This window comes from Nonomuraea sp. NPDC049486 (assembly GCF_040676925.1).
GTDB lineage: Bacteria > Actinomycetota > Actinomycetes > Streptosporangiales > Streptosporangiaceae > Nonomuraea > Nonomuraea ferruginea.
On sequence record NZ_JBFAPV010000003.1, the window covers coordinates 110,446 to 166,117 of the forward strand.

54 protein-coding genes and 1 pseudogene (1 of these 55 cut by a window edge) are annotated in these 55,672 nt (G+C 70.5%); 30 read left to right on the forward strand and 25 right to left on the reverse strand.

Annotated elements, in window-relative coordinates; translation table 11 throughout:
• Nucleotides 1-9: 9 nt before the first annotated feature.
• On the reverse strand, nt 10-1,311 hold the full coding sequence (locus tag AB0K05_RS09400) for an FAD-dependent oxidoreductase (RefSeq protein WP_261808769.1): 1,302 nt from the start codon (nt 1,309-1,311) through the stop codon (nt 10-12).
• 246 nt (nt 1,312-1,557) lie between these two features.
• On the opposite strand from AB0K05_RS09400, the gene AB0K05_RS09405 reads away from it, so the two are divergent.
• The 4 genes from AB0K05_RS09405 to AB0K05_RS09420 all read left to right on the forward strand — a co-directional run bounded on the left by AB0K05_RS09405 (nt 1,558) and on the right by AB0K05_RS09420 (nt 5,437).
• Nucleotides 1,558-2,010, forward strand: a complete 453-nt coding sequence (locus AB0K05_RS09405) for a hypothetical protein (RefSeq protein WP_261808768.1) — start codon at nt 1,558-1,560, stop codon at nt 2,008-2,010.
• Between the two features lie 103 nt (nt 2,011-2,113).
• Nucleotides 2,114-2,767, forward strand: coding sequence for a hypothetical protein (locus AB0K05_RS09410; RefSeq protein ID WP_148033623.1), 654 nt, complete (start codon nt 2,114-2,116; stop codon nt 2,765-2,767).
• Between the two features lie 70 nt (nt 2,768-2,837).
• The gene (locus tag AB0K05_RS09415) at nt 2,838-4,583 is read left to right on the forward strand and encodes a proline--tRNA ligase (protein WP_148033622.1); all 1,746 of its coding nucleotides are present in this window, start codon (nt 2,838-2,840) and stop codon (nt 4,581-4,583) included.
• A gap of 62 nt (nt 4,584-4,645) precedes the next feature.
• Nucleotides 4,646-5,437 carry a class I SAM-dependent methyltransferase gene (locus AB0K05_RS09420; RefSeq protein WP_148033621.1) on the forward strand — a complete coding sequence of 264 codons (792 nt, stop codon included), beginning with the start codon at nt 4,646-4,648 and terminating at the stop codon, nt 5,435-5,437.
• Between the two features lie 68 nt (nt 5,438-5,505).
• On the opposite strand, the gene AB0K05_RS09425 is transcribed toward AB0K05_RS09420, so the two are convergent.
• The 3 genes from AB0K05_RS09425 to AB0K05_RS09435 form a co-directional block, all read right to left on the reverse strand.
• The gene (locus AB0K05_RS09425) at nt 5,506-6,150 is read right to left on the reverse strand and encodes a DUF998 domain-containing protein (protein WP_148033620.1); all 645 of its coding nucleotides are present in this window, start codon (nt 6,148-6,150) and stop codon (nt 5,506-5,508) included.
• 191 nt (nt 6,151-6,341) lie between these two features.
• Nucleotides 6,342-6,968 (reverse strand): PadR family transcriptional regulator, encoded by a 627-nt coding sequence (locus AB0K05_RS09430; RefSeq protein ID WP_148033619.1) that lies wholly within the window; start codon nt 6,966-6,968, stop codon nt 6,342-6,344.
• Nucleotides 6,969-7,065: 97 nt separating this feature from the next.
• On the reverse strand, nt 7,066-8,064 hold the full coding sequence (locus AB0K05_RS09435; RefSeq protein ID WP_271280457.1) for a DUF4439 domain-containing protein: 999 nt from the start codon (nt 8,062-8,064) through the stop codon (nt 7,066-7,068).
• 230 nt (nt 8,065-8,294) lie between these two features.
• On the opposite strand from AB0K05_RS09435, the gene rimP reads away from it, so the two are divergent.
• The 8 genes from rimP (at nt 8,295) to truB (ending at nt 16,118) form a co-directional block, all read left to right on the forward strand.
• Nucleotides 8,295-8,780 (forward strand): ribosome maturation factor RimP, encoded by a 486-nt coding sequence (rimP, locus tag AB0K05_RS09440; RefSeq protein ID WP_148033618.1) that lies wholly within the window; start codon nt 8,295-8,297, stop codon nt 8,778-8,780.
• A 22-nt stretch (nt 8,781-8,802) separates the two neighbouring features.
• Nucleotides 8,803-9,795 carry a transcription termination factor NusA gene (nusA, locus tag AB0K05_RS09445; protein ID WP_148034851.1) on the forward strand — a complete coding sequence of 331 codons (993 nt, stop codon included), beginning with the start codon at nt 8,803-8,805 and terminating at the stop codon, nt 9,793-9,795.
• Entirely contained in the window at nt 9,779-10,090 is a 312-nt protein-coding gene (locus AB0K05_RS09450) for a YlxR family protein (RefSeq protein ID WP_219544224.1), read from the forward strand. Before nusA ends, AB0K05_RS09450 begins: the two co-directional genes overlap by 17 nt.
• Before the next feature lie 113 nt (nt 10,091-10,203).
• Nucleotides 10,204-13,320, forward strand: coding sequence for a translation initiation factor IF-2 (gene infB / locus AB0K05_RS09455; protein WP_364228166.1), 3,117 nt, complete (start codon nt 10,204-10,206; stop codon nt 13,318-13,320).
• Between the two features lie 116 nt (nt 13,321-13,436).
• Nucleotides 13,437-13,733: a DUF503 domain-containing protein gene (locus AB0K05_RS09460; protein ID WP_148033615.1), complete on the forward strand. Its 297-nt coding sequence runs from the start codon at nt 13,437-13,439 to the stop codon at nt 13,731-13,733.
• A 41-nt stretch (nt 13,734-13,774) separates the two neighbouring features.
• Nucleotides 13,775-14,224 carry a 30S ribosome-binding factor RbfA gene (gene rbfA / locus AB0K05_RS09465; RefSeq protein ID WP_148033614.1) on the forward strand — a complete coding sequence of 150 codons (450 nt, stop codon included), beginning with the start codon at nt 13,775-13,777 and terminating at the stop codon, nt 14,222-14,224.
• Nucleotides 14,225-14,232: 8 nt separating this feature from the next.
• Complete coding sequence (locus tag AB0K05_RS09470; protein WP_261808766.1) at nt 14,233-15,243, forward strand: DHH family phosphoesterase; 1,011 nt, start codon at nt 14,233-14,235, stop codon at nt 15,241-15,243.
• Nucleotides 15,243-16,118 carry a tRNA pseudouridine(55) synthase TruB gene (gene truB / locus AB0K05_RS09475; RefSeq protein ID WP_271279628.1) on the forward strand — a complete coding sequence of 292 codons (876 nt, stop codon included), beginning with the start codon at nt 15,243-15,245 and terminating at the stop codon, nt 16,116-16,118. The genes AB0K05_RS09470 and truB overlap by 1 nt, the downstream gene beginning before the upstream one ends.
• Here truB and AB0K05_RS09480 read toward each other — a convergent pair.
• The gene (locus AB0K05_RS09480; protein ID WP_364228169.1) at nt 16,115-17,134 is read right to left on the reverse strand and encodes an SAM-dependent methyltransferase; all 1,020 of its coding nucleotides are present in this window, start codon (nt 17,132-17,134) and stop codon (nt 16,115-16,117) included. The genes truB and AB0K05_RS09480 overlap by 4 nt on opposite strands.
• An 80-nt stretch (nt 17,135-17,214) precedes the next feature.
• On the opposite strand from AB0K05_RS09480, the gene AB0K05_RS09485 reads away from it, so the two are divergent.
• Nucleotides 17,215-18,141 (forward strand): bifunctional riboflavin kinase/FAD synthetase, encoded by a 927-nt coding sequence (locus tag AB0K05_RS09485; RefSeq protein WP_219544218.1) that lies wholly within the window; start codon nt 17,215-17,217, stop codon nt 18,139-18,141.
• On the opposite strand, the gene AB0K05_RS09490 is transcribed toward AB0K05_RS09485, so the two are convergent.
• Nucleotides 18,131-18,724 carry a TetR/AcrR family transcriptional regulator gene (locus AB0K05_RS09490; protein ID WP_364228172.1) on the reverse strand — a complete coding sequence of 198 codons (594 nt, stop codon included), beginning with the start codon at nt 18,722-18,724 and terminating at the stop codon, nt 18,131-18,133. The two genes, AB0K05_RS09485 and AB0K05_RS09490, sit on opposite strands and share 11 nt — an antisense overlap.
• An 81-nt stretch (nt 18,725-18,805) precedes the next feature.
• Between AB0K05_RS09490 and AB0K05_RS09495 the strand changes: the two genes are divergently transcribed.
• The 6 genes from AB0K05_RS09495 to AB0K05_RS09520 all read left to right on the forward strand — a co-directional run bounded on the left by AB0K05_RS09495 (nt 18,806) and on the right by AB0K05_RS09520 (nt 25,045).
• Nucleotides 18,806-19,207, forward strand: coding sequence for a VOC family protein (locus tag AB0K05_RS09495; protein WP_271279632.1), 402 nt, complete (start codon nt 18,806-18,808; stop codon nt 19,205-19,207).
• Between the two features lie 160 nt (nt 19,208-19,367).
• Nucleotides 19,368-19,637, forward strand: a complete 270-nt coding sequence (gene rpsO, locus AB0K05_RS09500) for a 30S ribosomal protein S15 (RefSeq protein WP_148033607.1) — start codon at nt 19,368-19,370, stop codon at nt 19,635-19,637.
• A 340-nt stretch (nt 19,638-19,977) separates the two neighbouring features.
• Nucleotides 19,978-22,296, forward strand: a complete 2,319-nt coding sequence (locus AB0K05_RS09505) for a polyribonucleotide nucleotidyltransferase (RefSeq protein ID WP_364228174.1) — start codon at nt 19,978-19,980, stop codon at nt 22,294-22,296.
• A gap of 52 nt (nt 22,297-22,348) precedes the next feature.
• On the forward strand, nt 22,349-23,659 hold the full coding sequence (locus AB0K05_RS09510) for a pitrilysin family protein (protein ID WP_148033605.1): 1,311 nt from the start codon (nt 22,349-22,351) through the stop codon (nt 23,657-23,659).
• 24 nt (nt 23,660-23,683) lie between these two features.
• Nucleotides 23,684-24,421: a 4-hydroxy-tetrahydrodipicolinate reductase gene (dapB, locus tag AB0K05_RS09515; RefSeq protein WP_148033604.1), complete on the forward strand. Its 738-nt coding sequence runs from the start codon at nt 23,684-23,686 to the stop codon at nt 24,419-24,421.
• 141 nt (nt 24,422-24,562) lie between these two features.
• Nucleotides 24,563-25,045 carry a GNAT family N-acetyltransferase gene (locus tag AB0K05_RS09520; protein ID WP_271279635.1) on the forward strand — a complete coding sequence of 161 codons (483 nt, stop codon included), beginning with the start codon at nt 24,563-24,565 and terminating at the stop codon, nt 25,043-25,045.
• Between the two features lie 29 nt (nt 25,046-25,074).
• Here the strand turns inward: AB0K05_RS09520 and AB0K05_RS09525 are convergent, their stop codons facing one another.
• The 5 genes from AB0K05_RS09525 to AB0K05_RS09545 all read right to left on the reverse strand — a co-directional run bounded on the left by AB0K05_RS09525 (nt 25,075) and on the right by AB0K05_RS09545 (nt 29,490).
• Nucleotides 25,075-25,518 carry an ANTAR domain-containing protein gene (locus AB0K05_RS09525; protein WP_364228177.1) on the reverse strand — a complete coding sequence of 148 codons (444 nt, stop codon included), beginning with the start codon at nt 25,516-25,518 and terminating at the stop codon, nt 25,075-25,077.
• A gap of 452 nt (nt 25,519-25,970) precedes the next feature.
• Nucleotides 25,971-26,846, reverse strand: a complete 876-nt coding sequence (locus tag AB0K05_RS09530; RefSeq protein WP_271279638.1) for a 1,4-dihydroxy-2-naphthoate polyprenyltransferase — start codon at nt 26,844-26,846, stop codon at nt 25,971-25,973.
• A 13-nt stretch (nt 26,847-26,859) separates the two neighbouring features.
• Nucleotides 26,860-27,468, reverse strand: a complete 609-nt coding sequence (locus AB0K05_RS09535; protein ID WP_148033600.1) for a GNAT family N-acetyltransferase — start codon at nt 27,466-27,468, stop codon at nt 26,860-26,862.
• A gap of 44 nt (nt 27,469-27,512) precedes the next feature.
• Nucleotides 27,513-28,028, reverse strand: a complete 516-nt coding sequence (locus AB0K05_RS09540) for a CGNR zinc finger domain-containing protein (RefSeq protein ID WP_148033599.1) — start codon at nt 28,026-28,028, stop codon at nt 27,513-27,515.
• Between the two features lie 67 nt (nt 28,029-28,095).
• Complete coding sequence (locus AB0K05_RS09545; RefSeq protein WP_219544211.1) at nt 28,096-29,490, reverse strand: PLP-dependent aminotransferase family protein; 1,395 nt, start codon at nt 29,488-29,490, stop codon at nt 28,096-28,098.
• Between AB0K05_RS09545 and AB0K05_RS09550 the strand changes: the two genes are divergently transcribed.
• The 3 genes from AB0K05_RS09550 (at nt 29,489) to AB0K05_RS09560 (ending at nt 31,957) form a co-directional block, all read left to right on the forward strand.
• The gene (locus AB0K05_RS09550; protein WP_271278347.1) at nt 29,489-30,409 is read left to right on the forward strand and encodes a DMT family transporter; all 921 of its coding nucleotides are present in this window, start codon (nt 29,489-29,491) and stop codon (nt 30,407-30,409) included. The genes AB0K05_RS09545 and AB0K05_RS09550 overlap by 2 nt on opposite strands.
• 44 nt (nt 30,410-30,453) lie before the next feature.
• On the forward strand, nt 30,454-31,476 hold the full coding sequence (locus AB0K05_RS09555) for a hypothetical protein (protein ID WP_271278346.1): 1,023 nt from the start codon (nt 30,454-30,456) through the stop codon (nt 31,474-31,476).
• A 64-nt stretch (nt 31,477-31,540) separates the two neighbouring features.
• Entirely contained in the window at nt 31,541-31,957 is a 417-nt protein-coding gene (locus tag AB0K05_RS09560) for an ASCH domain-containing protein (protein WP_271278345.1), read from the forward strand.
• Here the strand turns inward: AB0K05_RS09560 and AB0K05_RS09565 are convergent.
• Both AB0K05_RS09565 and AB0K05_RS09570 read right to left on the reverse strand, forming a co-directional pair.
• The gene (locus tag AB0K05_RS09565; RefSeq protein ID WP_148033594.1) at nt 31,879-32,400 is read right to left on the reverse strand and encodes a GntR family transcriptional regulator; all 522 of its coding nucleotides are present in this window, start codon (nt 32,398-32,400) and stop codon (nt 31,879-31,881) included. The two genes, AB0K05_RS09560 and AB0K05_RS09565, sit on opposite strands and share 79 nt — an antisense overlap.
• Nucleotides 32,401-32,436: 36 nt before the next feature.
• Entirely contained in the window at nt 32,437-32,913 is a 477-nt protein-coding gene (locus AB0K05_RS09570; RefSeq protein ID WP_148033593.1) for a GntR family transcriptional regulator, read from the reverse strand.
• Nucleotides 32,914-33,023: 110 nt separating this feature from the next.
• On the opposite strand from AB0K05_RS09570, the gene AB0K05_RS09575 reads away from it, so the two are divergent.
• On the forward strand, nt 33,024-33,329 hold the full coding sequence (locus tag AB0K05_RS09575) for a hypothetical protein (protein WP_271278344.1): 306 nt from the start codon (nt 33,024-33,026) through the stop codon (nt 33,327-33,329).
• 642 nt (nt 33,330-33,971) lie between these two features.
• On the opposite strand, the gene radC is transcribed toward AB0K05_RS09575, so the two are convergent.
• Together radC and AB0K05_RS09585 are read right to left on the reverse strand one after the other, a co-directional pair.
• Nucleotides 33,972-34,628, reverse strand: coding sequence for a DNA repair protein RadC (gene radC, locus AB0K05_RS09580; protein ID WP_148033591.1), 657 nt, complete (start codon nt 34,626-34,628; stop codon nt 33,972-33,974).
• A gap of 402 nt (nt 34,629-35,030) precedes the next feature.
• Nucleotides 35,031-35,747 (reverse strand): GntR family transcriptional regulator, encoded by a 717-nt coding sequence (locus AB0K05_RS09585; RefSeq protein WP_364228183.1) that lies wholly within the window; start codon nt 35,745-35,747, stop codon nt 35,031-35,033.
• A 576-nt stretch (nt 35,748-36,323) separates the two neighbouring features.
• On the opposite strand from AB0K05_RS09585, the gene dapA reads away from it, so the two are divergent.
• Both dapA and AB0K05_RS09595 read left to right on the forward strand, forming a co-directional pair.
• Nucleotides 36,324-37,241, forward strand: a complete 918-nt coding sequence (gene dapA, locus AB0K05_RS09590) for a 4-hydroxy-tetrahydrodipicolinate synthase (protein WP_148033589.1) — start codon at nt 36,324-36,326, stop codon at nt 37,239-37,241.
• A gap of 54 nt (nt 37,242-37,295) precedes the next feature.
• Nucleotides 37,296-38,981 (forward strand): ribonuclease J, encoded by a 1,686-nt coding sequence (locus AB0K05_RS09595; protein ID WP_148033588.1) that lies wholly within the window; start codon nt 37,296-37,298, stop codon nt 38,979-38,981.
• Nucleotides 38,982-39,827: 846 nt separating this feature from the next.
• On the opposite strand, the gene AB0K05_RS09600 is transcribed toward AB0K05_RS09595, so the two are convergent.
• On the reverse strand, nt 39,828-40,607 hold the full coding sequence (locus tag AB0K05_RS09600; protein WP_364228186.1) for an ABC transporter permease: 780 nt from the start codon (nt 40,605-40,607) through the stop codon (nt 39,828-39,830).
• A gap of 80 nt (nt 40,608-40,687) precedes the next feature.
• Nucleotides 40,688-41,326: pseudogene (locus AB0K05_RS09605) on the reverse strand (ATP-binding cassette domain-containing protein); the annotation flags it as partial.
• A 164-nt stretch (nt 41,327-41,490) separates the two neighbouring features.
• On the opposite strand from AB0K05_RS09605, the gene AB0K05_RS09610 reads away from it, so the two are divergent.
• The gene (locus AB0K05_RS09610) at nt 41,491-43,164 is read left to right on the forward strand and encodes a histidine kinase (protein WP_364228188.1); all 1,674 of its coding nucleotides are present in this window, start codon (nt 41,491-41,493) and stop codon (nt 43,162-43,164) included.
• Entirely contained in the window at nt 43,161-43,802 is a 642-nt protein-coding gene (locus AB0K05_RS09615) for a response regulator transcription factor (RefSeq protein WP_364228190.1), read from the forward strand. The genes AB0K05_RS09610 and AB0K05_RS09615 overlap by 4 nt, the downstream gene beginning before the upstream one ends.
• Nucleotides 43,803-43,888: 86 nt before the next feature.
• Here AB0K05_RS09615 and AB0K05_RS09620 read toward each other — a convergent pair whose 3' ends face one another.
• The 3 genes from AB0K05_RS09620 to AB0K05_RS09630 form a co-directional block, all read right to left on the reverse strand.
• Entirely contained in the window at nt 43,889-44,434 is a 546-nt protein-coding gene (locus AB0K05_RS09620; protein WP_364228192.1) for a DUF402 domain-containing protein, read from the reverse strand.
• Nucleotides 44,435-45,038: 604 nt separating this feature from the next.
• The gene (locus tag AB0K05_RS09625) at nt 45,039-46,364 is read right to left on the reverse strand and encodes a hypothetical protein (protein ID WP_364228194.1); all 1,326 of its coding nucleotides are present in this window, start codon (nt 46,362-46,364) and stop codon (nt 45,039-45,041) included.
• Complete coding sequence (locus AB0K05_RS09630) at nt 46,358-47,614, reverse strand: glucarate dehydratase family protein (RefSeq protein WP_364228196.1); 1,257 nt, start codon at nt 47,612-47,614, stop codon at nt 46,358-46,360. The genes AB0K05_RS09625 and AB0K05_RS09630 overlap by 7 nt, the downstream gene beginning before the upstream one ends.
• A gap of 104 nt (nt 47,615-47,718) precedes the next feature.
• On the opposite strand from AB0K05_RS09630, the gene AB0K05_RS09635 reads away from it, so the two are divergent.
• On the forward strand, nt 47,719-49,176 hold the full coding sequence (locus AB0K05_RS09635; RefSeq protein ID WP_364228198.1) for an aldehyde dehydrogenase (NADP(+)): 1,458 nt from the start codon (nt 47,719-47,721) through the stop codon (nt 49,174-49,176).
• 121 nt (nt 49,177-49,297) lie between these two features.
• On the opposite strand, the gene AB0K05_RS09640 is transcribed toward AB0K05_RS09635, so the two are convergent.
• From AB0K05_RS09640 to AB0K05_RS09660, 5 genes are all read right to left on the reverse strand, one after another.
• Nucleotides 49,298-50,203: a 5-dehydro-4-deoxyglucarate dehydratase gene (locus tag AB0K05_RS09640; protein WP_219544186.1), complete on the reverse strand. Its 906-nt coding sequence runs from the start codon at nt 50,201-50,203 to the stop codon at nt 49,298-49,300.
• Nucleotides 50,204-50,215: 12 nt separating this feature from the next.
• Nucleotides 50,216-50,977 carry an IclR family transcriptional regulator gene (locus tag AB0K05_RS09645; RefSeq protein ID WP_148033578.1) on the reverse strand — a complete coding sequence of 254 codons (762 nt, stop codon included), beginning with the start codon at nt 50,975-50,977 and terminating at the stop codon, nt 50,216-50,218.
• Nucleotides 50,978-51,047: 70 nt separating this feature from the next.
• Complete coding sequence (locus AB0K05_RS09650; protein WP_364228201.1) at nt 51,048-51,911, reverse strand: carbohydrate ABC transporter permease; 864 nt, start codon at nt 51,909-51,911, stop codon at nt 51,048-51,050.
• On the reverse strand, nt 51,908-52,837 hold the full coding sequence (locus AB0K05_RS09655; protein ID WP_219544184.1) for a sugar ABC transporter permease: 930 nt from the start codon (nt 52,835-52,837) through the stop codon (nt 51,908-51,910). The genes AB0K05_RS09650 and AB0K05_RS09655 overlap by 4 nt, the downstream gene beginning before the upstream one ends.
• Nucleotides 52,834-54,147 carry a sugar ABC transporter substrate-binding protein gene (locus tag AB0K05_RS09660; RefSeq protein WP_364228203.1) on the reverse strand — a complete coding sequence of 438 codons (1,314 nt, stop codon included), beginning with the start codon at nt 54,145-54,147 and terminating at the stop codon, nt 52,834-52,836. The genes AB0K05_RS09655 and AB0K05_RS09660 overlap by 4 nt, the downstream gene beginning before the upstream one ends.
• Before the next feature lie 133 nt (nt 54,148-54,280).
• Here AB0K05_RS09660 and AB0K05_RS09665 point away from each other — a divergent pair, with 133 nt between their 5' ends.
• Nucleotides 54,281-55,075: an NAD(P)-dependent oxidoreductase gene (locus AB0K05_RS09665; protein WP_364228205.1), complete on the forward strand. Its 795-nt coding sequence runs from the start codon at nt 54,281-54,283 to the stop codon at nt 55,073-55,075.
• 286 nt (nt 55,076-55,361) lie between these two features.
• A protein-coding gene (locus AB0K05_RS09670; protein ID WP_271278337.1) for a sugar ABC transporter permease crosses the window boundary here: on the forward strand, nt 55,362-55,672 show its start. 676 nt of this gene lie beyond the right edge of the window; the window shows 311 of its 987 coding nt (coding positions 1-311); the start codon lies at nt 55,362-55,364; its stop codon lies off the right edge, out of view.

The following is a 55,672-nucleotide window of genomic DNA, read 5'->3' on the forward strand; positions in this document are numbered from 1 at the left end:
GCGTTCCTCTCAGGGACGGCAGGCCCGCAGCATCGCCTCCAGGCCGGTCAGCTTGACCCGCTCGCCGCGGCCCAGCGACTTGGCCAGCTCGGCCTCGGCCGACTCGATCGCCAGCCATTCCTCGTACGTCACCGGGTGCACCCCGCGCTCGGACAGCAGCGCGTCGAGCGGCCTGAGGTCGCGCGGCGCCTGCCCGGACAGGTCGGACAGCAGCGTGCGGACGGTCTCGGCGGCGTCGGACTTGTTCGTGCCGATCACGCCGGTCGGGCCGCGCTTGAGCCAGCCGGCGACGTACTCGCGCTCGCGAACCCGCCCCGCCGCGTTCGGCACGGTCATCGTCTTCTCCGAGAACGGCACCCCGGGCAGCGGGACGCTCTGGTAGCCGACCGAGCGGAGCACCATGCCGACCGGCAGCGTCTCGTACTCGCCGGTGCCGACCACGCGGCCCTCCGGCGAGAGGATCGTGCGCTCCAGCTTGAGCCCCTCGACCCGCTCGGTGCCCAGGATCTCCACCGGACGCAGCCAGAACCGCACGTCCAGGCGGCGCGGCCGGCCGGCCGGGCTGCGCTCCGACCACGAGCGCAGCACCTCGATGTTGCCCCGGATCTGGCGGGGGAAGTCGGCGCCGAGCACGACGGCCTCATCGGGGCGCACGCACACGTCGGCGTTGGCGAGCTCGCCCAGCTCGCGCAGCTCCTTCAGGGTGAACTTGGCGTGCTCGGGCCCACGGCGGCCGATCATGTGGATGGCCTTGACCTGGCTGCTCTCCAGCCGCTCCAGCACCTCGTGGGGCACGTCGGTGGCGCTCAGCTCCTCGGAGGTCTTGGCCAGGATCCGCACCACGTCGACGGCCACGTTGCCGACGCCGATCACCGCCACCTCGGGGCTGTCGAGCGTGAACCGCGACGGGTCCACGTCGGGGTGGCCGCAGTACCAGTTCACGAAGTCGGTGGCGGCGACACTGCCCGGCAGGTCCTCGCCGGGGATGCCCAGCCGCCGGTCCACCATCGCGCCGGTGCAGTAGACGACCGCGTCGTAGCAGGCCAGCAGGTCCTCGACGGTCACGTGCTCGCCCAGCGTGACGCCGCCGAGGAAGCGCACCTCCGGCTGCTCCAGCACCTTGCGCAGGTAGTTGGCGATCGACTTGATCGACGTGTGGTCGGGCGCGACGCCGTACCTGACCAGCCCGTACGGGGTTGGCAGCCGTTCGAGGACGTCCACCTCCACGGCTCCGCCGGACTGCTTGATCAAGGCCTCCGCCGTGTAGATCCCAGCAGGACCGGATCCGATGACCGCCACGCGCAACGTCACGCTGCCTCCCTCGTTCCGGAGATTGTGTACCAGTGGGCACACGCCCCACCAGGTGTAACCTGCCGGTGTGATCGATTTATCCCCGATCGTCCGTACGGATGAACCCCCGCCCTTCGTGCATACCGCCCGAACGTGACGTCTGTCGATATCCGCCTATCTCGGCCTATGTCCGCAGCCGCCGGGCCCCGCACTTCTGACCCACCCGCCCCTTGCGGAAACGCGTCCACGCCGATCACAGTGTTGCCCGTGAGGCGAAAGCACGCGCTGCGACGGACGAAGGACGGCACGCCGCCCGCCGCGGCCGACCTGCCGGCCGGCGGCGCGGTGCATTACGAGGCGTTCGGCCGGGTCATGGCCGCGCTCGCGACCGAGGCCGACTTCATCGAATCCTGCCGCGACCTGACCTGGTGGCGCGGCGCCGACCCGAGCTGGCACGTCGAGTGGCGCGACGGCCCGTTCGCCGCCGAGGTGGCGGCCCTGCTCTCCGACCGTATGCCTGGCCTGGTCACGACGGGCACGAGCGGCGACTCCTGCGCCGTGCTCGACGTCATGGGCGTCCGCTTCGAGCTGCGCGCCATCGACCCGATGGGCCGGGCACGAGTGCGCGCCCGCCCCGGCCTCTGGCGCCTGGCCGAGGCGCTCGACACCACCCGCCGCACCAACACCCGCCATCCGTGGGAAGAACTCCTGGGCGGCTGACGTTACTTCCGGTTAACCGAAATTTGCCTTTCTTGTACGGTCACATAATGTGGAACTGGTCGTCCGCGGCGTCTGCCTGAGGAGGGATGACCTGAGTATTGAGATGAAGACAAGCACGATCGACCACGACTACTTTCTCGAATTCGACCGTCGTCAGCGACGCATCGAGATCCACTTGGTGGTGGCCTTCTTCGCCGGACTGGCCGTCGGCCTCGTCGGCATGCTCGGCGCCGGCCGGATCCCCGGCTGGGCTGGCCAGGTCTACGACCCGTACGCCTATCTGGCCCTGACGGTCGCCGTCGGCGCCACCGCCACCGGCTTCGGTTGGGCGCTGCTGACCACGTTCCTGGCAGCGGTGTCGACCGTGGTGGCCACCATGGGCGGCGGCGCCCTGCGCGGCGATCTCGACGTCACCCTTCTCGGTGGCACGCCGGCCGGGCTCCACTGGACGTTCGCCCTGCTCGTCGGGCTCGGGCTGCTCGCCTACGCGACCCGCAGGGACGACCGGTGGGGCGATCTCGCGGCCGGGGTGATCGGCGCCGCCGTGGTGACCGACGTCGTGGACCGGGCGACGCCCGGGTTCATCGCCGCCGAGCCGTACTTCTGGCCGCTGCCAGCCCTGCCCGTGGGGGCCCTTGCGGCCGCCGCCGTGCTCCTGCTGCGCCGCACGGGGCCGGCCAGGGCGCGCGCTCTCGCGCTGGCCGCCGTCATCGCCGGGCTGTTCGCCATGGGGCTGGCCGTCCTGCCCGGGGGATAAGCGCGCGCGTACGCCTCCTCGGAATCGATAGCCTGTAATCCTTCAAGCCGGTTTCGAGCAAGGAGTAGCCGTGTTGCTGCGCATGTCGTCGTTGTTTCTTCGCACCCTGCGGGACGACCCGGCAGACGCGGAAGTGCCGAGCCACAAGCTCCTCGTTCGCGCCGGATACGTCCGCCGGGTAGCGCCCGGAATCTACTCGTGGCTGCCCCTCGGCAAGATGGTGCTGGAGAACATCGCCCGCGTCGTCCGCGAGGAGATGAACCGGATGGGCGCCCAGGAGGTGCTCTTCCCCGCGCTGCTGCCCCGCGAATACTACGAGGCCACCGGCCGCTGGACCGAGTACGGCGACACGCTCTTCCGGCTGCACGACCGCAAGGGCGCCGACTACCTGCTCGGGCCCACCCACGAGGAGCTCTTCACCGACATGGTCAAGGGCGAATACTCCTCCTACAAGGACTACCCGGTCACGCTCTACCAGATCCAGACCAAATACCGCGACGAGGCCAGGCCCCGGGCGGGCATCCTGCGCGGCCGCGAGTTCCTCATGAAGGACTCCTACTCCTTCGACCTCGACGACGACGGCCTCAAGCACTCCTACGAGCAGCACCGCGAGACCTACATCCGCACCTTCGACCGGCTCGGCATCCGCTACAAGATCGTGTTCGCCACGTCGGGCGCGATGGGCGGGTCGGCCTCGGAGGAGTTCCTGGCGCCCACGCCCACCGGCGAGGACACGTTCGTGGCCTGCCACTCGTGCGGCTACGCGGCCAACGCCGAGGCCGTCACCACTCCCGCGCCGCCCGCCCGCGCCCTCGACGGGCTGCCCGCCCTGCGCGTCATGGACACCCCCGACACCCCGACCATCGAGTCGCTGGTCTCGCACGTCAACGAGCACCACGGTCTGTCGATCACCGCCGCCGAGACGCTCAAGAACGTCGTCGTCAAGGTGTCCACGCCCGGCTCCGACAAGGTCGAGACCCTGGTCATCGGCGTGCCCGGCGACCGCGAGGTCGACTTCAAGCGGCTGGAGGCCGCGCTCGCCCCCGGCGAGCCCGCCATCTTCGAGGCCGACGACTTCGCCAGGCATCCCGGCCTGGTCCGCGGCTACATCGGCCCGCAGGTGCTGCGCGAGCTCGGCATCCGCTACCTCGTCGACCCCCGGGTCGTCACCGGCACCGCCTGGGTGACCGGCGCCAACGAGCCGGGCAAGCACGCCGCCGACGTCGTCGCGGGCCGCGACTTCGAGCCCGACGGCACCGTCGAGGCGGCCGAGGTGCGCGCCGGCGACCCCTGCCCCCGCTGCGGCTCGGCGCTCTCCATCGACCGGGGCATCGAGATCGGCCACATCTTCCAGCTCGGCCGCAAGTACGCCGACGCCGCCGGGCTCGACGCGCTCGGCCCCGACGGCAAGCCGGTCCGCGTCACCATGGGCTCCTACGGCATCGGCGTCTCCCGCGCGGTGGCGGTCATCGCCGAGCAGGCCCACGACGAGCTCGGCCTGGTCTGGCCGCGCGAGGTCGCCCCCGCCGACGTGCACATCGTCGGCACCGGCAAGGACCGCCAGGTCGAGGCCGCCCTGGAGCTGGCCGCCGAGCTGGAGTCGCGCGGCCTGCGGGTGCTCGTCGACGACCGGCCCCAGGTGTCGCCCGGCGTCAAGTTCAAGGACGCCGAGCTGCTGGGCGTCCCGACGATCGTGGTGATCGGCCGCGGCCTGGCCCAGGGGGTGGCCGAGCTGCGCGACCGGGTGACCGGCGAGAAGCAGGAGATCCCGCTCGCGGAGGCCGCCGACCGGGTCGTCGCCGCCTGCTCATCCTGACAATTCCGGCGAAACACCGCCCCGGTTTGACGGGGCGGTGGGGGGCTGTAAGTCTCGACCCGGTGAAGCCACACGTCGAACTGAAAGACTTCTGGGAGCGACGCCTGCAGTCCGACTGGACCGAGAGCGGCGTCGGCTACAAGGCCCTCGGCAGGGCGTTCAACATCTGGATGTACCGAGTCCGCGCCGAGGGCTTCCGCCGCGAGGTCACCGCCCTGGGTCTCGACCTGCCCAAGTCCCGGGTCCTCGACATCGGGTCGGGCACCGGCTTCTACGTCCGCCAGTGGCGGGCGCTGGGCGCCGAGTCCATCACGGGCAGCGACCTCACCGAGGCGGCCGTCGACCGCCTGCGCGGCCGCTTCCCCCGCGACGCGTTCCTGCGGCTCGACATCGCCGACCCCGGCGACGCACTCGAAGACGCCTCCTACGACGTCGTGTCGGCGATGGACATGCTCTTCCACATCACCGACGACACGCGCTACCGCGCCGCCCTGACCAACATCGGCAGGGCGGTCAAGCCCGGCGGCGTCTTCGTGCTGTCGGAGAACTTCCTGCACCGGCCCGAGCAGCGCTCCGACTACCAGGTCAACCACACGCTGCCGTGGATCACCGCGGCCCTCGACGAGGCCGGGTTCGAGGTGCTGCGCCGCGTCCCCATGCTCGTCCTGATGAACGCCCAGGTGGACGCCAACCCCGTCTGGCGCAAGCTGTGGGGCGGCTTCCTGCGCGCGGTCACGCTGACCGAGATCACAGGCTGGCTGGCCGGCGCCCTGCTGCATCCGCTCGAACGCCGCCTGGTCCGGGTGCTCCGCGAGAGCCCGACCACCGAGCTCATGATCTGCCGCCGCCGCTGACCTCTTCGGGAGGGTCGCCGCCTCGCCCGGAAGCGAGGCGGCGACGCGTCAGCGCTCGCGGGCGGTCCTCATACCCGCCTCCTGAAGGCAAGCACGCCCATGGCCGCGAACCAGGCGTGCACCTCGACGATCCCCAGCCGCTGCACCAGCCCGGCCACCCCCTGCTCGGCCCCGTCGGCCGTGGGCTGGAAGGTCAGGAAGAACAGCACGAGCAGCACCAGCGTCAGCGGGCTGCCCACGAGCAGCCACGTGCCGAACCGGCGCAGGCCGGGCATCCGGCGGAAGTACCTCCCCGCCACCAGGAAGCCGATCACCGGCGTGCCGATCGCCAGCAGGTAGCCGAGCGTGTGCGGCATCATCTCCTCAAGGGTGAAGATCCCGCAGAGGATCTGGCCCACGCCGCTCAGCCCGAGCAGCACCACGCAGGCCAGGCGGCCGGGCCCCGCGAACGTGCGGAAGACGCCGGCCACACCGGCGATCAGCATCAGCCCGGTGACGACGAACGCGGCGTTCATGAAGGGCCCGGTGACGCCCATGCCGAGCCCGCTGACGGGCTGGCTGATGGGCGAGTATCCGGTGAACCGGTGGCCGAAGAGCGTGTAGCCCGGGCTGACCAGGCCGAGCACGACCCAGGACAGCGCGAACAGCGCGGGCCCGGCGACCGCCCCCAGGGCCATCCATGGAGCGGTTAACGGGTAAGCGGGACGGAACATGACAGAACTCCTCCAGTGATCGACGTGCCCCACGGGGAGGAATCCCGGTTACCCTTGCGGTTGCCGACCTCGTGCACCGGGTTCCGTTCCCGCGGGATCTGCATACGAGGCCGACCCCGGTCGCGGTGTTCCCGCACCGCACCGGGGTCCTGCCCCTCGGGCCTGCCGTGGCGGCAGTCCGTTGAGCGGGGTCAGCCCGGCGGACCACCCCCGTCGGCGCTCCAGGCGGCGTGCGCCCGCGCCCACTGGGGGCCCCAGCCGGTCTCCGGGTCCGTGATCCGCCGGACGAACCGTTCGACGAACGCCGTCTCGGCCTCCAGGAGCGCGAGCCGATACTCCTCCTCGACGACGAACAGCTCCGGCATGCCGGAGCCCACCGTGTCCTCGATCAGGGCGGCGATCTCCGCGCGCTGCGCGGCGAGCCGTTCCAGCCGCCTGCGCAGCAGCTCCACGACCTGGTCCGGCGGCAGCGCGCCGATCAGCGACAGCGCGGCCACGAACCCCGGATACTCGTGCTTCGGCTGCTCCACCAGCTCGCTGAGCCAGTCACGCAGCTCCCGCCGCCCTTCGTCGGTGAGCCCGTACACGGTCCGCTCCGGCAACTGTCCCTGCCGGCTCGTGCCGACCTCGACGATGAGCCCGGCGCGGGCCAGCTGACCGACGACCATGTAGAGCGAGCCGTGGTTGTACTTGATGCTGCGGGCGTCCCCGTGCTCGCGCAGGGTCCGGCCGAGCTCGTACGGGTGCATGGGACGCCGGCTCAGATAGGACAGGACGGCCAGCGCCAGCAGGTTTCCCACTTTGCGCTTCCCCGCCATCACGCCTCCTGTAGTCAGGATCAACTATCCGGCGTCGGCTAGTCGATGTCAACTACTTCGCCGAGCCCTCCAAGGGAGCGGACCACGCTGCCGAAGGTCAGCCGCCGGGAGTCGGGGTGACGGACGGGGCGGGAGCGGCGGGCGCCGGCATGCCCGGGAAGGCCGTGGTGACGCCCCGGTGGAAGGAGTGGGCCCGGACCACCGCCTCCTGCACGGCCACCGCCGCGTAGCGCCGCAGCGCGGTGTCCCCGGCCGCCACCAGCTCCAGATAGGACGCGGTGAGCCCGGTCTCGACGTGGGCCGCGAGCCGGGAGGCCGCCGCAGCGCTCGACGGGACGGACGGCAGCGCGTAGGAGGCCTGGGCCTCGCTGGGCTGCCCGCCGCGGGCGGTGATGAGGCGGCGCAACTGGTCGCGGCGGTCGCGGTGCGCGTCGAAGGCGCGGGTGAGGCGGGTGCGCAGGGAGCCGGTGGTGCGGGCGCCCATCAGGCCGTACGCGAAGACCGCGGCGTGCTCGGCCGAGAGCGCCTTGCGGAGCTTCTCGACGTCTCCAGGATCGCCGTGGGCGCCGGCGGCAGGCGGCCGGGGCGGCTTGACGACGGAGGCGGCGTGCAGGGCCTCGCAGGCGCCGATGCTCGCCACCAGCTGGGCCAGGGCGGGCGCCACACCCGCGAGCTGGGCGGGCCGCCGCGCCGCCGCCTCGCGCTCTAGCGCCCGCAGCCGCGACAGCGTCATCTTGGGCGCGGCCGTGGCGGTGGGGGAGACCGACGCCGTGGCCGATGCTGTAGCCGACGGGCTGGCGGCCGGGCTGGGGGACTGCGCGGGAGGCCGGGCGGTCAGCCCGGGGAAGCGCCGCCGCAGCTCGGCCAGGTGGGCGAGGTGGCGGTCGCGATAGGCGGTGAGCTTGCCGCCGTCGGCGATCAGCGCCGCGTAGAGCGCGATCGTCCGCTCCTTGTCGGCGATGAGGACGCGGGCCAGCGCCTGCTCGGGGGTGTCGCGTACCGGCTGGGGGTCGGGCGGCGCGCTGCAGCCCGCGAGCAACGCCACGACGGCCCCGCCCGCCAGCAGGGCTCGCCTGGAGAGGTGAGGCTGGCGCACGAGCAGGACCTTTCACTGTTGCGGACCGCAGAGAGCATCGTACGGGCTGGCACCCCCGCACGCGGTCAGGCGCGGCGTGTGCGGGGATCACGGTGAGCGGGGTGAGTGACGCTCTGCGCAGGCCGCCGAACAGATAGGGTGTCAACTGTCGTCGCTGGCCGAGCGGGCCGGCGACGCTGAGCCAGTGGCGAGGTCCGCCCGGCTGTGACTCGACAATAGGGGAGGTCGATATGGGCAGCGCGTCACCCCGCGACCACCTGATGAAGCTCCTGGAGCCCGTGGTCGCCGCTGAGGGCCTCGACCTGGAGGACGTGACGGTCACCAAGGCCGGCAAGCGGCGGCTGCTCCGTGTGGTCGTCGACCGTGACGGCGGCGTGAGCCTCGACGACGTGGCCGACGTGAGCCAGGCCGTCTCGGCGGCCCTCGACGAGGACGACGCGATGGGCGCCGCTCCCTACACGCTCGAGGTGTCCTCGCCCGGGGTCGACCGTCCGCTGACCGAGCCGCGCCACTGGAGGCGCGCCGCCAAGCGGCTGGTCAAGGCGGAGATGCGAGACGGCGGCCTCATCGAGGGCAGGGTGTTGTCAGCCGACGACGCCGGAGTCGACCTCGAGGTCGACGGCGCCGCTCGCAGGCTCGACTATCAAGACCTGGCCCGCGGGCGGGTGCAGGTGGAGTTTCGCCGCATCGACGACGTCGACGGCGACGAGGGCTAGGGGGAGCCTCGTGGACATCGACATGAGCGTCCTGCGCAGCCTGGAGCGGGAGAAGGACATCTCCTTCGACCTGGTCGTCAAGGCCATCGAAGACGCGCTGCTGATCGCCTACTTCCGCACCGAGGGAGCCGGCGCCAAGGCGCGCGCCGAGCTCGACAAGGCGACCGGCCACGTCACGATCTGGGCGGCCGAGCTCGACGAGGACGGCGAGATCGCGCGCGAGTACGACGACACTCCGGGCAACTTCAGCCGGATCGCGGCCACCACCGCCAAGCAGGTCATCCTGCAGCAGCTGCGCGACGCCGAGGACGAGATCAACTTCGGCGAGTTCGCCAGCCGCGAGGGCGAGCTGGTCTCCGGCGTGATCCAGCAGGGCAAGGATCCGCGGGTGGTGCTGGTCGACCTCGGCAAGATCGAGGCCGTGCTGCCCGCCCACGAGCAGGTGCCGGGCGAGGAATACACCCACGGCGAGCGCATCCGCGCCTACGTGGTGCAGGTGAAGAAGGGCCACAAGGGCCCGTCGGTCACGCTCTCGCGCACCCACCCGGGCCTGGTGAAGAAGCTGTTCGCGCTGGAGGTGCCGGAGATCGCCGACGGCACCGTCGAGATCGCCGCGGTGGCGCGCGAGGCCGGCCACCGCACCAAGATCGCCGTACGGTCGCGCAAGCCCGGCGTCAACGCCAAGGGCGCCTGCATCGGCCCGATGGGCTCGCGGGTGCGCAACGTGATGACCGAGCTGCACGGCGAGAAGATCGACATCATCGACTGGTCCGAGGACCCTGGTGAGTTCGTCGGGAATGCCCTGTCGCCCGCCCGTGTTTCCCATGTCGAGGTTCTCGATCTCGACGGACGGGTGGCCCGGGTCATCGTGCCCGACTACCAGCTCTCGCTGGCCATCGGCAAGGAAGGGCAGAATGCCCGGCTTGCCGCGCGGCTGACAGGCTGGCGGATCGACATCCGTCCCGACACCCAGGCAGAGGATGCCGCCGGTTCCGTAGATGCGTCGACACGGTAATCTGGAATATGGTTGCCACGCGGCCCCACAGCGCACCTGTGTGGGCTGCAGGGTTCGCACGGACAAGTCCGAGCTGCTCCGACTGGTGCTGGTCGAGGACCAGGTGGTCCCCGACCAGCGAGGACAGCTTCCTGGCAGGGGTGCATCGCTGCACCCGTCCATGAACTGTCTGGAGCTCGCCGAGCGTCGCCGGGCGTTCCCGCGCGCGTTTCGCGTGCCGGGGCCGCTCGACGTCTCGCGCGTGCGGGCACACCTGAAGGAGAACCACGAAATGTCATGTAGGACGCCGAGTTGATGGGGCGGAGTCAGATTGCTATGAGCGCCTGATGAGCACGCGGCGATGAAGATGTCAAGGTAGCGACGGTCCGGACGGCACAGCCAGCCTCCCGGGCCGAGTTAGGGAGTGCAGTGGCGAAGGTCCGGGTATACGAGCTCGCTAAGGAGTTCGGCGTAGAGAGCAAGGTCGTCATGGCCAAGCTCCAGGAGATGGGGGAGTTCGTCCGTTCGGCGTCCTCCACCATCGAAGCGCCGGTGGTCCGCAGGCTCACCGAAGCTCTGGGTGCGTCGAAGGGCGCGCCCTCGAGGGGCGGCGGTTCGCCGTCCCGCAAACCGCAGCCGCCGAAGGCTGCCCCCCGGCCGGCGGACAGCCAGGCCGGAAACGGCGCCCCTCAGGCGTCGGTCCCCTCATCACCTCCGCGTCCCGGGCCCAAGCCCGGTCCGCGTCCCGGCCCGGCAGGCGGCACGCCTCGCCCGCCGGTGCCGATGCCTCAGCAGCAGCAGCCACCGCAGCCGCAGCAGCAGCCGCGACAGGAGCCCGAGGCCGCCCGCGGCGAGGCGCCCAGCGCCCCGCAGGCCCGGTTCGACACCGGCCAGCAGCGGCCGACGCCCGGCCCGCGTCCCGGTCCCGCGGCCCGTCCCGGCCCCAAGCCGGGTCCGGCCCCGCGTCCCGGCGCCGGCCGTGAGGGTGGCGGCGCCGCGCAGGCTCCGCGCCCCGGCGGCGCGCCGTCGGACCGCGGCCCGCGTCCCGGCCCCAAGCCGGGCCCGCGCGGCCCGCGTCCCGGCAACAACCCGTTCTCGTCCAACGCGAGCGGCATGGGCCAGGCGCGCCCGCGTCCCGGTGGCAACCGTGACGGTGCGGGCGCGGGCCCGCGCGACCGTCGCGACGGTCCGCCGCGTGACGGCGCCGCTCCGCGCCCGCCGCAGGGTCGCGGCGGCGACAGGCCCACGCCCGGTCCGCGTCCCGGCCCGCCCGGTGCGGCCGGTCCGCGTCCGGGTCCCGGCGCCGGTGGCCCGCGTCCCGGTCCTGGTGCGGGTGGCCCGCGTCCCGGTGGCCCGCGTCCCAACCCGATGATGATGCCGCAGGGCCGTCCGTCCGGCCCCGGTGGCGGCGGTGGCCGTCCCGGTGGTCCCGGCGGCGGCGGTGGCGGCCGTCCGGGTGGCGGTGGCCGTCCGGGTGGCGGTGGCGGTCGTCCCGGTGGCGGCGGCGGTTTCGCCGGTCGCCCGGGTGGCGGCGGTCAGCGCACGGGCACCGGTGGTCCCGGTGGCGGCGGCGGTTTCGCCGGCCGTCCCGGCGGTGGTGGCCGTGGTCGCGGTGGCGGCACGGCGGGCGCCTTCGGGCGTCCCGGTGGCCGTCCGGCCCGTGGCCGCAAGTCCAAGCGCCAGAGGCGCCAGGAGTTCGACAACATGTCGGCGCCGGCGATCGGCGGCGTGCAGGTCGCTCGCGGCAACGGCGCGACGATCCGGCTGCCGCGCGGCGCCTCGCTGTCCGACTTCGCCGACCGCATCGGGGCCAACCCCGCCTCGCTGGTGCAGATCATGCTGCACCTCGGCGAGATGGTGACGGCCACGCAGTCGGTCAACGAGGAGACGCTGCAGCTGCTCGGCGCCGAGCTGGACTACAACATCCAGGTCGTCAGCCCCGAGGAGGAGGACCGCGAGCTTCTCGAGGCCTTCGACATCGAGTTCGGCGAGAACGAGGGCGACGAGGCCGACCTGGCCGCGCGGCCGCCGGTCGTGACCGTCATGGGTCACGTCGACCACGGTAAGACCAAGCTGCTCGACGCCATCCGCAAGACCAACACGGCGGCGCGCGAGGCGGGTGGCATCACCCAGCACATCGGCGCCTACCAGGTCACCACCGAGCACGAAGGCCAGGAGCGCAAGGTCACCTTCATCGACACCCCGGGTCACGAGGCGTTCACCGCCATGCGTGCCCGAGGCGCGAAGTCCACGGACATCGCGGTGCTGGTGGTCGCGGCCGACGACGGTGTCAAGCCGCAGACGATCGAGGCGCTCAACCACGCCCAGGCGGCCGACGTGCCGATCGTGGTCGCGGTCAACAAGGTCGACAAGGAGGGCGCCGACCCGAGCAAGGTCAGGGCCCAGCTCACCGAGTACGGCCTGGTGGCCGAGGAGTACGGCGGCTCGACGCTGTTCGTCGACATCTCCGCGCTCAAGGGTCAGGGCATCGAGAACCTCCTCGAGGCCATCCTGCTGACCGCGGACGCCGAGCTCGACCTGCGCGCCAACCCGACGATGGACGCTCAGGGCATCGCGATCGAGGCCTACCTCGACAAGGGCCGCGGCCCGGTGGCGACGGTCCTGGTCCAGCGCGGCACGCTCCGCGTCGGCGACTCGATCGTCTGTGGCGAGGCCTACGGCCGCGTCCGGGCGATGCTCGACGACACCGGCGAGCCGGTGGAGGAGGCCACCCCGTCGCGTCCCGTCCTGGTGATGGGTCTGACGGCGGTGCCGAGCGCGGGTGACAACTTCATCGTGGTCACCGACGACCGGATGGCCCGGCAGATCGCCCAGCAGCGCGCGGCGCGCAAGCGCAGCGCCGACATGGCGAAGTCGAGCCGCCGCCTCACCCTCGAGGAGCTGTTCAGCGACCTCGAGAAGGGCCGCGTCGACGAGCTCAAGCTCATCATCAAGGGTGACGTGTCCGGTTCGGTGGAGGCGCTGGAAGACGCGCTGCTCAAGATCGACGTCGGCGACGAGGTCAGGCTCCGTGTCCTGCACCGCGCCGTCGGTGCGATCACCGAGTACGACGTCAACCTCGCCGTCGCCGACGACAACGCGGTCATCATCGGCTTCAACGTGCGCCCCGAGCCTCGGGCGCGCGACCTGGCCGAGCGCGAGGGCGTCGACATCCGCTACTACTCGATCATCTACCAGGCGATCGAGGAGATCGAGGCGGCGCTCAAGGGCATGCTCAAGCCCGAGTTCGAAGAGGTCCAGATGGGCACGGCGGAGGTCCGCGAGGTCTTCAAGGTGCCGAAGATCGGCAACGTCGCCGGTTCGCTGGTCCGTTCGGGCGTGATCACCCGCAACAGCAAGGCCAGGCTGATCCGCGACGGCGTCGTCATCGCGGACAACCTGACCGTCTCGTCGCTGCGCCGGTTCAAGGATGACGCGACCGAGGTCCGTGAGGGCTTCGAGTGCGGCATCGGCGTCGGCTACAACGACATCAGGATCGACGACGTCATCGAGACGTTCGAGATGCGGGAGAAGCCGCGGGCCTGATCCGTGGCCGGGCGCCCGGCGGGCCATCCGCCGGGCGCCTTCCGCGCGTCCGGGCCGGTCTCCGCCGCACCGGCCCGGCGTGCGCTCGACACCAGTGCAAGCGGCGGTTGCCAACGATGTATGTGGGTGCCCTGACCCTGGACATCCTGCTCGGCGACGTGCACTCGCTGAAGCAGAAGCGATCCGTCGTGCGTCCCCTGGTCGCCGAGCTGCACCGGCGCTTTCCCGCCGTGGCCGTGGCCGAGGTCGGCCATCTCGACCTGCACAGGCGGGCCGAGGTCGGCGTCGCGGTGATCTCCGCCTCCGCGGGTAACTGCAAAGAGGTGATGGACGCCTGCGAGCGGCTGGTGGCCTTCCGCCCCGAGATCGAGCTCCTGTCCGCCAGGCAGCGGCTCTACAACGACGATGACTGAACGAAAGCACGACCGCTCGTCGTGCGTGAGGGGGAGCGAACATGGTGGATGCAGCACGAGCACGCAAGCTCGCCGACCGCATCCAGCAGATCGTCGCCGAGATGCTGGAGCGCCGGATCAAGGACCCGCGTCTGGGCTTCGTCACCGTGACGGACACGCGGATCACCGCCGACCTGCGCGAGGCGACGGTCTTCTACACAGTGTTCGGCTCCGACGCCGAGCGCGCCGACAGCGCGGCCGCCCTGGAGAGCGCCAAGGGCGTCATCAGGTCCGAGGTGGGCCGTCAGACAGGTGTGCGCTTCACCCCGACGCTGACGTTCAAGCACGACCCGCTGCCCGACAGCGCCCGCCAGCTCGACGACCTGATCTCGGCGGCGCGCGCGCGTGACGCCGAGGTGGCGAAGCGGGCGCAGAGCGCCTCCTACGCCGGCGAGTCCGACCCCTACCGCAAGCCGGAAGAGGACGAGCAGGACGGGCCTTCGGCGCTGTGACCCCCGACGTGCGCGACAGACCGGGCCGTCCGGCCAGGAGCGGTTCCGTCACGGTGTCCGAGGACGCCTGGGAACGGGCGGTCGGTCTCATCTCCGAGGCCGACGAGGTCGCGCTGGCCTGCCACATCTCGCCGGACGGCGACGCGCTCGGCTCGATGCTCGCCGTCGGGTTCGTGCTGCGCTCGATGGGCAAGCGGGTGGCCGCCTCCTTCGGTGACCACGACTTCACCGTGCCGCGCCTGCTCCGCTTCCTGCCGGGGCAGGACATGCTGGTGCCCCCCGACCGCTACCCGGCCGAGCCCGACCTCATGATCACCTTCGACTCGCCGTCGATCGCCCGGCTGGGGCTGCTGGAGGGCAGCGTCCGCCGGGCCCGCACGCTCATCGTGGTCGACCACCACCCGTCCAACGAGGGTTTCGGCACCGTCGACCTCATCGACGCCCGGGCGGCGGCCACCGCGATGCTCGCCGAGCAGCTCATCTACCGGCTCGGCGGCTCGCTCGACCGCGACATCGCCACCTGCCTGTACGCGGGGCTGGTCACCGACACCGGCTCGTTCCGCCACTCCTCGACCAGCCCGGCCGCACACCAGATGGCAGCCCGGCTGGTGGCCACCGGCCTGCACACCGACGAGATCGCCAGGGAGCTGTGGGACCGCGCCCCGTTCGGCTATCTCAAGGTGCTGGCCGCGGCGCTCGGCCGGGTGACGCTCGACGACGGCCTGGTGTGGACCTACGTGACGCGGGTCGACCGGGCCGCGTACGGGCTCCCGTACACCGAGCTCGAAGGCATCATCGACGTGGTGCGGCGCACCGACGAGGCCGACGTGGCGGCGGTGCTCAAGGAGGACGACCAGGGCGCCTGGCAGGTGTCGACCCGTTCCAAGGGCCGCATCGACGTGGCGCACGTGTGCGCCGCGCTGGGCGGCGGCGGCCACCACAACGCGGCCGGTTTCACCTCGTACGACAGCCCCGAGGCCACGATGGCGAAGTTCAGGGCCCTGCTGAGAGAGGCGTGATGGCCGAAAGCGGCTTGATCATCGTCGACAAACCCGCCGGTTGGACGTCCCACGACGTGGTGGCCAGGCTGCGCCGCCTGGCGGGCACCCGCCGGGTCGGGCACGCCGGCACGCTCGACCCGATGGCGACCGGCGTGCTCGTGGTCGGCGTGGAGAAGGCGACCAGGCTGCTCGGTCACCTGGCGCTGACCGAGAAGGTGTACGAGGCCACGATCCGGCTGGGTGTGGGCACGAACACCGACGACGCCGAGGGCGAGGTCACCGCGACCGCTTCGGCCGCGGACGTGGCCGAGGAGGCGATCCGGGCGGGCGTGGCCGCGCTCACCGGTGAGATCATGCAGATCCCACCCCAGGTCAGCGCCATCAAGGTCGACGGCAAGCGGGCCTACAAGCTGGCCCGCGCCGGCGAGGGGGTCGAGCTGGCCGCCCGGCCGGTGACCGTGCACGAGTTCGCGGTCACCGAGGTCCGCCGGCAGCCGGACGTGGTCGACGTCGACGCCACCGTGCGCTGTTCGTCCGGCACCTACATCAGGGCGCTGGCCCGCGACCTCGGCGGCGCGCTCGGCGTCGGCGGGCACCTGACGGCGCTGCGCCGCACCCGCGTCGGCCCGTACGGGCTCGACCAGGCCAGGACTCTCGACCAGCTCGCCGAGAAGTGCGAGATCCTGCCGATCGGCGAGGCGGTGGCGGCGGCGTTCCCGCGCAGGGACGTGAGCCTGGAGGAGGCCAGGGTGGTCATGCACGGCGGGCGGCTGCCCGCGGCCGGTCTGGGCAAGGGCCCGATCGGCATGTTCGGCCCCGACGGCGAGCTGCTGGCGCTGGTGGAGGAGCAGGGCCGGATGGCCAAGCCGCTGGCGGTCTTCGTCTCCGCCTAGACGGGCTTGCGCGCCACCATGATGTCGCGCACGATCGCCTGGTCGACCCAGTGTTCGAAGTCGGGGTAGGCGACCACGTCGAGGCCGGCACCGGTGAGGATGGCGGCCAGCTCGTCCCGGCCGCCCCCGTAGGTGTTCCAGGAGACGCCCAGAGCGCCGCCGGGCCTCAGCAGCTCGGCCCAGACCGGCGTGGCCTGCTCCAGCAGCTCCAGCGGGCTGCGCGACAGCCCGCCGCCGCCCTTGCTGCCGTGCTGCACCCCGTAGGGGGCGTCGGTGACGACGGCGTGGAACGAGCCGGGCTTGAAGAACTCCCGGGCGCGCAGGGTGTCGGCGTTGACCACGGTGACCTTCTGGGTGTCGCCCGCCTTGTAGGCCTCCTTGGTGGTGCCGAACACCACGTCCAGCCGCCGCCCGGCCAGCGCCCGCTGCCGGCGCACCGGCACGGTCTCGGCGGTGTGCTTGAGCCGCTTGTTCTTCAGCCAGGTGCGCAGGAAGCCGGAGTAGGCCTCGAAGTCCTTGCCGTCGTGGTCGAGCCCGTAGGCGTCGTAGCCGTACATGAGCGCCTGGTTGAGGGTGGTGCCGCGGCCGCACAGCGGGTCGAACACGGAGAGCGCGCCGCCGAGCGGGAAGTCGGAGGCCAGCACGGTGACGTTGAGCAGCAGCTTGGTGAAGTGCTCGTTGGTCTTGCCGGCGTACTTCTGGATCGTGATCAGGTCGCTGCTCAGCCGGTCGAGCGGGTTGAGCTCCACCGGACGCAGCAGCTCGCCCTCCACCCCGAACAGGGCGTAGACCGACGACAGGTTGGACAGCAGCGCGACGTCCGGGCCGGAGAGCGGCTCCGCCGTCTCGAACGTGACGTAGGGCAGCCCGCCGATGCGGGTCTCCTCGATGGCCCGCACGCCGGCCGCCAGCCCGCGCTCGGCGAAGACGTCCAGCTCGGCGCGGGTGAGGCGGGGCGCGCTGTCGGCGTAGACCCGGTTGAAGGCAGGCAGGATCAGCAGCGCGTATCGAGGCATGCAGCGGATCGTACCGCCCTCGGTTGCGAGGTACGGGCCCGCGCATGGCAGGCTTGGAGGGTTGATCCTGGGATGAGCGAATGGGGCCGGGTGTGCGTGAATCGGAGAGGTCAGTCGTCACGATCGGCGTGTTCGACGGCGTGCATCGCGGCCATCGGCAGGTGGTCCGGCGGGCTGTCGAGGTCGCCCGCGAGCGTGGCCTGCGCACGGTCGCGCTGACCTTCGAGCCGCCGCCCGAGGAGGTCGTGCGGCCCGGCTACCGGCCGCTGCGCCTGGTCAGCGCCAAGCGCAGGTCCGAGCTGCTGCGCGAACTGGGCGTGGACGAGGTGGTCGTGCTGCCTTTCACGCTGGAGACGGCCGAGCTGAGCCCGGCGGAGTTCGCGCAGGGCGTGCTCGCCGACCGGCTGCGGGCGGGGGCGGTCGTGGTGGGGGCGGACTTCACGTTCGGCCACCAGGCCGCGGGTGACGTCGAGACGCTGCGCGCGCTGGGCGAGAAGTACGACTTCACGGCCGAGGGGGTGCCGCTGGTCCAGGGCGTCTCCTCGACGCTGATCCGCGAGCGGCTGGTGGCGGGCGACGTCGCCGGCGCCGCCGCCGACCTGGGCAGGCCGCACCGGGTCGAGGGCGTGGTGGTGCGCGGCTACCAGCGCGGGCGCCAGCTCGGCTTCCCGACCGCCAACGTCGAGTCGCCGCCGCAGACCGCGATCCCCGCCGACGGGGTCTACGCGGGCTGGCTGGAATGCGTGCCGGTGGCCAACCTGCCCGCGCTCTACGAGGGGGAGCGCTGGCCGGCCGCGATCTCGGTCGGCACCAACCCGACGTTCGAGGGGGTGCCGCGCACGGTCGAGGCGTACGCGCTCGACCGCGACGACCTGGAGCTGTACGGGGTGCACGTGGCGGTCGACTTCGCCGCCAGGCTGCGGGGCAACACCCGGTTCGACTCGATCGAGGAGCTCGTCGACCAGATCCACGCCGACGTCGACCAGGCCCGCCGCCTCACGTCCTGATCCGCAGCCCCTCCAGCAGCCCCGACAGCGCGGCCAGCGTGTCGTCCAGGTCGCCGGGGCCGGCCTCCGACTGGGCCAGCCACAGCACCGCCTCGTTCATCGCCCCCGACAGCAGGCGGGTGAGCGGGGCGACCGGCCGGGCCGTGATCGTGCCCGACCCGGCGAGCGCCGTCAGCGCCTCGGCCAGGTGGCGGGCGGAGGCGGCCTCGTCCATCGCCCGCCACTCGTTCCAGCCGAGCACGGCGGGGCCGTCGATGAGCATGATCCGCTGCACGTCCGGGTGGGCGGCGGCCCGCACGAACGCGGCGCACCCCGCCTTGAGCTGCTCCCACGGGTCGGGTTCGGCGTCGGCCTCGGCCGCCACCCTGGCCCCCACCTCCTGCTGCACCTCCTCCAGCACGGCGCGGAACAGCGCCGCCTTGCCGTCGAAGTGGTGGTAGAGCGCGCCCTTGGTCACTCCCGCCTCGCGCACGATCTCGGCCAGTCCCACCGCGGCGTAGCCCCTGCCCGCGAAGAGCCGCCTGCCCACCGCCACGAGCGTGCGCCTGGTCTCCTCGCGTTGTTCGGCTCGGGTCCTCGTCATCGCGCGCCTCCAGTTGACATACCGACGGTATGCGAAATAGCGTACCTTGACATACCGTTGGTATGTGAAATGGAGGCATTCATGGAGCTCACCAGCTTCTATCCGGTGATCTGCACCGACAAGGTGGCCGAATCGCGTGACTTCTACGTGGGGCTGTTCGGGTTCGAGGTCACCTTCGAAGCCGACTGGTACGTCAGCCTCAGGCGCGGCGCGTACGAGCTGGCCCTGCTCGACCACGCGCACCCCACGCTGCCCGAGGCGTACCGGAACAGGGCGGCGGGGCTGCTGCTCAACTTCGAGGTCGGCGACGCGGACGCCGAGTGGGAGCGGCTCGTCACGGGCGCGGGGCTGAGGGCCGAGCTGCCGCTGCGCAGCGAGGACTTCGGCCAGCGGCACTTCATCGTGGCCGACCCCAACGGGGTGCTCATCGACGTCATCCAGCCCATCGAGCCCACTGGAGAGTACGCGGCCCAGTACGTCTAGAGAGCTTGAGCGCGGCATCCGCTCCGTGGTGGTAACCTTACATGTCGGCTCTGTGACGGCGGCGCCGCGCGCTGCCCTAAGGCCTTCCTGCGGCGACTGTAGGCACGCACGGTCGTTCGCACATTCGCATCCGCGCGTGCCCGTAGCTCAAAGGAGAGCCGTGTCTCTCGACACCGCTGCCAAGAAGTCCATCATCGCCGAGTACGCGACGACCGATGGTGACACCGGGTCGCCCGAGGTGCAGATCGCGCTGCTGAGCAAGCGCATTAGCGAGCTGACCGAGCACCTCAAGACCCACAAGCACGACCACCACAGCCGTCGGGGTCTGCTGCTCCTCGTGGGCCGCCGTCGCCGTCTGCTGAAGTACCTGCAGAAGGTCGACATCGCGCGTTACCGTGCGCTGATCGAGCGGCTCGGCCTGCGCCGATAGCATGGAAAGGGAGCGGCGGACTCGCCGCTCCCTTCTCATATGGGTCCGGCGAGTCCTGCGGCCGAGAGCCGCCCGCCTGACGTACAACTGAATATCCGAGACACTGAGAGCCCCCGCGTCCGCTCAGCACCACGCGACCCGCGACGCCTGCGGGCCGGTCCTCGGTAGTGGCTTCCGGTAACCAGACCGGGCGCTTCGATCGAAGACCGGCGCTGCACCTACTGACGGGAAGTCCGCCACAGCCTTTCACCGGACACGACGGTGGGGAGGCGCATTCCCGTCAAGCACGAGGGTGCCGGTGAAAAGGGCGCGGGAGACCGACTGACCAAGGAGGTCCCCCGTGGAGGGTGTCCACACCGCTGAAGCCGTCATCGACAACGGCTCGTTCGGCACACGCACGATCCGGTTCGAGACCGGACGCCTCGCGCGGCAGGCGGCCGGCAGTGCCGTCGCCTATCTCGACAACGACACGATGGTGCTGTCCGCGACCACCGCGTCCAAGCAGCCGAGGGAGAACCTCGACTTCTTCCCGCTCACCGTGGACGTCGAGGAGCGCATGTACGCCGCGGGCCGCATCCCCGGCTCGTTCTTCCGCCGTGAGGGCCGTCCGTCCGAGGACGCCATCCTCACCTGCCGGCTGATCGACCGGCCGCTGCGCCCCTCGTTCGTCAAGGGCCTGCGCAACGAGATCCAGGTGGTCGCCACCATCCTGGCGCTCAACCCCGAGCACCTCTACGACGTGGTGGCGATCAACGCCGCCTCGCTGTCGACCCAGCTCGCCGGCCTGCCGTTCTCCGGCCCGATCGGCGGCGTCCGCGTCGCCCTCATCGAGGGCCAGTGGGTGGCCTTCCCGACCCACCACGAGCTGGAGCGGGCCACGTTCGACATGGTCGTGGCCGGACGGGTGCTCGCCGACGGCGACGTCGCCATCATGATGGTGGAGGCCGAGTCCACCCGCGACACGCTCAAGCTGGTCGCCGAGGGCGCGGTCGCGCCCACCGAGGAGACCGTGGCCGAGGGCCTGGAGGCCGCCAAGCCGTTCATCAAGGTGCTGTGCGAGGCGCAGGGCCGGATCGCGCAGGTCGCCGCCAAGGAGACCGCCGAGTATCCGCTGTTCCTCGACTACCAGGACGACGTCCTGGCCGCCGTGGAGTCCGCGGTGAAGAACGAGCTCGCCGACGCGCTCACCATCGCCGCCAAGCAGGAGCGCGAGAACGAGCTCGACAGGGTGAAGGCGCTGGCCGCGGAGAAGCTGCTGCCCGAGTTCGAGGGTCGCGAGAAGGAGATCTCCGCCGCCTTCCGCTCGTTGATGAAGAAGCTCATGCGCGAGCGCGTCATCAAGGAGGGCACGCGCATCGACGGCCGCGGCACCAAGGACATCCGCGCCCTGTCCGCCGAGGTCCACGTGGTGCCCCGGGTGCACGGCTCGGCCCTGTTCGAGCGCGGCGAGACCCAGATCATGGGCATCACCACGCTCAACATGCTGCGCATGGAGCAGGTCATCGACACGCTCAACCCCGAGCGGACCAAGCGCTACATGCACAACTACAACTTCCCGCCCTACTCCACCGGTGAGACCGGCCGGGTGGGCTCGCCCAAGCGCCGCGAGATCGGCCACGGCGCGCTCGCCGAGCGGGCGCTGATCCCGGTCCTGCCGTCGCGCGAGGAGTTCCCGTACGCGATCCGCCAGGTCTCCGAGGCGCTCGGCTCCAACGGCTCGACCTCGATGGGCTCGGTCTGCGCCTCCACGATGGCGCTGCTCGACGCCGGTGTGCCGCTCAAGGAGATGGTCGCGGGCATCGCGATGGGCCTCATCGGCGAGGGTGACACCTACGTCACCCTGACCGACATCCTCGGCGCCGAGGACGCCATGGGCGACATGGACTTCAAGGTCGCCGGCACCAGGGACGTCATCACCGCCCTGCAGCTCGACACCAAGCTCGACGGCATCCCCGCCTCGGTCCTGGCCGGCGCGCTCAAGCAGGCCAAGGGCGCCAGGCTGGCGATCCTGGAGGTGATGCAGGAGGCCATCGACTCCCCGGCGGAGATGAACCCGACGGCGCCGCGCATCATCACCATCAAGGTCCCGGTCGACAAGATCGGCGAGGTCATCGGCCCGAAGGGCAAGATGATCAACCAGATCCAGGACGACACCGGCGCCGAGATCACCATCGAGGACGACGGCACGATCTACATCGGCGCCACCGACGGCCCGTCGGCCGAGGCCGCGCGGTCGGCGATCAACGCGATCGCCAACCCGCACATGCCGGAGGTCGGCGAGCGCTACCTGGGCACGGTCGTGAAGATCGCCGCCTTCGGCGCGTTCGTCTCGCTCATGCCGGGCAAGGACGGCCTGCTGCACGTCTCCCAGATCCGCAAGCTGCACGGCGGCAAGCGCATCGAGAACGTCGAGGACGTCATGAGCGTCGGCGAGAAGGTCCAGGTGGAGATCGCCGAGATCGACCAGCGGGGCAAGCTGTCGCTGGTCCCCGTCGAGGTCATCGAGAAGGAGGCCGCCGAGAAGGAGGCCAGGGGCGACTCCGGCCAGCCCGAGGACGCGGCGTCCGACGGCGGCGACAAGGCCGACCGCCCGCGCCGCACCCGCACCCGGGTCCGCGCCCGCGGCGCCGGCTCCGAGGGCGACGACCGCAACTCGTGACGGTGACAATCAGCACCGGCGCCAAGGTGACGGGGCCGGCCAGGGAGGTCGCGTGACCACCACCACGCTGCACGCCGGCCGCGACGGGGCCGGGGTGGTCAAGCGCACCACCCTCCCCGGCGGGCTGCGCGTGGTGACCGAGACCATGCCGACCGTGCGCAGTGTCGCGGTCGGCATGTGGGTCGGCATCGGCTCGCGCGACGAGGCCCCCGAGCACATGGGGGCCACCCACTTCCTCGAACACCTGCTGTTCAAGGGCACGCCCACGAGGGACGCCATGGAGATCTCGGCGTCCATCGAGGGCATCGGCGGCGAGATCAACGCCTTCACCGCCAAGGAGTACACCTGCTACTACGCGCGGGTGCTCGACGAGGACCTGCCGATCGCGGTGGACGTCCTCGCCGACGTGGTGACCAGCTCGCTCGTGGACCCCGAGGACGTCGAGTCCGAGCGTGGCGTGATCCTGGAGGAGATCGCCATGCACGACGACGACCCGTCCGACGTGGTGCACGAGCAGTTCGCCGCGGCGCTCTACGGCGACTCGCCGATAGGCCGGCCGATCCTCGGCACGGTCGAGTCCATCAACACCCTCGGACGCGACCGGATCGCCGAGTACTACCGCCGCTACTACCAGCCGCCGCGCACCGTCGTCTCCGTGGCGGGGAACATCCGCCACGAGGAGGTCGTGGAGCTGGTGGCGCGGGCGTACGAGCGGGCGGGCGTCCTCGCGGGCCCCGCCGCCTCGGCCCCGCCGCGCACCAGCGGCCCCGGCGCGGAGTCCCGCTCCGGCGTGCGCCTGCTCGACCGGCCGACCGAGCAGGCCAACCTGGTGCTCGGCACGACCGGCATCGCTCGCACCGACGACCGGCGGTTCGCGCTCGGCGTGCTCAACGCCGCGCTCGGCGGCGGCATGTCGTCGCGGCTCTTCCAGGAGATCAGGGAGAAGCGCGGCCTGGCCTACTCCGTCTACAGCTACACCTCCGCCTACGCCGACACGGGCCAGTTCGGCATCTACGTCGGCTGCCTGCCCTCCAAGATCGACGACGTGCTCAAGATCTGCCGGGACGAGGTGTCCAGGGTCGTGGCCGACGGCCTGACCGAGGAGGAGATCGTCCGGGGCAAGGGCCAGATGCGCGGCGGTCTCGTGCTCGGCCTGGAAGACACCGGCTCGCGCATGTCCCGCATCGGCAAGAACGAGCTGGTGTACGACGAGCTGCTGTCGGTCGACGAGGTGCTGGCCCGCATCGAGGCGGTAACCGCCAGGGAGCTCTCCGAGATCGCCGCGGACGTGCTCAACCGGCCGCTCACGCTCGCCGTGATCGGCCCGTACGGTGACAAGGACTTCTCCCACGCCATCACCTGACCCTCCGGGTATAGGGTTGACCCTGTGATCAAGGTAGGTGTGCTCGGCGCCCGCGGCCGCGTGGGCGTCGAGGTGTGCAAGGCGGTCGAGGCGGCGTCCGATCTGGAGCTGGTGGCCGCCGTCGACAAGGACGACCCGATCGAGGGCCTCGAAGGCGCCGAGGTGGTCGTCGACTTCACCCATCCCGGCGTGGTGATGGACAACCTGGAGTGGGCGATCGCGCACGGCATCCACCCCGTGGTCGGCACCACCGGGTTCGACGCCGAGCGGCTCGACACCGTGCGGGGCTGGCTGGCGAGCTCACCGGGCACCAACTGCCTGATCGCCCCCAACTTCGGCATCGCGGCCGTGCTCATGATGCACTTCGCCCAGCGGGCCGCCCGCCACTTCGAGTCCGTCGAGATCGTCGAGCTCCACCACCCCAACAAGGCCGACGCCCCTTCGGGCACCGCCCGGCGCACCGCCGAGCTGGTGGCCCAGGCCCGCGCCGAGGCCGGAGTGGGGCCGATGCCCGACGCCACCAGCTCCGAGCTCGACGGGGCGCGCGGCGCCGACGTCGACGGCGTCCGCGTCCACGCCGTCCGGCTGTCGGGGCTCATCGCCCACCAGGAAGTGCTGCTCGGCGGCGGCGGCGAGACCCTCACCATCCGTCACGACACGATGAACCGCGCCGCCTTCACCCCCGGCGTGCTGCTCGGGGTGCGGCGGGTCGGGGAGCTTCCCGGGCTGACCGTGGGCCTGGAGCGCCTGCTCGACCTCTGAGAAACGGGCCGTGCCCACCACCTCGGGCGAGGTCGGCGGGCACGGTCGAGGAGAGGGTCCCGGCGCCGCACAGCCGAGCCTACGATCATCAACCCTAATATCCGGAGGCGCCGGCCCCGGCACACGTGAGACCGTGTCGGCATGGTGCGATGGGCTGACGCCGGCGATCTTCCCGGCCTGGTCGCGGTGGAGGTCGCCGCCGACGGGCTGTTCGAGCAGGTGGGCATCACGTTCCCGCCCGGCACGACGATGATCGAGGAAGTGCGCGACCCGTCCTCGGTGCTGGTCGAGGGCGACCCGCCGGCCGGCTTCGCGCTCCTCGCCCGGGTCGACGGCAACCTCCACCTGGAGCAGCTCGCCGTCCATCCCGACCGGATGCGGCAGGGCATCGGCGGGCGGCTGGTCGAGGCGATGCTGGATCACGCCCGCGCCTCCGGTGCGCCGGCGGTGACGCTGACGACGTTCAGGGACGTGCCGTGGAACGCGCCGTGGTACGAGCGCCACGGATTCAAGGTCTGGCCCGAGCCGTCGTGGGGGCCGGAGCTGCGCGAGCTGGTGCGGCGGGAGCGCGAGCTGGGCATCGAGGTGGCTCCGCGGGTGGTCATGGGGCTTCTCCTCAGCTGAGGGGCGCCCTCACGACTCCACCGGGTCGATCAGCGGGAGACGGGCGGCTGCCGGGGCGTGCCGGGGTTCCGGGTGACAGGCGGGTCGCCGAAGTGGGGTGGAAGCGGAGGCTGGCCGGTGACCGCCTCCACGATGTCCGCGGCCACCTGGTGCACCTTCACGTTGCGCCGCTGGGAGCTGCGGCGCAGGATGTCGAAGGCGGCGGGGGCGGTGCACTGCCGGCGGGCCATGACGATGCCGAGCGCCTGGTCGATGATCGCCCGTGTGGTGAGGGCCTCGCGGAGCTGGGTGATGACCTCGTTCAGCCGGGCCGCCCGCAGCACGGCCTGGAACAGCACCTCGGCCTGCCCTGCCGTCACGGTGACGGCCGTCCGGGTCTCGGCGGGGAAGCCGCCGGCCTGCTCCGAGTAGAGGTTGATCGTGCCCTGGACGTGGCCGTCGAAGGCCAGCGGCTGCGCGTACGCGCTTCGCACGCCGTGGGCGGCGAGCTCGCCGCCGGGCCGGTCCAGCGCGGTTCGGACACCAGGTCGTCGGACCAGACGGCCTCGCCGCTCTTGATCGCGTCCAGGCACGGGCCCGCGCCGATGCTGAACTGCAGGGTGTCCAGGGCCACCGCGCCGGGCTCGGAGAACGCCACGGTGTAGGGGCCGCCGTCCCCGAGCAGGGCGACGCTGGTCAGCGTTTCGCCGGGTATGGCACGGGTCGTGACCGTGAGGATCTCGCGTAGCGGTTGCTCGAACTCTGCGGTCATGGTGAGGGTGCTCAGCGGGTCCAACGCCTTTTCCTCGGGTCTGCGAAGCCTCCGGACCAGTCATGAGGAACCTAGCCCCCGGCAGCCCGGCAGAGTAGTCAATCCCACAAATTGCGGTATTTACTCGTGCTTGTCATGGGCTGCCCCTGATGGAGAAAGCGTAACGTCCGAAGGTCAGAGAGAGACGGCCAGACCGATCGTCAGGAGCGCCCCGTACGCCATCTGCAGCTTGCCGGTCTGCTGCAGGGCTCCGATCAGCGCGGGGCCCACCGCGCCGGCGAGGACCGTACGGACCGGTGAGATCGCCAGCGGCGCCGCGAGCACCGCGAGCGCCGCCGCGGGCGCGAGCGGGACCATCGCCAGCGCGACCGCGAACGGCACGACCAGACAGGCCGCGTAGAGCGTACGGGTGCGCGGCGCGCCCAGCACGACCGCCAGCGTCCGCTTGCCCGACTCCCCGTCGGTGCCGACGTCGCGCAGGTTGTTGACCACCAGCATCGAGCACGACAGGAGCCCGACCGGGACCGACGCCGCCAGCGCCGCCCACGACAGCTGCTCGGTCTGCACGAACGCGGTGCCGACCACCGGCACCACGCCGAAGAACACGAACACGGCCGCCTCGCCCAGCGCGCGGTAGCCGTACGGGCGACTGCCGCCGGTGTAGAACCAGGCGGCGGCGATCGCGGCGGCGCCCACCAGCAGCACCCACCACGCCCGCGTGACCACGACCAGGACCAGCCCGAGCACCGCCGCGGCGGCGAAACAGCCCAGCGCCGCCGTCAGCACCTGGCGCGGGGTGGCCGCCCGCGAGCCCACCAGCCGCATCGGCCCGACCCGCTGGTCGTCGGTGCCGCGGATGCCGTCGCTGTAGTCGTTGGCGTAGTTGACGCCGATCTGCAGCAGCAGCGCCACGAGCAGCGCCAGCACCGCGCGCCACCAGCTGAAGCCGCCCTCGCCGATCGCCACGCCGGTGCCGGCCATGACCGGCACGATCGCGTTGGGCAGCGTGCGAGGACGGGCTCCCGCGAGCCATTGAGCAGGAGATGCCATTCGGGAGAGACCTCTAGCTGATGTCGGTGGTGAGCCTGACCATGCGGATCGGGCGCCCCATGTCGAGCACCCGCTCGGCCATGTCTTCGCCCCAGCCCGCCGACTCCAGGAAACCGAGCACCGGGTAGTTGTCGGCGAACACCCAGGTGGCGATCTGCCGGTAGCCGTCCTCACGAAGATAGTCGACGGTGGCGTTGAGCAGGCGGCTGCCGTGGCCGCGCCGCACGAAGTCGGGGTCGACCAGCAGCGTCAGCATCTCGGCCACCTCGGTGGGGTCGAGGTCCGGGTCCTCGGCGGGGGAGTGGGAGGCCAGGCCCACCACCCGTTCGCCGCCGCGCGGTGTCATCGGCATGTTGGCGCCCCCCACACCCAGCGCGGGGAAGCCCTCCGTGTCGAGGATGGTCTCCACCGCCACCAGCACGCGGTGCCGGGACGTGGGCGGGGCGGCGATCGCCTCGTCCCACTGGCGCAACCACATCTTCTCGGCCGCCGGGCCTGTCATCTGCTCGAGTGGACCCTCGGGCAGGAACTCCCGGTAGCCGTAGCGCCAGGCGCGCACCTGCACATTCGCCACCTGGAGCACATCCTCGCGCCGGGCCGCCCGGACGCCTACGTCTGCCATCTCGGCCCGCTCCTTCGCCTGCTGTTCATGCCACAAGGCACGAGTTACACCGTATCGGTGTTTGACCCTGGGCGAGGACGCGAACCCTGCTTCCTCGCCCGGTATGCCCGCGTTTTAGTGCGGTTACCGCAGACCCGCATGGAACACCATGATCGGGAACGGTTCCGGGAGGAGTCGATGAACGCCCACTGACACGTCTCCTCGGCGCACACCTTCAGCCGGTCCCAGGAACCGCCGATCACCCCCGCCGCGATCACGGCCAGCCCGGCCGTCACCCCGCCGCCGATCGGCGCCAGCTCCGGCCGCCGGCCCACGGTCACCCGTAACGGCAGCAGCGGCAGCTCCACCGGCTCAGGGCCGCGCCGCAGCGCCTCCCTGAGTCCTTCCCGCAGCGCCACCGCCAGCGCGAGATCGTCGTCGCCGGCCCGGTCACCCGGACCGGCGAGCGCCCGCTCCCGCAGCCACAGGGCGAGCTCGGAGGGGGTGCCCAGGTCGTCGGCGTCGGCCTCGACGTCGTAGGTGTTCACGAAATCGCGCACCAACTCGGCCGACGCCACCATGAGAACACTCTACTCGCTTCGTGATCTTCTATGTCCTCGACGGCATCCCGCCGATTCCGCCCGGCCGTCAGGCGGGCGGCAGCGCGCCGGCGAGCCGCCGGACGCCCTCGGCCAGCTCCGCCACGTTGGCCGCCGCGATGTGCGTCACCCGGAGGTGCGGGCCGGGCGGCTCCGCCGGGAAGTACATCCGGCCCGCGCTCACCAGCACCCCGTCCCGCTTGGCCGCCTCCACCAGCGCCCGCTCGTCGGTCTGCGCGGGCAGCCGCAGCCACAGGTGCATCCCCCCGATCGGCAGCACGTACGGCTCCGCCCACGGCATCCAGGCGGCCAGCGCCGCGGCGAGCGCGTCGCGGCGGGTGGCGATCTCGGCGTGCACCGAGGCCAGGTGCCGCCGCCAGGCCGGTGACCCGACGAACTCCAGCGCCGCCTCCTGCAACGGCCGCGCGGGGAAGAACGACTCCACGAGCTGGCCGGCCCGCAGCCGGTGGGCCGCCGGGCCGCGCGCGACCATCGCCGCCAGCCGCATGCTCGGCGAGAGGATCTTGGTGAGCGAGTGGATGTGCACCACGGTCCCGTGCGTGTCCATGGAGACCAGGGACGGCGGCGCCTGCCGGGTCAGCCACCGGGCGTAGTCGTCCTCGATCACGAACGCGCCGGCCGCCCTGGCCACCTCCAGCACCTGGCGGCGGCGTTCGAGGGTGAGGGTGGCGCCGGTGGGGTTCTGCAGCGTCGGCTGGCACAGGAACACCCGCGCCCCCGTCACCGCGAACGCCTCCGCCAGCAGGTCGGGCCGCACGCCGTCACGGTCCACCGGCACCGCCGTGGCGCGCAGCCCGGCCGCCTTGGCCGCGGCCAGCGCACCCGGGTAGGTCGGGGTCTCCACCAGCACCTGGGTCCCCGGCGCGGCCAGGGCGCGGAAGGCGTGGCTGAGCGCCGCCTGCCCGCCGCTGACGATCAGAGCGTCCGCGGCCGTCACGTCACCCCCCGCCTGGGACGCGAACCACCGGCGCAGCTCGTCCACCCCGTTCAGCGGCGGCATCCCCCAGACGCCCGGCCTGCGCATCGCCCGGGTGGCCGCCGCCGCGAGCTGCTTGTCGGGCCGCAGCCCCGGGGGCAGATAGCCGCCGGTCAGCGGCACCACCCCCTCGGGGGCGCGGGCGAGCAGCGCCGTCATGGGGTCGTCGTCCACCACCCGGTCGCCGAGCGCCACCGTCTGCCACGAGAGGTCGGCGGCGTCCCGTACCGGCTCCCGCCGCGGTGCCACGAACGCCCCGCTGCCCGGTTTCGTGATCACTTTTCCCTCGGCGGCGAGCTGCCCCAGCGCCCGCGACACCGTCACGGGGCTCACCGCGTGCCGCCGCATGATCTCCCGGCTGGACGGCAGCCGATCGCCCGGCCGGAGCCGGGTGATCTCGTCCCGCAGCATCGCGGCGATCTGCGCGATACTGCTATCGTTCTCCATGAGAGGTAAGAATAGCGCTACTGTCCCCGAGGGAATAGCGATCCCGGGCCGCGCGGCCCGGGGCGGGGGCACCTGGCTCGCCTTTCTGGGCGTGCTCGCCTTCTCCGGGTCCTTCCCCGCCACCGTCTACGCCATGGAGGGCTTCGACCCCTGGCTCGTCGCGATCGGCCGTGCCGCCATCGCCGGGATCGTGGCGCTCGTGTGCCTCAAAGCCGCCCGGTTGCCCCTGCTGCCGCCGCGCCCGCACTGGCGCGCGTACGGGCTCATCTCCCTCGGCGTGGTCTTCGGCTTCCCCGTCTTCAGCGGCCTGGCCCTGGACCTCGGCGCGAGCACCGCGCACGCCGCCGTCGTCATCGGGCTGCTCCCCGCCGCGACCGCCGTCTGCGCCGTCCTGCGGGCCGGCGAACGGCCCCGGCCGGTGTTCTGGGCGGCCTGCGTGGCGGGGGCGCTCGCCATCACCGCCTTCACCCTGACCCGCGGCGAGACCACGGCCGCCTGGGCAGACCTCCTCCTGGTCGGCGCCCTGCTGTCGGCGGCCGTCGGCTACACCGAAGGCGGGCGGCTCGCCAGGCACACGCCCGGCTGGCAGGTCATCTCGTACGCGCTGGTCCTGTCACTCCCGATCACCGTTCCCGTCAGCGCCGTCCTGGCCGCCGTCACGCCGGTCGCGCCCACGCCCGCCGCCCTCGCGGGCTTCGCGTACGTGGGGCTGATCTCCATGTTCCTCGGCTTCTTCCCTTGGTACGCGGGCCTGGCCAGGGGCGGCATCGCCCGCGCCGGTCAGACGCAGCTGACCCAGCCGCTGCTGACGCTGGTGTGGGCGTGGTTCCTGATGGGCGAGAGGTACGGGGCGGCCACCGTGGCGGCGGCACTGGCGGTGCTCGTGTGCGTGGCCATCACCCAGCGCGCCCGTACTTGAAAGCCGTGACACCGCGCCGCAGGATGGGGGAGGAGGTGTCACACATGGCGGACCTCACAATCCCCGAAGGCGGCTTCTGGCCGGCGCCGGAGATCCCGCAACCCAACATCTACCCGATGGAATGGCGGGTCGAGACCGAGAAGCTCGCGGCGATATACGAGAAGTCCAAGCGCCTGGTCTGGAACCCTGCCGACCTTCCGTGGGACGACCTCGACCCGGCCGACTTCACCCGTGCGCAGCGGCTCGGCATCATGTACTGGTTCGCCGTGCTCGCCAACTTCGACGCCTCGGGCCCGGCCGTGTTCGCCCGGGCCACCATCCAGGCGTTCGAGAAGCACGAGGAGGACCCGGTCAGGAAGTGCTTCTTCTCGATCACCCGTGACGAGATGAACCACGAGGAGTGCTGCCAGCGCACCATCGCCCGCCTCTGGCCCGGCGGCCCGCTCGACTGGGAACCGGCCGACGACCTGGAGAGAGCCGCCCACAACAACATCGGCTGGCTCTACCACAACGGCGGGCGCTACTGGACCGGCTACAGCTCGGCCGTCGGCCGATACTCGCTCCCGGTGCTCTTCACCAGCTTCATGATGGGCGAGATGGCCGCCTCCACGTTGTTCCGCGGCATGGCGTCGGGCACGCGGCATCCCGTGTTCGACGAGATGTTCAAGCGCATCGGGCGCGACGAGTCGCGTCACCTCCAGATCTGCATGACGATCCTGGAGAACGAGTGGCCCGGGCTCGACGACCAGACCCGCGGCCTCATCACCCGCCAGCTGCGCGCCGGGTTCGTGTTCCTGTCGATGATCCTCTGGGAGCCGCCGGAGGGCTTCTGGGAGCTGCCGCCCTACTTCCTGGCCAACCACCGCGTGCTCATGGACCACGCCCGCGACGCCGGCCTGGGCCTGCTCACGTACGAGGAACAGGCGGAGAACTGGCGGGTGGCCATGGCGAGGATCCGCGCCATCGTCGAACGCTGGGGCATCGCCTTCCCCGCGATCCCCGAGCTCGACCTGGAAGGTGTGGCGGTGGACATCATCGACCCGCAGGACATCATCCCGGTATTCTGACCGGTCCGTTGTGGCTTGTTCATGCGGCTGGGTTCACGCGGCTGGGTTCATGTGGGGCGGGGTCATGTGGGGACGGAAGAACGGCCTGCGCGTCGTCGAACTCGGCCTGCCCGGCGAGATGCGCACCACGCTGACCGACCTGGTGCTGGCCGGCGCCAAACGCGCGACGGCCGGGCTGCTGGAGCTCGACTACGAGCGTGAGTGCGAGGAACTGGAGCACGTGGGGGAGCGGCTCGCGCTCGTCGGTGACTCCGGGGACCAGGTGGCCACCCTGGAGGTGACCGAGGTGCGGCTGATGCCGTTCGCCGAGGTGCCCTGGGAGTTCGCCCAGGCGGAGGGCGAGGGCTTCCGGGACATCGGCCACTGGCGCGAGGCGCATCGTGACTACTGGCGCGAGGAAGGCTACGAGGTGGACGACTCGACCACGGTGGTCTGCCTGTCATTCCGCGTGGTGGGCCAGCGCTCCTCGGGCGAGACGTAGGTCCCGCGGTAGGGCACCGTGAAGACCCACCCCTGCTCGCGGAGGTGAGCGGCAACCGCTCGGGCCGTCACTTTCGCCACGCCGTAATGCCTCATCAGCCACTTCTCGCTGGGGATCGAGCGGTTCGGCCGGAGCTCTCCGTTACAGATGCGTTCGGCGATGTCCGCCGCGATCTGCCGGGAGATGGGAACGGTCCTGCGCTGCCGAGGGACGTCGGGAGGGCCGACGAAGGTGCCTTCGCCCTGCACCGTGTAGGCCAGCCCGCGATCGCGCAGTTCCCTGGCCACTCGGCGTGCGGTGGTCCTGGCAATCGCGAAGCCGGTTTCCATGGCGGCCTCGCTGGGCACCGGATCGCCGTCGCGAAGCTCCCCGCTGCGGATGCGGGCCTCGATGATGTCAGCCACCTGCGCGTATAGGGGGACAGGGCCCTCACGATCGAGCACCCGTCAAGTCTAGGCGGACCGATACGACCAGTCGAATCAGTGTTCGGGCCAGGAATCCCGAGGGGACACGTAGCTGCCCCGTTGCGGGACTGTGTAGATCCATCCCTGCTCGCGCAGGAGCGCCATGGCTCTGCGTACGGTCTCGCGGGCGCACTCGTACTGCTGGAGCAGCGTGGTCTCAGCCGGGATCGGGCGCCGGGGAGCGTACCGGCCGGCTTTGATCTGGTCGACGAGATCGCCGGCGATCTGGCGGTACAGCGGTGCCTTGCGCGGCTTGCGTGGTGCTTCGTCCGGGGCGCCGACGAATGTGCCCTCGCCCTGGACCGTGTAGATGAGGCCTTCCTCGCGGAGGATGTGGATGGCCCGCCGGGCGGTGGTACGGGCGACGCCGAACTCGTGCTGGATGTCGGCCTCGCTCGGCACCGGATGGCCGGAGGTCAGACCGGAGACCCGCTGCCGGAGGATCTCCGCGATCTGCAGGTAGAGATGGGTGTCTCCATCATAGTCGAGCACGTACAGAAAGATAGGCGAAGGCGGACGAGGCCTGACATAACGCTCCACCCAGTAAGGCCAAATAAAATGTCCCTCTCCCTGAAGGAGACAACTAGACGTATAGTGCCGACATGGTGGATCCTCAATCTCGCGAGGCGCGTGTCGACTGCGTGGGCAAGCACGTCTACCAGGTGGTGGGTGGCTACGGCTCGATCGACTGGCTTCCCGCCGTGCCGCGCACCGAGCGAGTGAGGGTACGCGACTACACGTGCGACTGCCGGCCCATCGTCTACGAGTTGTGTCAGGCGGGAGGGCTGCGGTTCATCAGGCGGATCAGCAGGCTGAACGGGCGGCTGGTGGTGGAGGAGTCGCGGTGGTCCACCGCGGCGGTCATCGACACCCTCTGGGGAGAGCTGCTGCGCGGCGAAGCCCGCTGACCTCGAACTCCCGGCAGGTGTCATCCCAGCTCCTTGCACCTGCCGGGTCCAACTCAAGGGCCACGGCGAAGAACAGATCGATCTGCTCGTTGAGCGGTGAGGGGAACCCCGTCGGCGCGAGGCGTGTACGCCGAGCTCTCCTCGTTGAGCGCGCGGGCGCGCTGCTCCTTCATCGGGCGCGCTGCCTCCTACATGTGGCGGTTCTCGGCGCCGGGCTGCCACCCGGCGCCGAGAACCAGAGGAGGGGACCGGAGCCCCGCGCGACACCGGACAGAAACCGCGCGGGTTGAGCCCTGCCGGCCGGTCACCCTGGTGATCGGCCGACAGATTGGCTCGCTGCCGGGTGACATGCCCGTCCGGCACTCTCGTCCACGATACGGATTGCCTTCGACCGCAGTGAGAATGCCCGGCAGCGGTGAACATGGCCCCGCGCCCTCCGGGGGACACGGAACCACGCACGGGTGAAGGCCGATGACGTCCAAACGGCCGTCCCGCGAGAATGAGGATGCCATGCCTTTCCCTGGCCCGGCTGGGCTTCCGCGCTTTCATAGGGATCATGCGGTTTAGGGTCGCGAGCGACTGGTCTCCGTTGTGCGCGGAATTTCCCGTGGTAAATGTGTGGGGACGCAACCGAATGTCGCCTCATACGTGGACGCGCCGCCAAGCGGAGTCCGTGACGATGAGGTGATCGAGGAACCGCAGGCCCACCGTCTCGGCGGCTTCCGCGAGGCGGCGCGTCGCCACCACGTCGGCTTCGCTGGGATCCAGCGACCCGCTCGGGTGGTTGTGCGCCAACCCGAACAGCGCACCGCCGGACCTGAGCACCGCTGCGACGATCTCACGGACCGGGACCGTCGTATGGTCCGTGCCGCCCTCGGTCATCACCGTCCGGCGCAGCACCGCGCCGCGGACGTCGCACACGACCACCACCAGCCGCTCGTGCGCGTGCCCGCGCAGCAGGGGCGCGGCCACCGCCGCCAGATCCGCCGTGCAGGTGACCCTGGCCCGCTCCGGCTCCGCGTCCGCACGCCGGATCAGATGGAACGCCGCCGCAACGCGCGCCGCCTTGGCCGGCCCCACGCCCGGCACGGCGAGCAGCCGATGCGGCTCCGACCGGACCAGAGCGTCCAGGTCTCCGCAGTGCGCGATCACCCGCGCGGCCAGATCCATCGCGCTCGCCCCCCGGAACCCGGACCCGAGCAGCACCGCCAGCAACTCCCGATCGGCCAGCGCCGCCGCCCCGCTCTCCATCAGCCGCTCCCGTGGCCGTTCGCGCCTCGGCAGATCTTTGACCCGCATGCCCCACCTCCGGGAACGGTTGTATCAACGCCTACCGACAACCTTTGACCTGCGCTTACACGGCTCATCCCGATGCCCGAAAGGCCCCCATCGCACCTGCAGAAGGCGAGATGGACGGGTTGTTCTGCCGCTTGGCAGGCCGGCGTCAGGCGTCTGGCCGACGACGGCCGAGGTCACGTCGTCGGGGAGGGTTCTGGGGCCGGCTCCTCACGCGTCTCCGCGAGGACGCCGGTCACGGTTCGTCAGTCACGCCGTCCGGGACGGTCCTGGGGCCGGTTCCTTCTCACGCGTCTCTTCGAGGACGCCGGCCATGGGTCGTACGACGAAGTCACCAGGTCCCGGGGGCGAAGGGACGATGACTGAGGAGGCCCCCCGGAGCTTGTGGCGACTCCGGGTCCGGCGTCAGACGGGCATGCTGTAGACCATGCGGAACCGGTCGCCCGGCAGGATGATGTCGCTGGTCTCCACCGGACGGTCGCCGGCCCAGTGGGTGCGTTCGACGTGGAGGACGTGCACGCCGACCGGCAGGTCGAGGGCCTCGCTCTCGCTGGGACGAGGCGCGCGGGTGTGGATGCTTTCCACGACTTCGGTGATCTTCACGCCGTGCGCGTACATCCTCGCGACCAGGCTGCGCCGCTCCTCCTCCGAGTGGGGCGCGAACTCCAGTGGCTCGTACGCCGTCGCCAGTTGCAGCGGCCGGCCGTCGCCGCGGAAGACGTAGTGGGTGCGCGTCACGGTCGTCGATTCGTCGACCCGCAGCCGTCTGGCGAGGTCGGGGCCTGCTTCTGCCGGCTCGCTGTGCCAGTCCCAGGTCACCCGCCAGCCCTGCGACTGCAGGTCCGCCGCGAAAGGGGTGGGGCGATCAAGGAACCGCCACCGGTGCAGTGGGGTGAGCTCGGATCGTTCTCTCACATAGTGGCCGGAACCGATGCGGCCGATGATGAGCCCCTCGCTGGCCAGAGCGCGGAGAGCGTGGCGGGCGGCGGTCTCGCCGACCTGGTACTTGCGGGTCAGCTGGGCCCGTGACGGGATGAGCGCGCCGGGAGGAAGGGTGCCGTCATGGATCTGTCGCCGGATGTCTTCGACGACACGCAAGTAGACCGGATCTGAGGTGGCCACTAGTCCATCCCTGGAGGTTCGTGTGAGGCGTTGCCCCATGTTGCCGTATTCGGCAGGTAACCGACCGTCATCGATGACTGCTGGAGCCCCAACTTTGCGATAGCGGAAAATTATCGGAGAAACCCTGTAACGCCGGTGTAAGGGGTGCCGATTCTCCGGTAGAGGTCGTCGATGTGTGTACCCCCGAGCACATATCGGCGGCCTCTTCCTATGTGGCCCTCCGGGCCACCTCTTGTCCGGGTGAGTTTGCCAGCCGGTGGGCCGTGCGAAGCCGCCCGCCCGGGCCTGGGGTGAATGGTGCTGGCGCGAATGATCTCTCGCTGGATGTCTTGGCCGACTGCCGATTGGGTCAACCAGCACGGTCCGATCGTTGACCTCGCCTGTGGCCGCGACCGATCCCCGGCTCCCGGGTGGCTGGAGACGCCGCGCCGCGGGTAAGTAGGCGTTGACGGTGAGGCCGCAGAGGCTGGGTGTGCACGGGAATGCCGGAGGACGGGGTGACAAAAGGCGGCTCCAGGCAGGCAAAACGGGGTGGCGGCGTCCAATGGATTTCGGAATCCAGGTAGCGTTCGCACTATGGCATCGCCAACAGGAACCTCCGACGCGCCCTTCGGCCGCATGCTGACCGCCATGGTCACGCCGTTCACGTCTGATGGCGCGGTCGACTACCAGGCGGCGCGGCGGCTCGCCACCTATCTGGTGGACGAGCAGCACAACGACGGCCTGATCGTCAGCGGGACGACCGGCGAATCCCCCACCACCTCCGACGAGGAGAAGGCCCGCCTGCTCAGCACGGTCCTCGAGGCCGTCGGCGACCGGGCGACCGTGGTGGCCGGGGCCGGCACCAATGACACCCGCCACAGCGTCGAGCTCGCGCGGCAGGCCGCGCGCGAAGGCGCTCACGGCCTCCTCGTGGTGACCCCTTACTACAGCAAGCCTCCCCAGGAGGGTTTGTACCGGCACTTCACCGCCGTGGCCGACGCCACGGAACTCCCGGTCATGCTCTATGACATTCCGGGGCGCAGTGGCGTGCCGATCAAGACGACGACGCTGATCAGGCTGGCTCAGCACGACCGCATCGTCGCCGTCAAGGACGCCAAGGGCGACCTCTTCGGCGGCAGCCAGGTGATGATCGCCACCGATCTCGTCTTCTACTCCGGCGACGACCTGCTCAACCTGGCCTGGCTCTCGCTCGGCGCGGCGGGCTTCGTCAGCGTGATCGGGCACGTGGTGGGCGCCCAGCTCGCCCGCATGATCCAGCTCCATCGCAACGGCGATGTCGAGCAGGCGCGCGCGATCCACCGCCAGGTGGCGCCCGTGGTCGAAGGGATCATGATGAGTGCGGGCGGCGCGATCATGACGAAGGCCGCACTGGACATGGTCGGCATGCCGGTCGGGCCCGTGCGCCTGCCGCTCGTGCCCGCGACGGAAAAGCAAATCGCCGAGCTGCGTGCTTGCCTGGTGGCCGGCGGGGTGAAGTTGGCAGATATCTAGAAACGGGGAGGAATTGCGAGTTTTGAGAACGCGATTTGACCATGGGGGCCGGGCATGAGCCATCCGCATCCTGATCTCGGCCCTCCTCCGGCGCTGCCTGAAGGCGGCCTGCGCATCGTCGCGCTGGGCGGGCTGGGTGAGATCGGCAGAAACATGGCGGTCTTCGAGTACGACGGCCGGCTGCTGATCGTCGACTGCGGGGTGCTCTTCCCCGAGCCCGAACAGCCAGGTGTCGACCTGATCCTGCCCGACTTCGACTACATCAGGGACCGGCTCGACCAGATCGAGGCCATCGTCCTGACACACGCCCACGAGGATCACATCGGGGCGGTGCCCTACCTGCTGCGCGAGCGGCGGGACATTCCCCTCGTCGGCTCCAAGCTCACCTTGGCGCTGATCGAGGCGAAGCTCACCGAACACCGGATCCAGCCGGTGAAGAACCAGGTGGTGGAGGGTGAGCGGCGCACGCTGGGGCCGTTCGACTGCGAGTTCCTGGCGGTCAACCACTCCATCCCGGATGCTCTGGCGGTGGCGATCAGGACGCCCGCCGGCATCGTGCTCCACACCGGCGACTTCCGGATGGACCAGTTGCCGAGCGACGGCAGGCTCACCGACCTGGGCGGGTTCGCCCGGCTCGGCAGCGAGGGCGTCGACCTGCTGATGTCCGACTCGACGAACGCCGAAGTGCCGGGGTTCGTCACCAGTGAGCGGGAGATCGGCCCGGTCATCGACGAGGTCATCCGTACCTCCGAACAGCGTGTGATCGTGGCGAGCTTCGCCTCGCACGTCCACCGCATCCAGCAGGTCATCGACGCCGCGGCCAAGCACGGCCGCAAGGTCGCGCTCGTCGGCCGCTCGATGGTGCGCAACATGGGGGTCGCCCGCGACCTGGGCTACCTCAATGTGCCGCCGGACCTCGTCGTCGACTCCCGCGACATCGAACAGTGGCCGCCGCAGGACGTCGTGCTGATCTGCACCGGCTCTCAGGGCGAGCCGATGGCGGCTCTGTCGAGGATGGCGAACCGCGACCATCCCATCCGCATCACCGAGGGCGACACGGTCCTGCTCGCGTCGTCGCTGGTGCCGGGTAACGAGACCGCGGTCAACAAGGTGATCAACGGGCTCTCCCGGTGGGGCGCCCGCGTCGTGCACAAGGGCAACGCCAAGGTGCACGTCTCCGGTCACGCGGCAGCCGGCGAGCTGCTCTACGTGCTGAACCTGACCCGGCCCTCCAACTTCATGCCGGTTCACGGAGAGTGGCGGCACCTGCGGGCACACGCCAAGCTGGCCTCGCTCACCGGCGTGCCCGAGGACCACATCGTGATCGCCGAGGACGGCGTCGTCGTCGACCTCGTCGACGGCCGCGCCAAGATCGTCGGCGCGGTGCACGCCGGTTACGTGTACGTGGACGGCTCGTCGGTCGGCGAGATCACGGACGTGTCGTTGAAGGACCGCAGGATCCTGGGCGACGAGGGCTTTATCTCCGTCGTCGTCGTGGTCGACTCGAGCACCGGCAAGCTCACCGCCGGGCCTGAGATCCACGCGCGCGGCTCGGGCATCGACCCGGCGCAGTTCGAGGAGTTCATCCCGCAGATCGAGAGGGCTCTCCAGGACAAGGCCGCCGACGGGGTGGTCGACATGCAGGAGATCCGTCGTGTGGTGCGCCGCACGGTGGGGCGCTGGGTGAGCGACACCTACCGCCGACGCCCGATGATCATCCCTGTGGTGGTCGAGGTCTGAGCAACGCACCGGTACGGCAGGCACACCCGCCTGCCGTACCGGCGGGACGAAGGATGTGTTGATCTTCGTGCTGAGAAGGCGTTCCCAGCCCTGACCGAAGTACATAAGGATCTTCGCGTCCTGTCTCGCCACGTTAGGTGAGCTTGAGGGATGGGCCTGTGGCCGGGCAAGCTCCCCTACAGGGTTGCCGCCAGCGCGTTCAGCGCCGCGGGTGGTACGGGTTCGCAAGTGGACAATCATCAGGTCCGCTCCGGCCTCGGCGAACGCGCGTGCGGCTGCGGCCGAGTCCCCGTCGTGGTGCACCTGGCTGTCGGACGGGTCCCGCGCTGAGTCCGCGCGGCGTCTATGGGTCCCCGTTACGCATCGGCACGGTGTTGATGGGGCCCGTCCTGCGTCGGCATGGTGTTGATGGGTTCTGTCCGAGATCCGCGCGGCGTCGATGCATCCCGTTCGGCGTCGGCACGGTGGTGATGGGTCCTGTCCGGCGTCCGCGCGGCGTTGATAGGTCCCGTCCCGCGTCGGTGCGGAGCCGACGGAGCATGTCATGTGCGCGGCGGAACTGCTCGATGGTGCCAATGTTGAAGTCCAGGGCTGGGCATGGCGTGGTGATCCGCAGTGTGCGCTTCTCGCCGCTGCTTCCGATGCCGATAGGCGGATGAGGCCGTTGCGTCCGCGCGCTCGCTGCGGGCGCCGATGAGCCGGAATCGCTCGCCGTGCATTGTGGCGGGCTCCTGCCGCAGCAGTCTGATCATCACCTGGCAGGCCTCCTTCAGACGATCGCTACGCTGCCGGCGAGCGGACCGGGCTGAGGCCTGCCCACGGCTGGCATATGGCGATGCTGTGTTGTCAAGCGTCTCTCCGTTGCAGCAGCCACAGGCCCGCGAGCACGGGGAGCACCGCGTAACAGGCCAGGAGAACGGCTGCCATCGGCGGCGGCAGCGAGGTGCCGTAGAGGCCCGGGGTGGTCAGGTCACCACTGATCTGGCGGGCAAGGGCGCTGATCATCGCCGAGCCGAGCCACTCGTTCCACGGTCCGGGGAGGTTGCCCACGATCATGGGGATGACGTAGACGAGCCCTACCAGCAGCGTGATCCCGCCTGCGGTGGAGCGCAGGATCGCTCCCAGGCCGAGCCCCAGTAGCGCGAACACCGGCACGGTCAGACTGAGGGCGACCAGCAGCGGCAGCTTGCCGGAGAACGGCGCCTGGTAGAGGCCGGAGAAGCGATCGCCGATGACCCAGCGGCACACGAGGTGCGTGCCGAAGACCACCACCGGCCCTGTCACCAGCCCGATCACGCCGACGACCGCAGCCTTGGCCGTCAGCACCGGCCAGCGCCGGGGGACCACGGTCAAGCTGGTCCTGATCAGCCCGGTCGCGTACTCCGAGGTCATGGCCAGCACGCCGAGGATGCCGAGGCTGAGCTGGGGAACGATCAGCACGACCTCCTCCAGCTCCGCGATGCGGGCCCTGGCCTGCTGAGCCGGAGACGCGCTGTCGTACATGCCGACCGCCATCTGCGCTATGCCGAAACCGAGCAGGACCCCGCCGAGGGCCAGCAGGATGGCGAGCCGGCTCGAACGTACGGAGTGGAGCTTGAGCCACTCGGCCGGCAGGACGTGTCTCATGGTCTGCCCGCCCGGTGTCCGGCGCTGCTCGCGGTGAGCGCGAGATAGGCGTCCTCCAGGGAGGGATAGCGAGCGGTGAGCTCCTCGACCGTGGCCTCCGCGATCAGCTTGCCCCTGCTCACGATGACGATGCGGTCGGCGGTCAGCGCCATCTCGCTCATCAGATGGCTGGAGAGCAGGATCGTCCTGCCTTGGGTGGCCAGCGAGCGCATCAGGTCGCGGATCCAGCGGACGCCGTCGGGATCGAGCCCGTTGACCGGCTCGTCGAAGATCAGCACACCGGGGTCGCCGAGCAGTGCCGCGGCGATGCCGAGGCGCTGCTTCATGCCGAGCGAGAAGCCGCCCACATGCTTGCGGGCGACGCCGTCGAGGCCGACGCGCTCCAGCAGCTCGGTCACACGCCGAGGGCCGATGCCGTTGGTGCGGGCCAGGCAGAGGAGATGGTCGCGGGCGCTCCGGCCTCCGTGGACGGCGCCGGCGTCGAGCAGGGCGCCGACCTCGCGCATGGGTGTGAGGAAAGTGGTGTAGCGCCTGCCGTTGACCAGTGCGTTGCCCGAGGTGGGGGCATCGAGGCCGAGGATCAGCCGCATGGTCGTCGACTTGCCCGCGCCGTTGGGGCCGAGGAAGCCGGTGACGTGCCCTGGGCGCGCGGTGAACGACAGGTCGTCGACGGCGAGCGTCGAGCCGTAGCGTTTCGTGAGGTGCTTGAGTTCGATCACGCCGTAAAGGGTGTGGCACGGAGGGGCTTCGTCACATCGGACCACGGTTCGAACCTCAAAGTCAGACCCTGGTCTGACGTGCGGAATCGAGGTCTAGGGCTACCGTCGTTCGCGTGAACGAGTCGCACCGCCTCTTCGTCGGGCCGCTGGGGCGCTCCCAGCTGATGGCGCTGGATCTGGTCGCCGCGCTGGCCTTCGTGTTGGTCGCCCTGACGGCGACGGTCAACGCCGCGGGGATCCCGCCGTGGGCCAGGCTGGCCATCCCGCTGGGTCTGGGGCTGCCGCTGGCACTGAGGAGAGTGTGGCCGCTGCCGGTCTTCCTCTTCACGGTTGCGCTGGCCGTCACGGCGGTGGTGAGCGGGGCGTTCAGCTTCGCGTACGTGTCGCCGGCTTACGCGCTCTACCTGGTGGCGGTGGCGGAAGACCGCGGCAGCTGGCTGCCCACCTCGACGATCGGGGTGCTCGCCCTGCTGACCGGGGTCGGGCTGGTGATGGTGGGCGGTGTGCCTCACCCCGAGGGGCCCGCATGGCTGCTGGGCGTCGACGAGGCGTTGTTCGGCATCGCCGCCCTCGGCGGCGCCTGGACGGTCGGCCGAGCCGTGCGCGAACGGCGGATGTACGCGACGCGCCATGCCGAGCGCCTGGCCGAGCAGGCCGTGGCCGAGGAGCGGCTGCGCATCGCCCGGGAGTTGCACGACGTGGTGACGCACAACGTGGGGCTGATCGCGGTCAAGGCGGGAGTGGCCAACCACGTCCTCGCCACGAAGCCGGAGGAGGCTCACGACGCGTTGCGGGTGATCGAGACCGCCAGCAGGAACGCGCTGGTCGAGATGCGCCACCTGCTGGGGGTGCTGCGTTCTTCGGAGAGCCCGGCCCGCGGTCCTGCGCCGGGGCTCCGCGGGTTGACTGGTCTGGCCGAGCAGGCCCGACAGGCTGGAGTGGACGTGGAGCTCGACGTCAGCATGGCGGGAGGTCAAGGTGGTCTGGAGATGCGGGAGAGCGCAATGGGCGGCATGTTCCCCGAGGCGCGGCAGATGAGGGCTGGCGAGACGTCGGGTCTAGCGGCGGGTCAGGCGGAGGGCGGGACAGGCCTCAGCACGCAGAGTGGATCAAGCTCCACGAGGAAAAGTGGATCAAGCTTCGGTACGCAGGATGATTCGAGCTTCGCTACGCAGGGTGTTTCGAGCTTCGGTACGCGGGATGGTTCGAGTTTCGCTACTCAGGATGGAGCAAGTTTCACGAAAGAGAGCGGATCAAGATTCACCACGCAGGGTGGATCACGTTTCACTACGGAGGGCGGATCACGCATCACTGCGCAGGGCCAATCGGGTCCTGCGGCGGCAAGTGGATCAGGTGCCAGAACGGAAAGTGGAGCGGGTCTCGCGACGGAGGAAGGAGATGACGGAGCGTCCACGCGGGACATGTCTTCTGGGGAGGAGGCGTCCGTGTACGGGAGGAGGTCCATGACGGGCAGGCAGTCCGCCGAGAAGGTGGGGGTTGCGGAGGGGGGAGCACCTGCTCAGCCTGTGCGGGGAAGGCTGCCTGAAGGGGTGGAGCTTTCCGTGTACCGGATCGTTCAGGAGGCGCTCACCAACGTGGTCAAGCATGCCGCGCCTGCGCGGTGCCGGGTGTCCGTGGTCGACGACGGGCGGGCGGTGCGGATCGAGGTCAGCGACGACGGGCCCGGTCATCGCACGATGACCGGCAGAGGGCCTGGTCACGGGCTGATCGGGATGCGGGAGCGGGTCATGATGTACGGCGGGACGTTCGAGGCGGGCGGAATGATCGGTCAAGGCTTCCGGGTCTCGGCCAGCCTCCCCTACGGGAGTGATTCATGATCCGGGTGCTGATTGCTGATGATCAGGCGCTGCTCCGGGGCAGCTTCAAGGTGCTGGTGGACTCCGAGCCCGATCTGGAGGTGGTGGGGGAGGCGTCGACGGGGGTGGAGGCCGTGGCCATGACCGAGCGGGAGCGGCCCGACGTCGTGCTCATGGACGTGCGTATGCCGGACATGGACGGCATCGAGGCGACAAGACTGATCGGGAAGGGCTCGCGGGTTCTCATCGTGACCATGTTCGACCTGGACGCGTACGTGTACGACGCGCTGCGGGCCGGGGCGAGCGGGTTCCTGCTCAAGGACACGCCACCGGCTGACCTGCTCGCCGCGATCAGGGTGGTGGCCAGAGGAGAGGCGCTGCTGGCTCCGACGGTCACGCGGCGGCTGATCGAGGAGTTCGCGCGGACGCCCGCGACGCCTCAGGTGCGTGGGCTGGAGGGGGTGACCGAGCGGGAACGGGAGGTGCTGACTCTGATCGCCCGCGGGCTGTCCAATGTGGAGATCACTCGGCATCTGCAGCTCAGTCTGGCGACGGTCAAAACCCATATCACTCGGTTACTGGCCAAACTCGATGCTCGTGACCGGGCGCAGCTGGTGATCGTGGCATACGAAAGCGGGCTGGTCTCGGTACCTCGGTGACGGCCGTGGCCTCCGCGTGACGGCCGGGCCTTATGTCGGCCTTGGTGTGGCTTGCCGCGGCGATGTCGTCCGTTCCTGACGGTCGGCTATGGAGCTTGACGAGGGGGATGAGGTGGAGGCGTGTTGGGATGCGTTGGGAACTCAGCGGCCTGCCATCGTGTGTGGGCTCCGCCGAAAGGGCCGCAGTGATGGCCTACTGCTTGGAGGAGCCAATGGGCGGTGTCCTCGGCCTGGCGGATGATCTCGCTCGGGTAGCCGAGTGTCAGCTGGTGTTCGGCGAACTCGTCCTCGTCGTCGAGGAAGAGGCGGCCGTCGCGCATCCTGACGACATCCAGGTCCAGGTCGAGCATGGTGACCTGGCCGTCACGCCATTCGGGGACGGTGGTGACGTCGACGTAGACCTCGATGCGGTGGGGCGGTGAGTTGAACGTGGCGGTCCACCAGGATGAGCGTGGGAAGAGCATCAGGGAGTCGTGGGGCCAGGTGACCTTCGGGCCTTCGCCTTTGCGGGCGACGGTTCCGCTGGGCACCGCGACCCAGGAGCCGTGTTCGTCCTCGCCGAGGAGCGTGCCGGGGTGATGCCAGTGCAACGCGCCGCCGTACTTCCTGTAGACGATCTCGATGTCACCCAACGCCCGTGCCTTTCCGCCGGATTCGGCGTTTTTGAGGGGGTTCGTGGTGGTGTCGGCTTTCGTACCAGGGGAGATGGGCAGGGTGCGGCGGCCGGTGTCGGGACGCCTGCTGATGCTTACGTGCTCATGATGCCAAAGCAGTCTGTGGGCGGACGAGACCCGGGATGGTCTTTCGCGGGTCTCGTCAGGGGGATGCCGCGGCAGTGGGGCGTGGAGGTGCGACACCCAGCGGCGCCGTGCTCACTGGGTGTCGCGTTCCGTTGGGTGTCGTGTCTCGGCTGGCGTCGGCTCCGTTGGGTGTCGTGTCTCGGCTGGCGTCGGCTCCGTTGGGTGACGTGCTTCGGCTGGCGTCAGCTCCGTTGCGTGCCGTGACTCCACTTGGTGTCGCGCCTCCTCCAGGCGGGACCTCGCTCCGAGTGGGACCCTGCTCCGAATGGGGCCTTGCTTCGGGTGGGGCCGCGCTTCACATCCGACCGTGGTCCACATCCGACCGTGGTCCACATCCGACCCTGCTCCACGAGGACTCTGCTCCGGTGTGACGGGTGCGGGCGCTTCGCGTCGCGAGTCGTCGCTGCGGGGTGTGGTGGATGCTGGGCGTGTCGGGCTATAGGCGGGTCAGTTCGAGGGCTTGGGCCATGGCGGTCAGACGTTGTGGGCTTGCCAAGCCTGCGTGGTACAGGTGGAACTCCGACGCGCCTGCCTTGGCGTAGGCGGTGAGGAGTTCGGCCAGTGTCTCCGGGTGGGCGGGGCGCGGGGGGAGGGCCAGGACGTACGCGCCGACCCGTTGGCCGGGGGTGCGCAGTTCGGCGAGGCGGGAGAGGCGGGCGGCGTCCGTGGCAGGGTCGCCCCAGCAGTTGCCCACCAGGACGTCGGCGCCGGGGTCGCCGGTGGGGAGGGCGGCGAAGGGGCCCGTCGCCCAAGGGTCGGGGTTGGCGTGCAAGGTGATCGGGATGTAAGGGGCGATCTCGCGGGCGGCGGTGATCAGGTGGTGGCGGAGGGAGGCCGAGAGCTCCACGCGGACGGCCCGTACCTCGTCCGCGAGCGGGCCGAGGGCTGCTTCCACGAGGCTCTTCGGGGCGTCGTGGGGCGGCGGTTCGGTGGGGGTGCCGTCGGCGGTGCGGGCGTGGGTTCGGGTGTCGGTGGGCGTGTGGAGGGCGGTGCCGGCGTGCGCTTGGGTGTCGAGGGCGGTGGGCGTGTGGAGGGCGGTGCCGGCGTGCGCTTGGGTGTCGAGGGCGGCGGCGTGGGGCCGGGTGTCCGTGTCGAGGGAGGGGCGGACCTCGGCTGAGGTGTCGGTGTCGATGGCGTTGCGGACTCGGGTTCGGGTGTCGGTGGGGTAGCGGGGGGCGCAGGAGGCGCAGAAGCAGAGGGACATCAGGTCCGGGTCGTAGCCGGCGCCCGAGGTCTTCTCGTGGACGCCCTGGTGGGCGAAGCCCATGGGGCCGCAGCCCTCCAGGATGAGGCCGTCGGGGCGGCCCGCCACCAGCACCTCGCGCACCAGTCGTTCGCAGTACTCGGCGACGTCGGGGGCCGACAGGCAGAGCGCGTACGGGTAAGGGTCGCCGAAGGCGTTGCGTACGACGAGGTGGGGGAAGGCGGTGCCGAGTTGGGCGTTGTGGGTGAGCACGGTCCAGGCGTGCACGCGCAGGCCGGCCGCGCGCAGGGCCGACTGGGCCAGGAGGTACGCGTCGGGGGTGGTCCAGGTCGGGGTGGCGGGGGTGAGCCGGCCCCAGGCTTCGGGACGTACGGGAAGGTAGAAGGCGGCGTGGGGGACGTCGAGGACGCGGTGCGCGGGGTGGAAGGGGGTGGCCGCGCGGGTGGAGTGGTAGGAGGCGGCGAGGGCGACGGTCGTCACGCCGAGTGCGGCGATGCGCTCGGCGGCGGCGGGGTCCCCGACGACGTCCCAGGGGTAGACGTAGGCGACGTTCACCACCGCGGCCTCCTCGCGGTGAAGCCGGGCTGGAAGCGCCGCATGTACGTGGTGTCGTCGCGGGCGGTGACGCCGCACTTCCGATACTGCTCGTGCATGACGGCCAGCGCGTCGCGGTCGAGTTCGACGCCCAGACCGGTGCCGGAGGGCACCGGGACGGCGCCGCCTTCGAAGCGCAGCGCGCCGGGCGCGACCACGTCCTGGCCGTCCTGCCAGGGGGTGTGCGTGTCGCAGGCGTGGGTGAGGTTGGGGGTGGCGGCGGCCAGGTGGGTCATGGCGGCGAGACTGATGCCGAGATGGGAGTTGGAGTGCATCGACAGTTCGAGCCCGAAGGTGCCGCAGAGCGCGGCGACCTGGGCGGAGCGCTGCAGGCCGCCCCAGTAATGGTGGTCGAGCAGGAGCACGCCGATGGCGCCGGCGGCGATGGCCTCGGGGAGGTGCTCCGGGGTGACGACGCACATGTTGGTGGCCAGCGGCATCGGCACCCTGGCCGCGACCTCCGCCATGCCGGGGATGTCCGGCGTGGGGTCCTCCAGATACTCCAGCGCGCCCTCCAACTCCCGGCCCACCCGGACGGAGGTTTCGACGCTCCAGGCGGCGTTCGGGTCCAGGCGCAGCGGCACGCCGGGGAACGCCTCGTGCAGCGCCCTGATCGCCTCGATCTCCTCGTCGGGCGGGAAGACGCCGCCCTTGAGCTTGATCGAGGTGAAGCCGTGCTCCTTGATGAACAGCGCCGCCTGCTCGACGATCCCGGCCGGGTCGAGCGCCTCGCCGAACCTGTCCGGCTCCTGGCCGGGGTGACCCGCCCACTTGTAGAAGAGATAGGCGCTGTACGGGACGGCGTCGCGGACCCGGCCCCCGAGCAGGTCGACCACGGGGACCCCGGCGGCCTTGCCGCGGATGTCCAGGCAGGCGACCTCGAACGGGGAGAAGACCCGGTCGATGCTCTTCTCCTTGGTGGCCACGCCGGTCAGCCCGTGCAGGTCGCTGACGGCGTCGCCAACGGTGGCCGCGACGCGCGCGTACATCTGGTTGGTGTGGTGCACGTCCAGGCCGACCAGCGCCTGCGCGCACTCGCGTACCTTGGACAGGTGTCCCAGGTCGCCGTACGTCTCGCCGAGACCGGTCAGGCCCTCGTCGGTCACCAGCTCGACGATCGTGCGCAGCGCCCAGGGTTCGTGCACTCCGGCGGCGTTCAGGAGGGGCGGATCCTTGAAGGCTACGGGGGTGACGTGGATCTGCCTGATGATCATGTGATCGCCGTCCATGTATGTGAACAGGGGCCAGGTTTGTGGACAGAATGCGGCAACTGTAAGAATCGAGCTGAGAAGGTGTCAAGACTCCGAAGGGCCATTCGATGATCTACGGATACGACCCCAGGACCGGTGAGCCCGTGGGCGCCGGCGTGGCCGAGACCGACCGAGCCGGGGTCGACCTGGTGGTCTCCGCCGCCGTGGCAGCGGGCCAGGCGTGGCGGGCGACCCCGGCGGAAGACCGCGCGGTGGCGCTGGAGGCTGTCGCGGACGCGCTGGACGCGCACGCCGACGAGCTGTGGCGGCTCGCCGACGAGGAGACGGCGCTCGGCGAGGCACGGCTGCGCGGCGAGGTGGGCCGCACCACGGGCCAGTTCAGGTTCTTCGCCCGGGTGATCAGGGACGGCGGCTACCTCGACGCGATCATCGATCACGCCGAGCCGCCGCGGCCGGACGTGCGGCGCGTGAAGCGGCCGCTGCCCGGTGTGGTGGCGGTGTTCGCGGCCAGCAACTTCCCCTTCGCGTTCTCGGTGGCCGGCGGCGACACCGCGTCCGCGCTGGCGGCCGGCTGCCCGGTGGTGGTCAAGGCGCATCCCGGTCATCCCGGCACCTCCGAGCGGGTGGCCAAGCTGGTACGCGACGCGCTCCCGTACCCTGACCTGCTGGGTCTGGTGCACGGCCTCGACGCCGGCGCCGACCTGGTGCGGCACCCGGCGGTGGTCGCGGCGGGGTTCACCGGGTCCGTCGCGGGGGGCAAGGCGATCCAGCGGCTCATCGACGAGCGCGAGGTGCCGATCCCGTTCTTCGGCGAGCTGGGCAGCGTGAACCCCGTCGTGGTGCTGCCGTCGGCGTCCGCGCAGCAGGTCGCCACCGGCTTCGCCGCCTCGCTGACCCAGGGGGTGGGGCAGTTCTGCACCAACCCGGGGCTGATGTTCGTGCCCGAGGGCGACGAGCTGCGCAAGGCGCTGGCCGAGGCCGTCGAGGGCACCAGCGGCGGGCCGATGCTGGCCGAGCGGATCCGCGAGGGCTACCTGGGCGGTCTGGACCGGCTCGGGCAGCTGGAGCTGCTGGCCGAGGGCTCGCCGGGGGAGGGCGGCTGGTCGGTGACGCCCAAGGTGTTCACCACCGATCTCGACACCTTCGCCGAGAAGCTGCCCGGCATCGGTGAGGAGTGCTTCGGGCCGGCCTCGATCGTGGTCACCTACCGTGAGGTCGGCGACCTGCCGCCGGTGCTGGAACGGTTGGAGGGCTCGCTCACCGCCACCGTGCACGCCGCCGACGCCGGTGAGGCGGAGCCGCTGGTCGACGTGCTCGGCCGGAAGGCCGGGCGGCTGATCTGGAACGGCTGGCCCACCGGCGTGGCCGTCACCTGGGCCATGCATCACGGCGGCCCCTGGCCGGCCACGACCACGGCGACCACCTCGGTCGGCGCCACGGCCATCGACCGCTGGCTGGAGCCCACGGCCTACCAGGACTGGCCCGAGGCGCTGCTGCCTGACGAGCTGAAGGACGACAACCTCCTGGGAATCCCCCGCCGTGTGGACGGCGTACTCGGACGGTAGAACGGCGGCCCGGGTGGGCGCCGCGGCCGCAGGGAGACGCGGTCCTCCCGGCGGCATGTCCGGTCAGGAGCCGGCTACCCCCACCGCGGGAGGGCATGACCCTCCCGCGGTGAGGGACGGGTCAGGCGCCGATGATCTCCATGCCGGCGGCGATGATCTTCTCCAGCTCCGCCACGTGCTCCGGTGCGGGGTCGACCAGGGGTGGCCGTACCCCGCCCACGTCCAGCCCGCGCAGTCGTACGCCGGCCTTGACCAGCGAGACCGCGTACCCCGGGACCTGGTCGCGCAGCTCCACCAGGGGCTTGTAGAAGCCCGTCAGCAGGCGGCGGGTCAGCTCCTCGTCGCCGGAGGTGATCGCCCGGTAGAAGGCCAGCGCGACCTCCGGGGCGAACGCGAACGCGGCGCTGGAGTAGAGGTTCACCCCCAGCCCCCGGTAGGCGGGCACGGTCAGCTCGGCCGTCGGCAGCCCGTTGAAGAACGTGAAGTCCGGCCCCGCCGACTCGCGCACGGTCAGGATGATGCGCTGGAGCAGGTCGAGGTCGCCCAGCCCGTCCTTGAACCCGATCACCTCCGGCATCCGCGCCAGCTCGGCGACGGCGGCGGGGGAGAAGCGGGCGTTGTTGCGCTGGTAGATGATGACGGGCAGCCCGCCCGCCAGGGCGACGTCGCGCACGTAGTCGACCAGGCCTTCCGGCGGCGCGCTGACCAGGTACGGGGGCATGATGAGCAGCCCGTCGGCGCCCTCCGCGGCGGCCGTGCGGGCCAGCGTCCTGGCTTCGGGGAGCGTGCCGCCAGCGCCCGCGAAGACGGGCACCCGCCCGCCCGCGGCGGCCACGGACGCCCGCACCGTGGTGGTGTAGTCGCCGGGGCCGAGGGCGTTGAACTCACCCGTCCCGCACGCGGTGAACACCCCTCCCGCCCCCGCCGTGACTCCGGCGTCGACGTGCCGGCCGAGCGTCTCCCCGGCCACCTCGCCGTCGGGACCGAACGGGGTCACCGGGAAGAACAGAACGCCTTCTAGCCGCATCAGCGCCTCCTTTTACCGGATGCCCTCTCGCCGGAGAGTGGCAGCCAGCTTGTGGGTGTGTGTGATCACCGCTTCGATGACCCGCTCGATCTGGGCGGGCGGCAGGTCTGCCGGCATCGAGCAGCTGATCGCGTCGGTGGCCGGGATCCGGTAGTCGACCGTGACGGCCACGCAGGCCACGCCCGACGTGCCCTGCTCGCGTTCGTAAGCCCAGCCCCGGGTGCGGACCTGGTCGAGCTCGCCGGTCAGTTTGCCCAGGTCGGTGATCGTGTGGTCGGTGATGCCGGGCAGCGGGTCGGGGAGCAGGGCCTTGACCTCGTCGTCGGTGAGCTGGGCGAGCAGCACCTGGCCGAGCGCGGTCACGTGGGCGGGCAGCCGCCTGCCCACCCGGGGGATGATGTGGTGGGCGTCGCGGGATTCGCGGGTGGCCAGATAGAGGACGTGCGCCTCGTCCCTGCGGGCGAAGTGGGCGGTCTGCCCGGTCTCCTCCCTGAGGTCCTCCAGCGTCGCCTGGGCGAACGGCAGCGCCGGGTCCTTGTCCAGATAGGCGGTCCCGGTCAGCAGCGCGTGCGGGCCGATGCCGAAGGCCGACCGGGCGGCGTCGGTCTCCACCCAGTTGAGCTCCACCAGCGTGCGCATCAGCGCGTGCAGGCTGCTGCGCGGGAACCCGGTGAGCTGTTGCACCTCCGACAGCGTCAGCGTGCCCGGGGCGGCGGCGAGGGCCTCCAGGATGCGTACGGTCCGCTCGGCGGACTTGACCAGCTGCGGCTCCATGATCGTCCCATCTCGACTGCGACTTATGGGTGTCAGGATATGGGATGTCGTCCAGATACATGGACACAGGTCACCCCTTCACCGCCCCACTCGTCAGACCGCGCATGAACTGCCGCTGGAAGGCGAGGAACGCGATGATCGACGGCAGCAGCGCCAGCAGCGTGGCCGCCAGCAGCACGCCGATGCCCACCTCCTCGTCGGAGCGGAGCGAGCGCAGCGCGATGGGCAGCGTCCACATGCTCGACTCGGGCGCCACGATGAGCGGCAGCAGGTACTGGTCCCAGATCATGGTGAAGCCGAAGACGCCGATCACGCCGAGCGCGGGCCGGCACAGCGGCAGGATGACGGTGAAGAACGTGCGCAGCTCGCCCGCCCCGTCGATGCGCGCGGCCTCCTCCAGCTCGACCGGCACCTCCTTCATGAACTCCGTCATGACCAGGATCGAGAAGCCCCAGGCGCCGACCGGCAGGATCATGCCCGCGTACGTGCCGATCAGGTTGACGTTCAGCAGCGGCATGTCGGCGAGCACGAGGGAGAGCGGGATCGCGATGATCTCCTCGGGCATCATCATCGTGGCCAGCATGATCAGCATGACCACGCCCATGCCGCGGAACCTCTTGCGCGCCAGCGAGTAGGCGGCGAACACGCTCACGATCATCTGCAGCAGCAGCCCGAACCCGACCACCACGAAGGAGTTGAACAGGTAGAGATAGACGTTGCGGTCGGCGGCGTGCACGAAGTTGTCGAACGTGAACTCGTCCGGCCACCAGGTGAAGGAGGTCGGGTCGAGCGTCTTGTTGAAGGCGCTGATCAGCAGCCCGAGCAGCGGCCCGGTGAACACCACCACCATGCCCGAGTAGAGCAGGATCTTGCCCGCGGTGGCGAACGGCCCGCGCCGCGACTCCAGCCCCAGCGCGCTGTCGAACCTCATCATGCCGCCTGCCTCCTGCGCATGAGCTGGACCAGTACGGTGAGCACGAGCGTGGCAGCGAACAGCACGATCCCGCCCGCCGAGGCGATGCCCAGCTCGCCGGTCTGGAAGCCGAGTTTGTAGATGAGCGTCATCAGCACCTCGGACGAGCCGTTCGGCCCGCCGTTGGTGAGCACGTACACCTCGACGAACACGCGCAGGCCGCGGATGGCGGCGAGCGTGAACAGGATCCAGAACACCGGCCGCAGCGCGGGCAGCGTGATGTGCCGCAGCCGCCTCCAGGTGGACGCGCCGTCCACCGCCGCGGCCTCGTACAGCGTGCGGTCGATGCCGACCAGCCCAGCCAGGAAGATCATCATGTCGTACGGGGTGCCGCGCCAGATGTTCATGACCATGATCGACAGCAGCGAGGAGTCCTCGTCGGCCAGGAAGGGCTGCGGGGCGATCCCCACCCAGCCGAGGATCATGTTGAGCGTGCCGGTGTCGCCCGGGTGGTACATGATCCGCCACACCTCGGCGACGGCCGCCATGGTGACAACGACCGGCAGGAAGGCTGCGGTCCTGACGAACCAGAGATACCTGGCCGGCCCCTCGATCAGGAGCGCGAGGCCCAGCCCGAACACGATCGAGCCGGCCGTGGTGCCCAGCGCCAGCACCAGGCTGTGCCAGATCGCCGAGCGGAAGGCGTCGTCGGTGAGAATGGTCGCGTAGTTGTCCAGCCCGACCCAGGTGCTGTCGATGTAGCGGATCTCCTGGAGGCTCATCGTCAGCCCGGTGAACATCGGGATGAACTTGAAGTACAGGAACAGCAGCAGGGCGGGCGCCAGGAAGGCCCAGGCGACCAGCGGCCCCCGCCAGCGCGCCCGGCGGGGCGGCTGGCCGGGGGCGGCGGCCCGCGGTGGCGGCGCCGTGGTCAGCGTCGGGGTCATGATGCCTTTTGACTCTGCAGTTCCTGGGTCAGCTTGGTGTTGAGCGCGTCCATCTCCGCCTTGACGTCCTTGGCGCAGTCGGCCCACACCGTGTTGATCGAGTCGGCGGAGGTCTGCCGGATCGGCGCCCAGTTCGGCACCGGGTGGGCGTAGACGGCGTCGGCGTAGGCGTCCTGGAACACCTGCCAGCGCGGGTCCTGGCGCTCGGCGGCCATGTCGACCTCGGAGCTGACCGGCAGGCGGACGATGGCGCCGTTGGCGTCCTTGTTCATGCCGATCCGCTGGCCTTCGGCGGAGATGGCGAACTCGGCGAACTTCTTCTGGCCCTCGGTGTTGCCCGATCCGGCCATCAGGTAGACGTTCTCGCCCTCGCCCAGCGTGCCGGGGCCGCCCGACGGGCCCTTGGGCACCGGGTAGACCTCGATCTTGTCGGTGCCGATGCTCTCCACGAACCGGGCGAGCACGTACGGGCCGGTCAGGTAGATGCCGCCCTGGCCCTTCTCGAACACCTCGTGGGTGACCGTGGTGTCGTTGCTGACCGCGCCCGGGTTGACGGTCTTGGTCTTGCAGAACTGGTCCTGGAGGAACTGCACCGCCTCGACGGCCTTGGGGTCGCTCATGGCGGAGGTGAACGTGCCGGAACCTGACGCGGAGACGAAGTCGCCGCCGTTGCCGTAGATGAACGAGGAGGCGTACCAGGACGCGTAGCCGCGCTTGGTGCTCGCCGGGATGACGAAGCCGGCGGTGTCGTTCTCGCCGTTGCCGTCGGGGTCCTTCTCGGTGAAGGCGGTGGCCAGCGCGGCGAGGTCCTCCCAGGTCTGGGGGATCTCCATGCCGACCTTCTCGCGCCAGTCCTTGCGGGCGATGATGGCGAAGGCCTGCGCGGAGAATGGCGCCGCCCAGGTCTTGCCGTCGCTCGCGGTGGCGGCCTTCCATGCGAGGTCGGAGACCTTGTCGCCGCCCGCCAGGGAGGCCCGGTCGACCTCGGTCAGCCAGCCCTGGGTCTGCATGTTGCCGATCTGGGCGGTGTCGTTGATGACGATGTCGGGCAGATCGCGCTGCGCCGCCTGCTGCTGCAGCTTGGTCTCGAAGTCGTCGAAGAGGGCGACCACCTTGGTCTGGATCCCGCTGGCCTTGGTGAACGCCTCGGCGAGGCGCTGCGCTGTCTTGGCCGACTCCGAATCGGGCGCCTGCCTGATCCAGATCTCCAGCGCGTCGTCCGTGCTTGAGCCTGTTCCCCCGGAGCCGCAGCCTGTCAGCGTAACGGCCAGGGTCGTGGCCAGCGCGACCCCGAGCAGACGACGTGACATAAGACCGCCTCCTGTTCACATATGTGACAAGTGTCGTGGATGTGGGCGAGTCTTGAAGAAAGTAACCAGTGACACACATCACGGTCAATATTCAAGAATGTGAATCTGGGCCAGTGTTGTGTACAACGGGGGAATGCGCATTCTCATGACCGGCGCCGCAGGGAAAGTCGGCACGCTGCTCCGTCCCCGTCTCGCCCGTGACGGCCGGACGCTGCGCCTGTCGGACCTGGCGCCGCTCGAAACCGGACCCGGCGAGGAACTGGCCGTGGCCGACCTCACCGACGAGCTCGCCATGGCCGCCGCGATGCGGGACGTCGACGCGGTGCTCCACCTCGGCGGCCAGAGCCGCGAGCACCCGTGGGCCGACATCGTGCGGGCCAACATGGACGGCACCTACGTGCTCATGGAGGCCGCCCGCGCGGCGGGTGTCGAACACGTGGTGCTGATGAGCAGCCACCACGCCGCCGGCTTCCACACCCGGCCGCCCTCCGGCGGGGAGCTGGCCGACTACGCCTTCCCGCGCCCCGACACGTACTACGGCGTGAGCAAGCTCGTGATGGAGGGGCTGGGCAGCCTCTACCACGACAGGTTCGGCATGCACGTGACCGCCATCAGGCTCGGCACCTGCAACGAGCGCTCCGCCGACACCCGCGGCCTGGCCACCTGGATCTCACCGGACGACCTGGCCCGGCTGGTGGAGGCCGCGCTGACGGCGACCGGCTTCCACGTCGTGTGGGGCGTCTCCGACAACGCCCGCAGGTGGTGGTCGCTGAAGGAGGCGGAGGCCATCGGGTACGAGTCGCGCGACAGCTCCGAGTCGTACGCCGCGGAGATCATCGCCGAGCAGGGCGAGCCGGACCTGAGCGACCCGTTGCACGACCGGGTCGGCGGGGTCTTCACCTTGAAGGAGCTCGGCGGCTCCTGGTGACCGTTTCTGCTCGATAGCCGCCCCGATCGATCAGGTCAGGGCGGCTGTCGGCATGCCCGGACTCTTTCGCCGTGAAGTGCAACCGGTTGTAGTGGAGGTGGGTCAGAGCGAAAATGTTAAGAACGCGTATCCCGCCCCATATCCCCTCTGAACAGGCAGGATGCGGTTAGCGATATATCGGTAACGGCTTTGTAACACCTGCAAAGGGTTGACGAAACTTTTGGCCTCCTTATAGGAATGCGCTATCCGATCCCGCCGTGCCGGGCTGGGCCTGGAAGAGGGATGTATGTCCGAATCAATCTCTGTCACCCCGGAGCGACCTCCCGCCGCCCCGCGGGAGGCCGCTCGCCCCCCGGGGCGTCGCCGCCGGACGACTTACGCGAACGTTCACCGGCGCCGGGAGGCCCGCACCGCGTACGTCTTCCTCGCCCCGTGGTTCGTCGGCCTGTTCCTGATCACCGTGGGGCCGATCCTCGCCTCGCTGTACCTGTCGTTCACCGACTACAGCCTGCTGGAAGAGGCCCAGTGGGTGGGCTGGGACAACTACTCGAAGCTGTTCTTCGAGGACACCCGGTTCATCCAGTCGCTCAAGGTCAC

Excerpts from the sequence above, each read along its gene's own strand:
- AB0K05_RS09410 (WP_148033623.1), top strand. The coding sequence starts at position 2,114 with ATGAAGACAAGCACGATCGACCACGACTACTTTCTCGAATTCGACCGT.
- AB0K05_RS09425 (WP_148033620.1), bottom strand. The coding sequence starts at position 6,150 with ATGTTCCGTCCCGCTTACCCGTTAACCGCTCCATGGATGGCCCTGGGG.
- AB0K05_RS09430 (WP_148033619.1), bottom strand. The coding sequence starts at position 6,968 with ATGGCGGGGAAGCGCAAAGTGGGAAACCTGCTGGCGCTGGCCGTCCTG.
- rimP (WP_148033618.1), top strand. The coding sequence starts at position 8,295 with ATGGGCAGCGCGTCACCCCGCGACCACCTGATGAAGCTCCTGGAGCCC.
- nusA (WP_148034851.1), top strand. The coding sequence starts at position 8,803 with ATGAGCGTCCTGCGCAGCCTGGAGCGGGAGAAGGACATCTCCTTCGAC.
- AB0K05_RS09450 (WP_219544224.1), top strand. The coding sequence starts at position 9,779 with ATGCGTCGACACGGTAATCTGGAATATGGTTGCCACGCGGCCCCACAG.
- AB0K05_RS09460 (WP_148033615.1), top strand. The coding sequence starts at position 13,437 with ATGTATGTGGGTGCCCTGACCCTGGACATCCTGCTCGGCGACGTGCAC.
- rbfA (WP_148033614.1), top strand. The coding sequence starts at position 13,775 with ATGGTGGATGCAGCACGAGCACGCAAGCTCGCCGACCGCATCCAGCAG.
- truB (WP_271279628.1), top strand. The coding sequence starts at position 15,243 with ATGGCCGAAAGCGGCTTGATCATCGTCGACAAACCCGCCGGTTGGACG.
- AB0K05_RS09480 (WP_364228169.1), bottom strand. The coding sequence starts at position 17,134 with ATGCCTCGATACGCGCTGCTGATCCTGCCTGCCTTCAACCGGGTCTAC.
- AB0K05_RS09485 (WP_219544218.1), top strand. The coding sequence starts at position 17,215 with ATGGGGCCGGGTGTGCGTGAATCGGAGAGGTCAGTCGTCACGATCGGC.
- AB0K05_RS09490 (WP_364228172.1), bottom strand. The coding sequence starts at position 18,724 with ATGACGAGGACCCGAGCCGAACAACGCGAGGAGACCAGGCGCACGCTC.
- AB0K05_RS09495 (WP_271279632.1), top strand. The coding sequence starts at position 18,806 with ATGGAGCTCACCAGCTTCTATCCGGTGATCTGCACCGACAAGGTGGCC.
- AB0K05_RS09520 (WP_271279635.1), top strand. The coding sequence starts at position 24,563 with ATGGTGCGATGGGCTGACGCCGGCGATCTTCCCGGCCTGGTCGCGGTG.
- AB0K05_RS09530 (WP_271279638.1), bottom strand. The coding sequence starts at position 26,846 with ATGGCATCTCCTGCTCAATGGCTCGCGGGAGCCCGTCCTCGCACGCTG.
- AB0K05_RS09535 (WP_148033600.1), bottom strand. The coding sequence starts at position 27,468 with ATGGCAGACGTAGGCGTCCGGGCGGCCCGGCGCGAGGATGTGCTCCAG.
- AB0K05_RS09540 (WP_148033599.1), bottom strand. The coding sequence starts at position 28,028 with ATGGTGGCGTCGGCCGAGTTGGTGCGCGATTTCGTGAACACCTACGAC.
- AB0K05_RS09550 (WP_271278347.1), top strand. The coding sequence starts at position 29,489 with ATGAGAGGTAAGAATAGCGCTACTGTCCCCGAGGGAATAGCGATCCCG.
- AB0K05_RS09545 (WP_219544211.1), bottom strand. The coding sequence starts at position 29,490 with ATGGAGAACGATAGCAGTATCGCGCAGATCGCCGCGATGCTGCGGGAC.
- AB0K05_RS09555 (WP_271278346.1), top strand. The coding sequence starts at position 30,454 with ATGGCGGACCTCACAATCCCCGAAGGCGGCTTCTGGCCGGCGCCGGAG.
- AB0K05_RS09560 (WP_271278345.1), top strand. The coding sequence starts at position 31,541 with ATGTGGGGACGGAAGAACGGCCTGCGCGTCGTCGAACTCGGCCTGCCC.
- AB0K05_RS09575 (WP_271278344.1), top strand. The coding sequence starts at position 33,024 with ATGGTGGATCCTCAATCTCGCGAGGCGCGTGTCGACTGCGTGGGCAAG.
- radC (WP_148033591.1), bottom strand. The coding sequence starts at position 34,628 with ATGCGGGTCAAAGATCTGCCGAGGCGCGAACGGCCACGGGAGCGGCTG.
- dapA (WP_148033589.1), top strand. The coding sequence starts at position 36,324 with ATGGCATCGCCAACAGGAACCTCCGACGCGCCCTTCGGCCGCATGCTG.
- AB0K05_RS09595 (WP_148033588.1), top strand. The coding sequence starts at position 37,296 with ATGAGCCATCCGCATCCTGATCTCGGCCCTCCTCCGGCGCTGCCTGAA.
- AB0K05_RS09600 (WP_364228186.1), bottom strand. The coding sequence starts at position 40,607 with ATGAGACACGTCCTGCCGGCCGAGTGGCTCAAGCTCCACTCCGTACGT.
- AB0K05_RS09610 (WP_364228188.1), top strand. The coding sequence starts at position 41,491 with ATGGCGCTGGATCTGGTCGCCGCGCTGGCCTTCGTGTTGGTCGCCCTG.
- AB0K05_RS09615 (WP_364228190.1), top strand. The coding sequence starts at position 43,161 with ATGATCCGGGTGCTGATTGCTGATGATCAGGCGCTGCTCCGGGGCAGC.
- AB0K05_RS09630 (WP_364228196.1), bottom strand. The coding sequence starts at position 47,614 with ATGATCATCAGGCAGATCCACGTCACCCCCGTAGCCTTCAAGGATCCG.
- AB0K05_RS09635 (WP_364228198.1), top strand. The coding sequence starts at position 47,719 with ATGATCTACGGATACGACCCCAGGACCGGTGAGCCCGTGGGCGCCGGC.
- AB0K05_RS09640 (WP_219544186.1), bottom strand. The coding sequence starts at position 50,203 with ATGCGGCTAGAAGGCGTTCTGTTCTTCCCGGTGACCCCGTTCGGTCCC.
- AB0K05_RS09645 (WP_148033578.1), bottom strand. The coding sequence starts at position 50,977 with ATGGAGCCGCAGCTGGTCAAGTCCGCCGAGCGGACCGTACGCATCCTG.
- AB0K05_RS09650 (WP_364228201.1), bottom strand. The coding sequence starts at position 51,911 with ATGATGAGGTTCGACAGCGCGCTGGGGCTGGAGTCGCGGCGCGGGCCG.
- AB0K05_RS09655 (WP_219544184.1), bottom strand. The coding sequence starts at position 52,837 with ATGACCCCGACGCTGACCACGGCGCCGCCACCGCGGGCCGCCGCCCCC.
- AB0K05_RS09660 (WP_364228203.1), bottom strand. The coding sequence starts at position 54,147 with ATGTCACGTCGTCTGCTCGGGGTCGCGCTGGCCACGACCCTGGCCGTT.
- AB0K05_RS09665 (WP_364228205.1), top strand. The coding sequence starts at position 54,281 with ATGCGCATTCTCATGACCGGCGCCGCAGGGAAAGTCGGCACGCTGCTC.